The 57,671-nt window shown below is 42.8% G+C and carries 56 protein-coding genes, 1 tRNA gene and 1 riboswitch (2 of these 58 running past the window's edge); of the genes, 40 read left to right on the top strand and 17 right to left on the bottom strand.

All coding sequences use genetic code 11. The features are described 5' to 3' along the window. The 16 genes from hisD to LQ226_RS16290 all read left to right on the top strand — a co-directional run. Positions 1-1,270, top strand: the 3' portion of a protein-coding gene (hisD, locus tag LQ226_RS16365; protein WP_231419028.1) for a histidinol dehydrogenase. The gene continues 8 nt to the left of window position 1, outside the view; the window shows 1,270 of its 1,278 coding nt (coding positions 9-1,278); its start codon lies off the left edge, out of view; it ends in the stop codon at positions 1,268-1,270. Beyond that, positions 1,267-1,860, top strand: coding sequence for an imidazoleglycerol-phosphate dehydratase HisB (hisB, locus tag LQ226_RS16360; RefSeq protein ID WP_231419027.1), 594 nt, complete (start codon positions 1,267-1,269; stop codon positions 1,858-1,860). Before hisD ends, hisB begins: the two co-directional genes overlap by 4 nt. Next, positions 1,861-2,502 carry an imidazole glycerol phosphate synthase subunit HisH gene (hisH, locus tag LQ226_RS16355; protein WP_231419026.1) on the top strand — a complete coding sequence of 214 codons (642 nt, stop codon included), beginning with the start codon at positions 1,861-1,863 and terminating at the stop codon, positions 2,500-2,502. Beyond that, on the top strand, positions 2,499-3,233 hold the full coding sequence (hisA, locus tag LQ226_RS16350) for a 1-(5-phosphoribosyl)-5-[(5-phosphoribosylamino)methylideneamino]imidazole-4-carboxamide isomerase (protein WP_231419025.1): 735 nt from the start codon (positions 2,499-2,501) through the stop codon (positions 3,231-3,233). Before hisH ends, hisA begins: the two co-directional genes overlap by 4 nt. Further along, a complete protein-coding gene (hisF, locus tag LQ226_RS16345; protein WP_231419024.1) occupies positions 3,233-3,991 on the top strand; it encodes an imidazole glycerol phosphate synthase subunit HisF in 759 nt (252 codons plus the stop codon). Before hisA ends, hisF begins: the two co-directional genes overlap by 1 nt. Continuing rightward, positions 3,988-4,617, top strand: coding sequence for a bifunctional phosphoribosyl-AMP cyclohydrolase/phosphoribosyl-ATP diphosphatase HisIE (hisIE, locus tag LQ226_RS16340; RefSeq protein WP_231419023.1), 630 nt, complete (start codon positions 3,988-3,990; stop codon positions 4,615-4,617). Before hisF ends, hisIE begins: the two co-directional genes overlap by 4 nt. A gap of 96 nt (positions 4,618-4,713) precedes the next feature. Further along, entirely contained in the window at positions 4,714-5,730 is a 1,017-nt protein-coding gene (locus LQ226_RS16335; RefSeq protein ID WP_231419022.1) for a tetratricopeptide repeat protein, read from the top strand. Between the two features lie 94 nt (positions 5,731-5,824). Further along, positions 5,825-6,772 (top strand): thioredoxin-disulfide reductase, encoded by a 948-nt coding sequence (trxB, locus tag LQ226_RS16330; RefSeq protein ID WP_231419058.1) that lies wholly within the window; start codon positions 5,825-5,827, stop codon positions 6,770-6,772. Between the two features lie 514 nt (positions 6,773-7,286). Next, entirely contained in the window at positions 7,287-7,751 is a 465-nt protein-coding gene (locus LQ226_RS16325; protein ID WP_231419057.1) for an 8-oxo-dGTP diphosphatase, read from the top strand. An 18-nt stretch (positions 7,752-7,769) separates the two neighbouring features. Continuing rightward, positions 7,770-8,654, top strand: coding sequence for an RNase adapter RapZ (rapZ, locus tag LQ226_RS16320; protein WP_231419021.1), 885 nt, complete (start codon positions 7,770-7,772; stop codon positions 8,652-8,654). A gap of 2 nt (positions 8,655-8,656) precedes the next feature. Then, positions 8,657-9,619, top strand: coding sequence for a gluconeogenesis factor YvcK family protein (locus LQ226_RS16315; RefSeq protein WP_231419020.1), 963 nt, complete (start codon positions 8,657-8,659; stop codon positions 9,617-9,619). Between the two features lie 37 nt (positions 9,620-9,656). Further along, positions 9,657-10,601 (top strand): DNA-binding protein WhiA, encoded by a 945-nt coding sequence (gene whiA, locus LQ226_RS16310; RefSeq protein ID WP_231419019.1) that lies wholly within the window; start codon positions 9,657-9,659, stop codon positions 10,599-10,601. 155 nt (positions 10,602-10,756) lie between these two features. Beyond that, entirely contained in the window at positions 10,757-11,011 is a 255-nt protein-coding gene (locus LQ226_RS16305) for an HPr family phosphocarrier protein (RefSeq protein ID WP_231419018.1), read from the top strand. A gap of 257 nt (positions 11,012-11,268) precedes the next feature. Continuing rightward, positions 11,269-12,222, top strand: coding sequence for an ABC transporter ATP-binding protein (locus LQ226_RS16300; RefSeq protein ID WP_231419017.1), 954 nt, complete (start codon positions 11,269-11,271; stop codon positions 12,220-12,222). Continuing rightward, positions 12,219-12,995, top strand: coding sequence for an ABC transporter permease (locus tag LQ226_RS16295; RefSeq protein ID WP_231419016.1), 777 nt, complete (start codon positions 12,219-12,221; stop codon positions 12,993-12,995). Before LQ226_RS16300 ends, LQ226_RS16295 begins: the two co-directional genes overlap by 4 nt. Positions 12,996-13,488: 493 nt before the next feature. Then, complete coding sequence (locus LQ226_RS16290) at positions 13,489-13,875, top strand: UPF0715 family protein (RefSeq protein ID WP_231419015.1); 387 nt, start codon at positions 13,489-13,491, stop codon at positions 13,873-13,875. 49 nt (positions 13,876-13,924) lie between these two features. On the opposite strand, the gene clpP is transcribed toward LQ226_RS16290, so the two are convergent. Together clpP and LQ226_RS16280 are read right to left on the bottom strand one after the other, a co-directional pair. Continuing rightward, the gene (gene clpP / locus LQ226_RS16285; protein ID WP_231419014.1) at positions 13,925-14,512 is read right to left on the bottom strand and encodes an ATP-dependent Clp endopeptidase proteolytic subunit ClpP; all 588 of its coding nucleotides are present in this window, start codon (positions 14,510-14,512) and stop codon (positions 13,925-13,927) included. Positions 14,513-14,726: 214 nt separating this feature from the next. Beyond that, positions 14,727-15,137 carry a hypothetical protein gene (locus LQ226_RS16280; protein ID WP_231419013.1) on the bottom strand — a complete coding sequence of 137 codons (411 nt, stop codon included), beginning with the start codon at positions 15,135-15,137 and terminating at the stop codon, positions 14,727-14,729. Positions 15,138-15,257: 120 nt separating this feature from the next. On the opposite strand from LQ226_RS16280, the gene LQ226_RS16275 reads away from it, so the two are divergent. From LQ226_RS16275 to eno, 10 genes are all read left to right on the top strand, one after another. Continuing rightward, positions 15,258-15,333, top strand: a tRNA-Arg gene (locus tag LQ226_RS16275). Between the two features lie 127 nt (positions 15,334-15,460). Continuing rightward, the gene (locus LQ226_RS16270) at positions 15,461-15,607 is read left to right on the top strand and encodes a hypothetical protein (protein WP_231419012.1); all 147 of its coding nucleotides are present in this window, start codon (positions 15,461-15,463) and stop codon (positions 15,605-15,607) included. 280 nt (positions 15,608-15,887) lie between these two features. Beyond that, positions 15,888-17,162: an RNA polymerase factor sigma-54 gene (gene rpoN, locus LQ226_RS16265; RefSeq protein WP_231419011.1), complete on the top strand. Its 1,275-nt coding sequence runs from the start codon at positions 15,888-15,890 to the stop codon at positions 17,160-17,162. A 4-nt stretch (positions 17,163-17,166) separates the two neighbouring features. Then, the gene (locus tag LQ226_RS16260) at positions 17,167-17,415 is read left to right on the top strand and encodes a glutaredoxin family protein (protein WP_231419010.1); all 249 of its coding nucleotides are present in this window, start codon (positions 17,167-17,169) and stop codon (positions 17,413-17,415) included. A gap of 149 nt (positions 17,416-17,564) precedes the next feature. Beyond that, the gene (locus tag LQ226_RS16255; protein ID WP_231419009.1) at positions 17,565-18,593 is read left to right on the top strand and encodes a sugar-binding transcriptional regulator; all 1,029 of its coding nucleotides are present in this window, start codon (positions 17,565-17,567) and stop codon (positions 18,591-18,593) included. Between the two features lie 42 nt (positions 18,594-18,635). Beyond that, entirely contained in the window at positions 18,636-19,643 is a 1,008-nt protein-coding gene (gap, locus tag LQ226_RS16250; protein WP_231419008.1) for a type I glyceraldehyde-3-phosphate dehydrogenase, read from the top strand. A gap of 279 nt (positions 19,644-19,922) precedes the next feature. Beyond that, entirely contained in the window at positions 19,923-21,107 is a 1,185-nt protein-coding gene (locus LQ226_RS16245; protein WP_231419007.1) for a phosphoglycerate kinase, read from the top strand. 16 nt (positions 21,108-21,123) lie between these two features. Further along, positions 21,124-21,885, top strand: coding sequence for a triose-phosphate isomerase (tpiA, locus tag LQ226_RS16240; RefSeq protein WP_231419006.1), 762 nt, complete (start codon positions 21,124-21,126; stop codon positions 21,883-21,885). Next, positions 21,878-23,425 carry a 2,3-bisphosphoglycerate-independent phosphoglycerate mutase gene (gene gpmI, locus LQ226_RS16235; protein ID WP_231419005.1) on the top strand — a complete coding sequence of 516 codons (1,548 nt, stop codon included), beginning with the start codon at positions 21,878-21,880 and terminating at the stop codon, positions 23,423-23,425. The genes tpiA and gpmI overlap by 8 nt, the downstream gene beginning before the upstream one ends. Positions 23,426-23,442: 17 nt before the next feature. Continuing rightward, complete coding sequence (gene eno / locus LQ226_RS16230) at positions 23,443-24,729, top strand: phosphopyruvate hydratase (protein WP_231419004.1); 1,287 nt, start codon at positions 23,443-23,445, stop codon at positions 24,727-24,729. A gap of 224 nt (positions 24,730-24,953) precedes the next feature. On the opposite strand, the gene LQ226_RS16225 is transcribed toward eno, so the two are convergent. Both LQ226_RS16225 and LQ226_RS16220 read right to left on the bottom strand, forming a co-directional pair. After that, the gene (locus LQ226_RS16225; RefSeq protein WP_231419003.1) at positions 24,954-26,075 is read right to left on the bottom strand and encodes an NADH-dependent flavin oxidoreductase; all 1,122 of its coding nucleotides are present in this window, start codon (positions 26,073-26,075) and stop codon (positions 24,954-24,956) included. A 126-nt stretch (positions 26,076-26,201) separates the two neighbouring features. Beyond that, the gene (locus LQ226_RS16220; protein WP_231419056.1) at positions 26,202-27,218 is read right to left on the bottom strand and encodes an oxidoreductase; all 1,017 of its coding nucleotides are present in this window, start codon (positions 27,216-27,218) and stop codon (positions 26,202-26,204) included. Positions 27,219-27,333: 115 nt separating this feature from the next. Between LQ226_RS16220 and LQ226_RS16215 the strand changes: the two genes are divergently transcribed. Next, the gene (locus LQ226_RS16215) at positions 27,334-27,729 is read left to right on the top strand and encodes a hypothetical protein (RefSeq protein ID WP_231419002.1); all 396 of its coding nucleotides are present in this window, start codon (positions 27,334-27,336) and stop codon (positions 27,727-27,729) included. Here LQ226_RS16215 and LQ226_RS16210 read toward each other — a convergent pair. Beyond that, on the bottom strand, positions 27,726-28,382 hold the full coding sequence (locus LQ226_RS16210; protein ID WP_231419001.1) for a CPBP family intramembrane glutamic endopeptidase: 657 nt from the start codon (positions 28,380-28,382) through the stop codon (positions 27,726-27,728). The two genes, LQ226_RS16215 and LQ226_RS16210, sit on opposite strands and share 4 nt — an antisense overlap. 128 nt (positions 28,383-28,510) lie before the next feature. Between LQ226_RS16210 and LQ226_RS16205 the strand changes: the two genes are divergently transcribed. Then, positions 28,511-29,245, top strand: coding sequence for an alpha/beta hydrolase (locus LQ226_RS16205; RefSeq protein ID WP_231419000.1), 735 nt, complete (start codon positions 28,511-28,513; stop codon positions 29,243-29,245). A 45-nt stretch (positions 29,246-29,290) separates the two neighbouring features. On the opposite strand, the gene LQ226_RS16200 is transcribed toward LQ226_RS16205, so the two are convergent. The 3 genes from LQ226_RS16200 to LQ226_RS16190 all read right to left on the bottom strand — a co-directional run bounded on the left by LQ226_RS16200 (position 29,291) and on the right by LQ226_RS16190 (position 31,527). Beyond that, complete coding sequence (locus LQ226_RS16200; RefSeq protein ID WP_231418999.1) at positions 29,291-29,728, bottom strand: hypothetical protein; 438 nt, start codon at positions 29,726-29,728, stop codon at positions 29,291-29,293. A gap of 334 nt (positions 29,729-30,062) precedes the next feature. Continuing rightward, positions 30,063-30,956, bottom strand: coding sequence for a 3-hydroxyacyl-CoA dehydrogenase (locus LQ226_RS16195; protein ID WP_231418998.1), 894 nt, complete (start codon positions 30,954-30,956; stop codon positions 30,063-30,065). Positions 30,957-31,149: 193 nt separating this feature from the next. Then, a complete protein-coding gene (locus tag LQ226_RS16190; RefSeq protein ID WP_231418997.1) occupies positions 31,150-31,527 on the bottom strand; it encodes a thiol-disulfide oxidoreductase DCC family protein in 378 nt (125 codons plus the stop codon). A gap of 216 nt (positions 31,528-31,743) precedes the next feature. Between LQ226_RS16190 and treP the strand changes: the two genes are divergently transcribed. The 3 genes from treP (at position 31,744) to treR (ending at position 35,627) form a co-directional block, all read left to right on the top strand. Next, the gene (gene treP, locus LQ226_RS16185; protein ID WP_231418996.1) at positions 31,744-33,147 is read left to right on the top strand and encodes a PTS system trehalose-specific EIIBC component; all 1,404 of its coding nucleotides are present in this window, start codon (positions 31,744-31,746) and stop codon (positions 33,145-33,147) included. Positions 33,148-33,231: 84 nt separating this feature from the next. Beyond that, entirely contained in the window at positions 33,232-34,902 is a 1,671-nt protein-coding gene (treC, locus tag LQ226_RS16180; protein WP_231418995.1) for an alpha,alpha-phosphotrehalase, read from the top strand. Between the two features lie 32 nt (positions 34,903-34,934). After that, the gene (treR, locus tag LQ226_RS16175) at positions 34,935-35,627 is read left to right on the top strand and encodes a trehalose operon repressor (RefSeq protein ID WP_231419055.1); all 693 of its coding nucleotides are present in this window, start codon (positions 34,935-34,937) and stop codon (positions 35,625-35,627) included. Between the two features lie 204 nt (positions 35,628-35,831). Here the strand turns inward: treR and LQ226_RS16170 are convergent, their stop codons facing one another. Next, positions 35,832-37,142 (bottom strand): aspartate aminotransferase family protein, encoded by a 1,311-nt coding sequence (locus LQ226_RS16170; RefSeq protein ID WP_231418994.1) that lies wholly within the window; start codon positions 37,140-37,142, stop codon positions 35,832-35,834. A 264-nt stretch (positions 37,143-37,406) separates the two neighbouring features. Here LQ226_RS16170 and LQ226_RS16165 point away from each other — a divergent pair, with 264 nt between their 5' ends. Together LQ226_RS16165 and LQ226_RS16160 are read left to right on the top strand one after the other, a co-directional pair. Continuing rightward, on the top strand, positions 37,407-38,027 hold the full coding sequence (locus LQ226_RS16165) for a YdcF family protein (RefSeq protein ID WP_231418993.1): 621 nt from the start codon (positions 37,407-37,409) through the stop codon (positions 38,025-38,027). Between the two features lie 289 nt (positions 38,028-38,316). Beyond that, positions 38,317-38,496 (top strand): aspartyl-phosphate phosphatase Spo0E family protein, encoded by a 180-nt coding sequence (locus LQ226_RS16160; RefSeq protein WP_231418992.1) that lies wholly within the window; start codon positions 38,317-38,319, stop codon positions 38,494-38,496. A gap of 446 nt (positions 38,497-38,942) precedes the next feature. Here LQ226_RS16160 and LQ226_RS16155 read toward each other — a convergent pair whose 3' ends face one another. Next, entirely contained in the window at positions 38,943-40,136 is a 1,194-nt protein-coding gene (locus LQ226_RS16155) for a NupC/NupG family nucleoside CNT transporter (protein ID WP_231418991.1), read from the bottom strand. Between the two features lie 177 nt (positions 40,137-40,313). Beyond that, positions 40,314-40,415, bottom strand: a riboswitch (purine riboswitch). A gap of 511 nt (positions 40,416-40,926) precedes the next feature. Here LQ226_RS16155 and LQ226_RS16150 point away from each other — a divergent pair. The 4 genes from LQ226_RS16150 to LQ226_RS16135 all read left to right on the top strand — a co-directional run bounded on the left by LQ226_RS16150 (position 40,927) and on the right by LQ226_RS16135 (position 44,829). Further along, positions 40,927-42,855 carry an endonuclease MutS2 gene (locus LQ226_RS16150; RefSeq protein ID WP_231418990.1) on the top strand — a complete coding sequence of 643 codons (1,929 nt, stop codon included), beginning with the start codon at positions 40,927-40,929 and terminating at the stop codon, positions 42,853-42,855. A 91-nt stretch (positions 42,856-42,946) separates the two neighbouring features. Continuing rightward, entirely contained in the window at positions 42,947-43,696 is a 750-nt protein-coding gene (locus tag LQ226_RS16145; protein WP_231418989.1) for a (S)-benzoin forming benzil reductase, read from the top strand. A gap of 15 nt (positions 43,697-43,711) precedes the next feature. Further along, positions 43,712-44,281 (top strand): thioredoxin family protein, encoded by a 570-nt coding sequence (locus LQ226_RS16140; protein WP_231418988.1) that lies wholly within the window; start codon positions 43,712-43,714, stop codon positions 44,279-44,281. Positions 44,282-44,337: 56 nt separating this feature from the next. Then, positions 44,338-44,829, top strand: a complete 492-nt coding sequence (locus tag LQ226_RS16135) for a hypothetical protein (protein WP_231418987.1) — start codon at positions 44,338-44,340, stop codon at positions 44,827-44,829. 28 nt (positions 44,830-44,857) lie between these two features. On the opposite strand, the gene alr is transcribed toward LQ226_RS16135, so the two are convergent. The 3 genes from alr to LQ226_RS16120 all read right to left on the bottom strand — a co-directional run bounded on the left by alr (position 44,858) and on the right by LQ226_RS16120 (position 48,644). Continuing rightward, positions 44,858-46,021 carry an alanine racemase gene (gene alr, locus LQ226_RS16130; protein WP_231418986.1) on the bottom strand — a complete coding sequence of 388 codons (1,164 nt, stop codon included), beginning with the start codon at positions 46,019-46,021 and terminating at the stop codon, positions 44,858-44,860. Positions 46,022-46,155: 134 nt separating this feature from the next. Further along, a complete protein-coding gene (gene ald, locus LQ226_RS16125; protein ID WP_231418985.1) occupies positions 46,156-47,283 on the bottom strand; it encodes an alanine dehydrogenase in 1,128 nt (375 codons plus the stop codon). 122 nt (positions 47,284-47,405) lie between these two features. Beyond that, entirely contained in the window at positions 47,406-48,644 is a 1,239-nt protein-coding gene (locus tag LQ226_RS16120; protein WP_231418984.1) for a PucR family transcriptional regulator, read from the bottom strand. A 618-nt stretch (positions 48,645-49,262) separates the two neighbouring features. On the opposite strand from LQ226_RS16120, the gene LQ226_RS16115 reads away from it, so the two are divergent. Next, entirely contained in the window at positions 49,263-50,678 is a 1,416-nt protein-coding gene (locus tag LQ226_RS16115; protein WP_231418983.1) for an alanine/glycine:cation symporter family protein, read from the top strand. A gap of 71 nt (positions 50,679-50,749) precedes the next feature. Here the strand turns inward: LQ226_RS16115 and LQ226_RS16110 are convergent, their stop codons facing one another. After that, positions 50,750-51,643, bottom strand: coding sequence for a YndJ family protein (locus LQ226_RS16110; protein WP_231418982.1), 894 nt, complete (start codon positions 51,641-51,643; stop codon positions 50,750-50,752). Positions 51,644-51,749: 106 nt separating this feature from the next. Between LQ226_RS16110 and LQ226_RS16105 the strand changes: the two genes are divergently transcribed. Then, the gene (locus LQ226_RS16105; protein WP_231418981.1) at positions 51,750-52,655 is read left to right on the top strand and encodes a TIGR01777 family oxidoreductase; all 906 of its coding nucleotides are present in this window, start codon (positions 51,750-51,752) and stop codon (positions 52,653-52,655) included. Between the two features lie 162 nt (positions 52,656-52,817). Continuing rightward, complete coding sequence (gene coaA, locus LQ226_RS16100) at positions 52,818-53,753, top strand: type I pantothenate kinase (protein ID WP_231418980.1); 936 nt, start codon at positions 52,818-52,820, stop codon at positions 53,751-53,753. Positions 53,754-53,933: 180 nt separating this feature from the next. Here the strand turns inward: coaA and LQ226_RS16095 are convergent, their stop codons facing one another. The 3 genes from LQ226_RS16095 to ptsP all read right to left on the bottom strand — a co-directional run. Beyond that, a complete protein-coding gene (locus LQ226_RS16095; protein ID WP_231418979.1) occupies positions 53,934-54,695 on the bottom strand; it encodes a LysM peptidoglycan-binding and 3D domain-containing protein in 762 nt (253 codons plus the stop codon). Between the two features lie 353 nt (positions 54,696-55,048). After that, the gene (locus LQ226_RS16090; protein WP_231418978.1) at positions 55,049-55,813 is read right to left on the bottom strand and encodes a LysM peptidoglycan-binding and 3D domain-containing protein; all 765 of its coding nucleotides are present in this window, start codon (positions 55,811-55,813) and stop codon (positions 55,049-55,051) included. A gap of 227 nt (positions 55,814-56,040) precedes the next feature. After that, positions 56,041-57,671: the 3' portion of a phosphoenolpyruvate--protein phosphotransferase gene (ptsP, locus tag LQ226_RS16085; RefSeq protein ID WP_231418977.1), read on the bottom strand. Its footprint extends 91 nt past the window's final position; the window shows 1,631 of its 1,722 coding nt (coding positions 92-1,722); its start codon lies off the right edge, out of view; the stop codon is at positions 56,041-56,043.

Genomic DNA, 57,671 nt, shown 5'->3' with positions numbered 1-57,671 from the left:
CATTACGCCGGACAATTTGGATGCATTTAAGCGAACGGTGGACGGAGGAACAGAGGAACAACGGGCTACGGTTCGAACCATTCTATCCGACGTCAAAAAACAAAAAGACCAAGCTGTCTTGTCCTATACGAAACAGCTAGATGGAGCTGACTTGAGTAGTTTGGCTGTATCGGAGGAAGAGTTTCAGGAAGCGCGCAGTCAGTTAGATTCAGAAGATATAGCGATCCTTGAAGAAGCGTGCGCTAACATTCGTGCCTTTCACTTAAAACAAGTTCGGAATTCCTGGTTTGATACAGACGAGGACGGGACCATACTTGGGCAAAAGATTACGCCTCTTGATGCGGTGGGTGTCTATGTGCCAGGTGGAACAGCAGCTTACCCTTCATCTGTGTTCATGAACGTCATGCCTGCTATTGTAGCTGGTGTAGAACGAATCGTTATGGTCTCCCCTCCATCTGAAGAAGGCACATTGCCAGCAGGAGTGCTTGTCGCTGCTGAAATTGCAGGCGTTAAAGAAATTTACAAAGCAGGAGGAGCGCAAGCCGTTGCGGCTCTTGCTTATGGAACAGAATCCATTCAGCCTGTTGATAAAATTGTCGGGCCTGGCAACGTTTATGTCGCTCTTGCGAAGCGGGAAGTCTTTGGGGACGTTGATATTGATATGATTGCCGGTCCAAGTGAAATTGTTGTATTAGCCGATGATACAGCCAGGGCAGAAGACATCGCGGCTGATTTGTTATCACAAGCAGAGCACGATGCCCGTTCATCAAGCGTTCTCGTTACCTCTTCTAAAACGCTAGCTGATGAGGTTTCCTTGGAAGTTGAACGACAGTTAGCAACACTTCCTCGAAAAGCGATTGCCGAAGCGAGTGTTAAAGACTACGGAGGTATTGTTGTTTGCGATAACTTGGCACAAGCGATCGATGCAGTGAACCGTTTAGGTCCAGAGCACTTAGAAATTCAGACGGAAGATCCTTTTATGCTTTTAGGGAAAATTAAACATGCCGGGGCGATCTTTTTAGGTCGATTTAGTTCGGAACCGATCGGAGACTACTTTGCTGGACCGAACCACGTATTGCCGACAAGTGGTACCGCACGATTCTCAAGCCCTTTAAATGTGGATGACTTTGTGAAGAAATCTAGTGTGATTTACTACAGCAAAACTTCCTATGAGAAGAACGCTGATAAGATTGCTCGCTTTGCGAGACTAGAAGGACTAGAAGCACACGCCCGTGCAGTAGAGACGAGAAAGGGGTCAGATGAGTCATGACAGAAGAACGAGTTAGTCGAATTGAACGTGAAACAGGGGAAACCAACATCTCTCTTGATTTAGCAATTGACGGGACAGGAAAAGGCACGATCAACACGCAGGTTCCGTTTCTTACTCATATGCTTGAGTTATTTAAAAAACATGGATTCTTTGATCTAACAGTTGAAGGAAAAGGAGATGTGGAGGTGGATGACCATCACCTAACAGAGGATATTGGCATTTGCCTTGGGCGAGCTTTAAGAGAAGCACTGTTAGACAAAGCAGGAATCAAACGTTATGGATCGTTCTCTCTTCCGATGGATGAAACGCTTGTAACGGTAGCGGTGGATCTTAGTGATCGCCCACACCTTGAGTGGAAAGCGGAATTACCAGCTGCGAAAGTGGGCACGTTTGATACAGAAAATGTTCATGAGTTTTTCTGGAAGCTTGCTTTAGAAGCCAGAATGAATTTACATATCGTTGTTCATCATGGAACGAACACCCACCACATCATTGAAGCCATATTTAAAGCCACTGCTCGTGCGCTGGACGAAGCGACTCAGATTGATCCTCGTATCCAGGGCATTATGTCGACGAAAGGGAGTCTGTAAATGATCGGAATTATTGACTACGGGATGGGGAATTTATTTAGCGTTTCGAAGGCGTTAGAACGTTTAGACGTTCCGTATGTTCTAACAGACGACCCGGAGCAGTTAGCTCAATGTGAAGGGTTGATCCTTCCTGGTGTAGGCGCATTCCCTGATGCGATGAAGTCCCTTGAAGAAACAGGGATGAAAGAATTTATTCTATCTAAAGTAGGAAACGGGAAGCCGTTACTAGGCATCTGTTTAGGTATGCAGCTTCTGTTTGATGAAAGTGAAGAAGGCGGCTTTACAGAAGGTTTAGGGTTGCTGCCAGGCAGTATTGTTCGCTTCACCGGTAAAGATGCTGACGGGAATCGTTTCAAGGTTCCTCATATGGGTTGGAATCACCTGGACCAGCACCAACCGAAATCCCCCCTTCTCGACTCAATCGAAGATGGTTATGTATACTTTGTACATTCCTATTATGCTCAAGCTAAGCAACAGGAAGACATCATTGCAAGTGCCAGATACGAAACAGAGGTCCCTGCCGTTGTAGGACGAGCGAATGTGTTTGGGGCCCAGTTCCACCCGGAGAAGAGTGGCAAAACGGGAATGACGATCTTACGTAACTTCTGTAACCTTGTCCAAGAGAGAGGAGACGAATCATGAGTTCATTTACAATCTATCCAGCAATTGATATGAAAAACGGAAAATGTGTACGGTTAGAACAAGGAGATTTCGATAAAGAGACCATCTATGGTGACTCTCCATTTGAAGTAGCAAAAGGTTTTAAAGACCAGGGCGCTGAGTGGATCCATATGGTTGATTTAGATGGTGCCAAAGAAGGCAAGCGAATTAATGCTGACCATATTCTGAGCGTTGTAAACGAGCTATCTGTAAAGGTGCAGATGGGAGGAGGCATCCGGAATAAAGAGGATGCTGCCTATTACTTAGATCGAGGTGTGGATCGGGTTATTATCGGGAGTTTGGCGATTTCTAATCCTGAATTAACAAAAGAGCTAGTCGCTGAGTATGGAAGCAAAATTGCGATTGGCTTAGATGCTCGAGATGGGTATGTGGCAACTGATGGCTGGCTTACAAAATCGGATCGAACAGCCGTTGAAGTTGGCCAGTACTTTGCAGAAGCAGGAGTGGAAACGTTCATTTATACGGATATCTCTAAGGATGGTATGATGAGTGGTCCTAGTACAGATCAAATCGTTGATTTAGCGAAGCAAACGGGGAAAGAAGTCATCGCTTCAGGTGGTGTCAGGAACATTGCTGATCTTGTGGAACTAAAGAGATATGAGAATCAAAATGTTGGCGGTGCGATCGTAGGCAAAGCCATTTATACAAAAGAACTTCCCCTGCGACAAGCCTTAGATGAGGTGAATTCGTAGTGCTCACAAAAAGGATTATCCCATGTTTAGATGTAAAAGACGGGCGTGTGGTAAAAGGAATTCAATTTGTCCAGATCCGTGATGCAGGCGATCCGGTCGAACTGGCTACGGTCTATGATGAGCAGGGCGCTGATGAGCTTGTATTTCTAGATATTTCAGCTTCACATGAAGGACGTAAAACCATGATTGAAGTCGTTAGAGAAGTAGCAGGAACACTCGCGATCCCTTTCACTGTCGGCGGCGGAATTGGTTCGCTTGAGGATATGCGGGCTATCTTGAGAGCTGGGGCGGATAAAGTTTCCTTAAATTCTGCAGCGGTCCGTAAGCCTGAACTTATAACAGAAGGATCAAATTTCTTCGGAGCGCAATGTATTGTTGTGGCCATAGATGCTCGCTTCGATGAATCCATCGGCTCTTGGCGCGTCTATACGCACGGTGGTAGAAATGCCACGGAATGGGAAGTGTGCGATTGGGCTAAGCACGTCGTCGAACGTGGGGCCGGAGAAATACTATTAACAAGTATGGATCAAGACGGCGAGAAAACTGGATTTGACTTAGGGCTCCTTAAGGCCGTGCAGCAAGTGGTCGATGTCCCGGTTATCGCTTCAGGTGGTGCAGGCAACGCGGAGCATTTCGTTGATGTATTTAATGAAGTAGATGCGGATGCTGCTTTAGCTGCTTCGATCTTCCACTACAAAGAAACATCTGTTCAAAAGGTAAAAGAAGAACTTAGAGAAAATGGGGTGCATGTACGATGAATGTAGAGGCGATCCAATTTGATGAAAAAGGGCTAGTACCAGCGATTATACAAGATGCACGTAGTAAAGAAGTTCTGACTCTTGCTTATATGAATGAAGAGGCAGTTCGAAAATCGGTAGTGACTGGAGAAACACACTTATACAGCCGTTCTCGTCAGGAGTTATGGCATAAAGGAGCTACATCCGGGAATACTCAGTCTATCCAATCAATGAAATATGACTGTGATCAGGACGCCGTTTTGCTTCAGGTCATTCCGGAAGGGCCGGCTTGTCATAAAGGGGATTACTCCTGTTTCCACGAGACGGTATATGGAAACGAGTCGGTTGCGAAGAGCAATCGTTATCAAATTTTAGATGATCTACAGAGTACGTTGGCAGAGCGTTTAGCAACGTTGCCGGAGGGTTCTTATACTTCTCAGCTGTTTCAGGAGGGTGTAGACCGTATTCTGAAAAAAGTTGGCGAAGAAGCTGGAGAAGTGATCATCGCGGCCAAAAACAATGATCCTGAAGAGTTAACATGGGAAACGGCAGATCTGTTATTCCACACGCTGATGCTTCTGACTGAACGAGGTGTTCCATTCGATGATGTTCTTGGAGCCTTAGAAGGAAGAAATCGTAAAAAGTAAAGGGCATGGATAAAAACGGAATCCCTCCTATAATCCCCTTTACAAATATGGTATACTGCTAAAGGAATGTTACGGTTCGAAGATAGGAGGACCTACATGCATACTTCAAACAACAATACTGGAGAAGCTGTAGTTGATAATATAATCCCGTTTACACCTGAAGGGGAATTTTATTTCACTAAAGGTGTTCGTGCATTCAGAAAGCGAGAATTTGGAAAGGCTTCTAAGTGGTTGCGTCGAGCAGTCGAGCTTTCTCCGAAACAGCCTGTATATCAGTGTCAGCTTTCTGTTGTGCATACAGAGACAGGGGAATATCATACAGCTAATCAGATTTTAATGAACGTATTAGCAGATTTCGGACATGAATATGTCGATTGTTATTACCTTATTTCGAATAATTATGCTCATTTAGGATTGTTTCAGGATGCGAAGAAATATGCGAAAGAATATTTAAATAAAGCGCCTGAAGGCGATTTTAAAGAAGAAGCAGAGCAATTAATCTCTGTTTTGGATATAGAGGAAGAAGAGGACGAAGACGACGATTGGGCATTTGAAGAAGAAGATGAACTCATGATGCATCAAGAATCAGCTTTCTATTATATGGAGCGTCAGCAATGGAAAGAAGCTTTGCCGGTTTTAGAAGATATGATTCGCTTATTCCCTGATTTCGTTTCGGCTAAACATGATTATGCCGTATGTCTCTTTTTCGCGGGTGACGAGCAAGAAGCAATAGAGCTAGAGGAAGAGCGGCACGAGCGTGAACCGTTATCCCTTCACTCCATGTGTAACCTGGCTGTGTTCTATTACCAGCAGGGCAGAATAGAAGAAAGTCAGGCACACATACAAAAACTTCGAAATGTGTATCCTATTGGTGAACAACAAAAACTTCGTGTAGCGGCCACTTTAACCCAGGTAGGGGAATATGAAGCTGCTTATGATCGTTTTTGTCGGTTAGAAAAAGGAAAGCTGAAAGGCCACTTATCTTATTATAAATGGTTTAGTATTGCAGCCTACCACACCGGAGAACCTTCTAAGGCGTTAAGCCTATGGGAAGAAGGATGCACAAGGCACCCAAATCTAGCAGAACAAGGCGGACCGTGGCAAGAAGGGTAAAAAAATACCCTCATGAGCATATCGATAGACGAAGTTAAAGAGTTTTTATACCATGAGATTACAGCAAAAGAGAAATGAAAAGGGGTTGAGCGAAGTGAGCGAAGAAACGATCTACGATGTAATCATCGCAGGTGCTGGCCCGGCAGGTATGACAGCAGCTGTTTACACTTCTCGTGCAAACTTAAACACACTTATGATTGAACGCGGAATTCCAGGCGGACAAATGGCTAATACCGAAGAAGTAGAGAACTACCCAGGGTATGAGCACATTTTAGGTCCGGATCTTTCAAATAAAATGTTTGATCACGCTAAGAAATTTGGAGCGGAATATGCCTACGGTGATATTAAAGAAATCATCGATGGAAAAGAATATAAAACGGTGAGAGCCGGTAACAAAGAGTACAAAGCTCGTTCGATCATCATCGGAACAGGTGCTCAATACAAAGCTTTAGGTGTCCCTGGCGAATCAGAGCTTGGTGGACGTGGAGTTTCCTATTGTGCTGTATGTGATGGTGCGTTCTTTAAGAATAAAGAATTAGTCGTTGTGGGTGGCGGTGACTCTGCGGTTGAAGAAGGGGTTTATTTAACTCGCTTCGCAAGCAAAGTAACCATCGTTCACCGTCGTGATTCACTACGTGCTCAGCAAATCCTGCAGCAACGTGCCTTTGACAATGACAAGATTGACTTCATTTGGGACACAGAAGTGACTAAAATCAACGACCAAAATGGGAAAGTAGGAAGCGTTTCTCTTGTGAATAACAAGACAGGCGAAGAGTACGATAAACCAATTGATGGTGTATTCATTTATATCGGAATGATTCCTTTAAGCAAACCATTTGAATCGATCGGCATCACAAACGAAAATGGCTATATCGAAACAAATGAAAAAATGGAAACAAAAGTGCCAGGAATCTTCGCTGCCGGAGATATCCGTGAAAAGGAACTTCGCCAAATCGTAACCGCTACAGGGGACGGTAGTATTGCGGCTCAGTCAGCTCAGCACTATATCGAGAATCTGTTAGAGGAAATTGGCGAAGCATAAGCGTTTCATGTAAGGGTTTATGCAATTGTAAAGATGCTTGTTACTGTACGTAATGAAACGTAATAGCATTTTAATTCTGCTGTAACACGCATGAAACAATTATGGGGTACAATATAATTAACTAATTGACCCCCTTTTAATAAATATATTTGGCACAGGCATAATGCCTGTGCCCCTTTTTTTGTCTAATGAGATAAGCGGTCGGCGGTTTTGGTGTCTAGCTCTGGCGGGGAGGGCCTAGCGCGATAAGCAATCTACTTTCAGTTCGCTACGCGAACTTACAGTATCTTGCTTATCCGTACGGCCCTAACCTTCCCCGCCTGCGCTTTTCATGTCTAGCTCTGGCTCCTAGCCCCTAGCGTCATAAGCAATCTGCCTACAGTTCGCTACGCGAACTTCCGTCAGCTTACTTATGCGTACGGGGCTGAACAGTCGCCTGCGCTTTTCTAACCTAATAAATCATAGTATAATAAAAGAAGAATGCCTCTCGCATTTTTTAAATGAGGTGAATAATGTGCAGCGAGTTACGAATACAGTTTTACGGAAAAACGATGAAGTATTGATGCTCAAGAAACCGCGCAGGGGCTGGTATGTCGTACCTGGTGGGAAGATGGAGCAGGGAGAGCATATAAAAGAAACAGCAGCACGGGAATACAGAGAAGAAACAGGGTTAACACTTAAAGATCCACAGCTTCGTAGTGTATTTACCTTCATTATGAAAGACGGTGAAGAGGTAGCTCATGAATGGATGATGTTCACGTTTTACAGTGAAGATTATACAGGAACGTTGAAGGGAGAAAGTCCTGAAGGGGATCTTGAATGGGTACCTGTGCCAGAGGTTCTGAAAAAGCCTATGGCTGAAGGAGACAAGTACTATCTTCAACATATATTAAACAATGATTCAATACTATATGGCACCTTTATGTACACAACGGATTTTGAGTTATTAGATGTTACACTTGATCCAATGAATCCATAAAAAGGGAGCGATGGAAACATGGTAGATCAAACACAAGATACCCAACTCGTAATCATTACAGGAATGTCTGGTGCCGGAAAAACAGTCGCAGTTCAAAGCTTTGAAGATTTGGGCTTTTTCTGTGTGGATAATTTGCCGCCTGCGCTACTTCCAAAGTTCTTAGAATTAATGAAGGATCCTAAGAATAATATACAGAAAGTCGCCCTTGTTATGGATTTGCGGGGAAGAGAGTTCTTCGATACGCTGTTTGAAGCGCTGGACCGTTTGTCTAAAGAAGACGGATTGAACGAACACATTCTGTTCCTCGACGCAGAGAACCAATCGCTTGTATCCCGTTATAAGGAAACCCGTAGATCTCATCCATTGGCTCCGGAAGGGTTGCCAATGGAAGGCATACAGCAAGAACGCCTCATGTTGGATGAATTACGTGGGCGTGCCCAACAAATTATAGATACAACAAAACTGAAGCCGCGTGAGCTTCGGGAGCGCATTCTTGAATCTTATGCGGAGAAAACTCAACAAGTTTTCTCTGTGCAAGTCGTTTCCTTTGGATTTAAATACGGCTTGCCGATTGATGCTGATCTTGTATTTGATGTTCGTTTTCTGCCTAATCCGCACTATGTGGAACAAATGCGTCCGTTAACCGGTTTAGATGAAGAGGTATCCACATATGTCTTTAAATGGACGGAAACCAATCAGTTCTTGGAGAAGCTGCTCGACTTATTAGGGTATATGTTGCCGCAATACAAAAGGGAAGGGAAGAGTCAGCTTGTCATTGCCATTGGCTGCACAGGTGGACAGCACCGATCCGTAGCCATTGCTGAACATATTGCCAACCACTTTTCGAAAGACTATGTTGCGCACGTTACCCACCGAGACGTCGATAAAAGAAAGGGAAAATAACTATGCCAAAAACAGCTTTGCCTCGAGTGGTTGTACTTGGGGGAGGGACAGGGATGCCGGTCTTGCTAAGAGGTTTAAAGTCCTTCCCAATTGACCTGTCAGCCATTGTTACAGTTGCTGATGATGGGGGAAGCTCTGGACGTTTACGTGAAGAGTTATCGATGCCAGCTCCAGGTGATATTCGGAATGTCATAGCTGCATTATCTGATGCGGAACCGATGCTTTTGGACTTATTCCAGCATCGTTTTGCGAATGGTAATGGACTATCTGGCCATTCTATGGGAAATCTACTGCTGGCTGCTATGAATTCAATCACTGGTGATTTCTTTCACGGCATAAAGGAGATCTCTCGTGTTTTAAACGTAAAAGGAAATATTTATCCTATTGCAAACCAAAATATGTTCCTTCATGCTGAAATGATGGATGGGTCTGTCGTTTCAGGTGAGTCAAAGATTCCTGCATCAGGCAAGAAGATCAAACGAGTCTTTCTAAGCCCTGAGCCTGTTCAACCACTGCCTGAAGCGGTTAAAGCCGTGAAAGAAGCAGACTTGGTTGTTATTGCGCCTGGGAGTTTATATACAAGTACTTTACCCAATATGATTGTGTCTCAAATCGGAGATGCTTTACGCGAAACGCAAGGTGAAGTTGTCTACGTGTGTAATGTGATGACTCAGTACGGAGAAACAACGGATTACACAGCATCTGATCATGTGCAGGCGATTCAAGATCATATTGGAGAAGGATGCCTTCATTCCATTATTGTTCATAACCAGGTGATTGATGGTGAAGTGCGGGAGATGTACGCTGTTGAACATGCATCGCCTGTTATTAACGATCAAGATCAATTACGTAAAATGGGCATTAACGTCATTGAAGGCGATATTATTGATCCAAATCAAACGTCATTACGCCACGATACAACAAAAGTCGCCAAACTATTATTTTCTATGCTAAATCAGTCGTAGTTCATAATAGAATATTGGTGTAGAGGAGGTGAGAGGGTTGTCATTTGCTTCTGAAACCAAAAAAGAATTAACCGGCATCGAAGTGGAGCCGTGCTGCATGGAAGCTGAATTAGCAGCATTAATCCGAATGAATGGCTCCATCTCGTTTTCCAATCGGAACTACATTTTAGATGTCCAAACGGAAAATGCAGCCATTGCACGTCGGATTTATACACTCGTAAAGAAATTGTACGAGCTTCCTGTCGAGCTTTTAGTACGAAAGAAAATGCGTTTAAAGAAAAATAACGTCTATATTGTGCGTATGAAAGAGAATGTTCGAACTCTGTTAAAGGATTTAGAAATATTAGAAGAGCCCTTTACACTGATTCGTACAATCTCAAAGAAATATCAGCAGAAATCCTGCTGTATGCGCGCTTATTTACGTGGAGCGTTCCTCGCGGGCGGCTCTGTTAATAATCCGGAAACGTCTTCCTATCACATGGAGATCTTCACGTTTTATGAAGATCATAACGAATCTCTCTGTGAACTGATGAATCAGTTCGATCTTCATGCACGAGCGATCGAACGACGCAAGGGTTACATTTGCTATTTAAAAGAGGCTGAGAAGATAACAGAATTCCTCAATATCATTGGAGGTCACCAGGCGCTCCTTAAGTTTGAAGACGTCCGTATTATGCGTGATATGAGAAATTCCGTGAATCGTCTGGTGAACTGCGAAACCGCGAATCTAAATAAAACGATTGGTGCAGCATTCCGCCAAGTCGAAAATATAAAATTGATTCAAGGTACAGTAGGACTAGAAGCTTTACCAGATAAATTACAAGAACTTGCCGTCCTCCGCGTTCAACACCAGGATGTGACGCTTAAAGAATTGGGAGAACTGATGTCTCCTACTATAAGTAAGTCTGGTATTAATCATAGGCTTCGCAAAATAGATGAATTTGCTGACAAACTTCGAAAAGGAGAACTTGCCGCTAAATAACGGATTTTCATTCCTTTTTTACGGGGTTCGTGGTATAATAATCTTAAAATTTCGACGCTTCTTATCGGAAGCGTTTTTTCTTACAAAGATGTGATAGCGCTTTCGAAATAAGGACTATTTTTACCTAAATAGATGACAGAGAGAGGAGAATTGGAGTGATCGAGCGGTCTGTAACAGTAGAATTAAGTACCGGATTACAAGCTAGGCCAGCTGCATTATTCGTCCAGGAAGCCAATCGCTTTTCATCCGATATCTTTTTAGAAAAAGAGGGGAAACGAGTAAATGCGAAGAGTATTATGGGACTCATGAGTGTTGCCGTTGGACCAGGAGAAACGATTAAACTTCAAGCAGAAGGAACAGATCAGGATAACGCTATTGAGAAGCTCGTGGAGTTTGTGACCAGCCAATAGGTGTTCGTGATGAATTGAATGTGAAGAAATGAACAACAAAGCTCGAGGATCGATATGGAATCGATTCTCGAGCTTTTTATGTGCTTTTAGACGTAAGGATGATAGCGGATGCTTTTTATCGTTTCATATGCTTGGCAATTCACTAATTCCAAAGCAAGTTCCGACCAGAGGCGGAGCAAAATCTCCCCTTAGGTAGGAGGAGGGAATTGGAAATGGAAACTATAATAGGGGTATAGAAACGGTAAAGGGAGGATTATATGGAAACCATTATTGAAGTAAACGGTATTCGGAAAGGGTATAAGAAGCGGAAAACCAAAGAAGAATTTATAGCTGTAGATGGTGTGTCTTTCTCTGTGGGGAGAGGAGAAATCGTAGGTCTTTTAGGACCAAACGGTGCAGGGAAAACGACCACGATTAAAAGCATTTGTGGACTTCTTGTGCCTGATCAAGGTTCTATTCACATTAACGGGTATGATAGCGTGAAAGAGCGAAATAAGGCCTTACGCCATATAAGTGCGGTACTAGAAGGAAATCGAAATGTATATTGGCGGCTAACTGTAGAAGAGAATCTCGAGTACTTTTCAGGAAATCGTGGGATGAGGAAGAAAGAGGCCAAAACGCGAATCGATCACCTTCTCCACCTTTTTCGATTAGAAGAAAAACGACATGAAATTGTGAATAACCTTTCTCGAGGTATGCAGCAGAAGCTTGCCATTGCTGTAGCTTTAATGGCTGATACAGATGTGATTTTACTAGATGAACCAACCCTAGGGTTAGATGTGGAAACGAGTTATGAGGTCCGTTCTTTGCTAAAGCACATTGCAGAAGAAGAGGGAAAGACAATTATTATTAGTACACATGACATGGCTGTCGTTCAAGAGCTATGTAAGCGTACGGTTATTATAAATAGTGGAAAAGTAATTGCGGATGAATACGTGCAGCACCTTTTGCAGCTTTTCGAAACGAGCGCTTACGATATTCTATTAAAAGAACCCCTCACCGAAGAACAACTCACCAAGCTAGAGCAGCAATTCCCAATCTATAACCTCCAAGACCTAACCTTAGAAGTGAACCTAGAACACGAAGAAGCTATTTATGAGCTAATGAACATCCTGAGTATCAATCGAACAGGGATTGAGACGATTAATCGAACCCAAGTGAATTTTGAGCAAGTGTTTAGAAGGTTAGTGAAAGAGGAGGCGGTCTCATGAGTAGTTTCCTCCAGGTATTGCGTGTGAATACAAAGAAAGAATTTATAGAAATGAAGCGTTATTTACCGAATACATTAAGTTTATTGGCTACGTTTTATATTATATTCCTTGCTCTATTCTTTGGCATACAAGTAGTAGGAGACCCGGCTGAAGCTTCTGCAAATACGCAATATATCATTGTTAACTATGTCTTTTGGTATTTCGCGATGATGACACTCCAATCCACTGGCGGAGCTATCACAATGGAAGCTATGCGCGGAACCCTAGAGCAGTTGTACATGTCACCAATCGCTGCATGGCGAATTCTGTTAGCTCGTGTATTCGGAATGGTAGCAATCCACCTGGCCATAATGATTGTACTCATCTTCGCTTCTATGATGACGACAGGAGAATGGTTACATCTAAATATAGGAGCGATCATTCCAATTCTCCTTCTTACAATCATCAGTATGATCGGTGTGAGCTTTATTATAGCGGGGATCTCTGTCATCTTTAAGCAAGTAGACGCGTTCCTACAAATCTTGCAATTTATCTTAATGGCATTCGCTTTTGTGCCTCTTTCCGTCGCCCCTTACCTTGTTTTTGCTCCTTTTGTAAAAGGAGTCGATATGATGCGCCACATTATGATTCATGGGTATACTCTTGGTGACTTTTCATGGGTAGACTATTCGTGGTTAATCGGGAATGGGATCTTTTATGCCATTTTAGGAATCGTCCTCTACCGATTCTGCGAACGCCTAGCTATGAATAAAGGCTTGCTAGGTCATTATTGACCTGGCATAGTTTGGGCGCTGTTTCCGTTAACTTTAGATGAGTGGAAGGTGGGCCTGGAAACTACTCGCTTTCCTGTGGGGAGCTGGTGAGCCTCCTCAGCCGGCAAAGCCGGCTTCCGGGGTCTCACCTAGGCTCTTCTGCCCACGGGAGTCTCGCAGTTTCCAGGCCCACCTTTTCTGTAATGGGAATAACGGAAACATAGGAAATGCCTTCTTTTTTGCCGGCCTTAAGCTGAAGGCCGTTCGTAAAATTCTAGCCAGGGGTGTCTGGGGAACGGGGAGACTCCTACGGGAGAAAGAGGTCGACGAGACCCCGCAACGAAGTGAGGAGGCTCGACAGCTCGCCCGTGGAAAGCGAGTCGTTCCCCAGACACCCCAAACGCTCATTAAACATAACGGCCCTAACTACACTGTTGAACGGAGGCAAAAAAAGGAGCGTTTTTGATGGGGAGATAGAGGGAAAGTTCATGAGTGAAGTCGAAGAGGTGATCTCATGAATAAACGAAATCTAGTCATTATATTACTAGCAGCTGTGTCTATGACGTTCTTTTATTTAATTGTAGAATTAAGCTTCATGGCAGATGTTTCAAAAGGAATGATCTTTGCGATCTTCTTAGTCTTTGCCGTTTTCTTTCTACTCTATTTATTATTTGCTCTTCCTATTCTTATCTATTTACAACGTAAGATCGGCGATCGAAATTATAGCCTGAAGTATTTCCTTTCCTTTTTGGTGGGGTCTTTTCTTGTGCATTTGTTAATAAACCCATTATTAAATGAGTATCAATCGCCATTTGTTACTCCGGAGTGGTATGTTTACGTTGTAAGTACAGCGCTATTTATTTGGCTTTGGGATTCTGCGAAGGTGAAAGTTTACGCATAAGAAAGACCGCACTGATTATAATCAGTGCGGTCTTTTTCTAATGCATGAATTAGCCTTGGCTACGTTCGAATACGTTGTCAATTAGGCCGTAATCTTTTGCTTCTTGAGCGGTCATGAAGTTGTCACGGTCTGTGTCGCGTTCGATGACGGATAGGTCTTGACCTGTGCGCTCAGAAAGGATTTGGTTCAGTTTCTCACGCATTTTGATGATGCGTTTTGCGTGGATTTCAATGTCAGATGCCTGACCTTGAGTTCCGCCAAGTGGTTGGTGAATCATGACTTCACTGTTAGGAAGCGCAGAGCGTTTTCCTGGTTCACCAGCTGCTAGAAGGAAAGCACCCATAGAAGCTGCCATACCTGTGCAGATTGTTGCTACATTTGGCTTGATGAACTGCATTGTGTCATAAATCGCCATACCAGCCGTGATGGAGCCGCCTGGAGAGTTAATGTATAGAGAAATATCCTTCTCTGGATCTTCTGCTTGTAGGAAAAGCATTTGTGCTACAATTGAGTTAGCTACGTTGTCGTCAATCGCGCTACCAAGCATAATGATACGGTCTTTCAGTAGACGTGAATAAATATCGTATGCACGTTCACCGCGGTTTGTTTGTTCAATAACTGTAGGGATTAAATTCATGAAATTCTCCTCCTTTAAATCGTGTTCTAACACTAAGTAAGTACCGAATTAATTTTATCATACATGCAAGGTCAAAAAAGGTCAAACAAAAGGATTGATGTTTTGTTGCTTACTATGTAGATGACCTTTTGATCCCTTATATTAGTGTATGTAGCTCCGGCTACACATACAATCATTTTTTCCCCATTTCTATAAAGCTAAACGTTCATAAGCGTTATTTTCTAAGGGCTCGTATTTGCCAGATCGCCTGATGAATATTCTTCGACAAATCCTTCTCTCTTACCTCCCATACATTCCACCCATTTCGAATTAAGAATTTAGTCCTCTTCTTCAAACGGCGTTTCCTCACAGGATGCAATAGATCTTCAGGTTTATAAAATAAAATGGCAACTTTCACATCTAGCAAAGCAAGATCTACTTGAACTCTTCCTACTTTAACATGGGTATAAGGAAGAAATCCGTAACATCTAAGAGAATAGTAAGTTTTACGAAGACCTGGGGAATGATGAGGAGGCTCGTACGAATCATCTTGTAAACTAGGAATGGGATAACGAAATATACCAAGCCCTCCGATTATTATTAATGAAAAGATTAAGCATACCCATATACCAACCGCCAATGACATAGAACATCACCTCGAAGATAGCATCTCCAAAAGCGGTAGAGGTCATACAGGGTGAAATGGGTCTTGAATTTTCAAAATGGGAACCGTATAATGAAATATGTCCTGAAAAATTAATGACATGCGCTCGTAGCTCAGCAGGATAGAGCGGTAGGTTCCGGTCCTACGTCTGTCGGGGGTTCGAATCCTCTCGAGCGCGCTTATAAAAACGCCTTCTCTCACATTGAGAGAAGGCGTTTTGCGTATCGCGAGGTTTATCTAATGCCGTTTAAAGGAAATGGATAAATGTAAAATTAATCTAGTTATCATGAAAGGTGGAAAAGAATATGTTCAATCGCTTTGATCGAGGACGTCACTTAACACCTGAACAGAAAGAAGAAATGCTAGACCGCAGAAGAGAGAAGATTATGGCCGAAAACGAGGCTAAACATAACTTGGAAGAAGATTCGGATGAAAAAGAAGGTAAAGAGTAAAGAAATATAGCTCTATGGAAGAGATGAAGCCTGAAGTGGAATTTCCGCTTCGGGCTTTTTCGTTTAATAATCTTTGGATAAGCCTAGGATTGATTGCTTAAAAAGCCGGGCCGTTCAATTACATATCGCCAGCCGCCCCAAGCACTCTTTTCGCAACGGACCTTTTAATATAAAGCGGGGATTAGTAGTCCGATTATGGGAGGGAAGCGGCTTTCTTCTATATAAATAGATTTGCTATAATAGTAAATGAAATCGTTTTCTAGGAAGGGCGGAGGTCTGTGTGAAGCATCAATTGAATCAAGAGCAGCGGTTAACATGGAAGATGACGCAAAGGTTGAGTCAAGCTATTGAAATGCTAGCTTATAACGGACAAGACCTTGTACGCTTTCTTCAAGACCAAGCCGAAGTAAATCCTCTCATTGAAGTGTCTGTTACTTCTCCGATTCCAAAAGGGGGACAGAGTGGTTCCTTGGAGTTCGTTCAATCTGTGCAAGAAAAGTCCTTTCATGATCATTTGCAAGATCAGCTGGTAGAAAGTGCGATCCCTTCTACTCTTCTTCCTTTGGTCCAATACGGTATCGATTCTCTTAATGATCATGGCTATTTGGATATCACTGTGGAAGAGTGGAGCAAGGTATGTGGGGCTTCTTTAGCAGAAACGGAAGAGGCTTTGTCATTTATCCAATCTTTGCACCCTGCTGGAGTTGGAGCAAGGTCGCTTCAAGAGTGTATTGCGATTCAATTAAAACGGGACCAACATCCTATGTATATGATTCAGCTCGTCTATGACCATATTCAATGGGTGGCGGACCAGGACATGGAGTCTATCCAAGATGAGTACGGAATTTCGATGGAAGAGGCAAAGCGTGCAATAGAAGTCATTCAGACTTGCCACCCTAGGCCAGGGATTCAGTATTCCTCCGTGAAAGAGGATTATATTGTCCCGGATGGAGAAGTGTTGAAAGTAAAAGGCGAATGGGTAGTCAGACTATCTCCTTGGAATACACCTAAAGTGGTCGTCGATGAAGAAATGTACGCCTTATCAAACGAACATCAAGAAGCATCTGCTTATTTAGAAGAAAAGTATCAACATGCTAAGTGGCTGCAGATGGCTATTGAGCAGAGGAAACAGAATATGAAAGCTATTATGGAAGAGATCGTAAAGAGACAGGTCCCTTTCTTTGAATATGGGGCTAAAGAGATGCAATCCCTACGAATGAGAGAAGTGGCTGAGGTATCGGGGGTTCATGTATCTACTATAAGCAGGGCTGTTCGTCATAAATATGTTCAATCTCCACAAGGAATTGTGCCTTTAAGGGATTTCTTTCAACAAGGTTTGAGGATGAGGAATGGACAAGAAACGTCAACGGAAGCCATTAAACATTTATTAAAAGAAACGATTCGAACGGAGAATAAACAAAAGCCATATTCTGATCAAACGTTAAGCCAAATGCTTTATGATCAATTTGGTATTTACATTTCAAGAAGAACTGTGGCAAAATATCGGGAATCCCTATACATACCATCGTCTACTAAAAGAAAGAAGAGGGGGTGACGTCTTGACGACGACTATTGTTTTATATACGAAGAAAGATTGTCCGTTGTGTGATGAAGCTAAAGAATCAATTGAAACGCTATCCTATGATTATGATTTTGTGATCCGGGAAAGGGATATTTATGAAGAGGATGAGTTAATTGAACGATACGGTCTCATGATCCCTGTAGTAGAAATAGACGGGAAAGAAGTCGATTATGGGAAAATCGATCTTTTTTCTTTAAGTAACCGTTTACAAAGAAAAAAGGGCTAGCAAGTCTGTTGCAAGGGGGTATGGGGACTGATACAATAAATATGTAAGCTTGTCGTTGAGGTATTTTTTTGGCCCGAGCGGGACAGAATACGTCAAGGCGGGACGAAAAAGCTCCCGCTGCAGCTTACATACAGCAAAGGAGCTTTTCCATGAGGGCATTAATTGACTTACAGAGTAAACTATTCCCCGATTTACTATCAATTATGCAACGAAGATATGAAACCCTAACATTAATTCAGCTTATGGAACCAATTGGACGAAGAAGTCTTGCTGATCATTTAAACATTGCAGAACGAACCGTCAGAACGGAAATTGACCTTTTACATGAACAAGGTTTAATTGAAGTGACGACGAAAGGAATGCATGTGACGAATACTGGCAAGAATGTAATCGTTCAGCTGGAAACGTTCATGAACGAATTAAGAGGTTTCAAAGATTTGGAGCAAAAAGTCAAACAACGTTTACAACTCGATCACGTAGTCATCGTACCTGGGGATAGCGATGAACTCTCATGGGTGAAACAAGAAATGGGTAAGGCGTGTGTTCGGTATATGAAGGAAATTCTTCGTAGAGACGACACAGTAGCTGTAACCGGTGGGGGAACTATTGCAGCTGTGGCTGAAATGATGACTCCGCTTGAACAAGCAGGAAACTGTTTATTTGTCCCGGCCCGAGGTGGACTTGGGGAACACATGGAGAATCAAGCGAATACCATTTGCGCTGAAATGGCAAAGAAAGCGAATGGAACGTACCGTCTTCTTTATGTGCCTGATCCACTCAGTGAAGAATCCTATCAGACCATTATCGAAGAACCTTCTATTAAGGACGTGTTAGAACTGATTCGTGGTGCAGGTGTTGTTGTTCATGGTATTGGTGATGCCATTACGATGGCGGAACGACGAAAAACGCCACAAGAAGTTATAGACACGATCCAAGAGGGAAAGGCTGTAGGGGAGGCTTTCGGGTATTATTTTAATGAAGAAGGCCATATTGTGCACAAAGTGCGAACAGTAGGAATTCAATTAGAAGATTTACAACATACTAATTGTGTTATTGCTGTCGCAGGTGGTAAATCAAAAGCAAAGGCGATTTCTTCTTATTTTAACCTGGGGCAATCCAATGTACTCATTACCGATGAGAGTGCAGCAAAAGAGCTAATAAAGGGATCTTCCCTTTAGATAGAAATAGAAACACCTATATACCTTAAGGAGGAATTTTTCATGGCAATCAGAATTGGTATTAACGGTTTTGGACGTATCGGACGTAACGTATTCCGCGCGTCTCTTAAAAACGACGAGGTAGAAGTAGTAGCGATCAACGACTTAACAGACGCTAACATGCTTGCTCACCTTCTTCAGTATGACTCTGTACACGGTCAACTGGATGAGAAAGTAACAGTTAACGGATCTAACCTTGTAATCGGTGGCAAAGAGATCACAGTTCTTTCTGAACGTGACCCTGCTAACCTTGGATGGGGAGATCTTGGTGTAGATATCGTAATCGAATCTACTGGTCGCTTCACTCAGCGTGACGATGCTAAAAAACACATCGATGCTGGCGCGAAAAAAGTTATCATCTCTGCACCTGCTAAAGGCGAAGACCTTACAGTAGTTATGGGTGTTAACGAAGATTCTTACGACCCAGCTAGCCACCACGTAATCTCTAACGCTTCTTGTACGACAAACTGCTTAGCACCATATGCTAAAGTTCTTAATGACAAATTCGGTCTTAAGCGCGGTATGATGACAACAATCCACTCTTACACGAACGACCAACAAATCCTTGACCTTCCACATAAGGACTACCGTCGTGCTCGTGCTGCTGGACAAAACATCATCCCAACAACTACAGGTGCTGCTCAAGCCGTAGCGAAAGTAATGCCTGAAATGGAAGGTAAACTAACTGGTATGGCTATGCGTGTTCCAACGCCAAACGTATCTCTAGTTGACCTTGTAGCTGAATTAGATACTGATGCTACAGCTGAAGAAGTTAACCAAGCTCTTAAAGAAGCAGCAGAAGGCGACCTTAAAGGAATCCTTGGCTACAGCGAAGAAGAGCTAGTTTCTAGCGACTACAATGGTAACCCAGCTTCTTCTACAATTGATGCAGCTTCAACTCTAAGCATCGAGAAGAACATGGTTAAAGTTGTTTCTTGGTACGATAACGAGAGCGGCTACTCTAACCGTTGTGTAGACTTAGCTGTATACCTTGCGAAAAAAGGTCTTTAAGTTTTCGTAAATAAGCAGGAAAACAACTCCTGTTAACCGTATAAATTATGTGTGTCCATCGCAAAGTGCAGGAGGAGAGCAACCTCCTCCTTTGCGATGTTTGTTTGATAGAAGCATGAAAAGAATGGAAGCCCACCACATTTTTACCATTTGACTCTTTTTATGAATTCAAATCAAACCCTTGTTACACGTTTGTCTTCTTCAATAAAAGGAAACGTACATACAGGGGTGTTAGACACATTCCAAGGAAAATATTAAAGGAGGTCCTCATCCGTGAACGTGAATGAGAAAAAAACCATCCAGGATGTAGATGTAAAAGGCCAGAAAGTTTTCTGCCGCGTTGATTTCAACGTACCTATGCAAGATGGTGAAGTAACTGACGACACGCGCATCCGTGCAGCGTTACCAACAATCCAGCATTTAACTGAACAAGGTGCAAAAGTAATCTTAGCTAGTCACCTTGGTCGTCCGAAAGGTGAAGCCGTTGATGAACTTCGCCTTGATCCAGTAGCGAAACGCCTAAGTGACCTACTTGGCCAAACCGTTACAAAGACGGATGAAGCTTACGGAAGTGAAGTGGACAAAGCTATTTCTGAAATGGAAAATAGCGATGTACTTCTTCTTGAGAATGTTCGTTTCTATCCGGGTGAGGAAAAGAACGACGCAGAACTTGCGAAACAATTCGCTAATTTAGCAGACCTTTATGTAAATGATGCATTCGGTGCAGCTCACCGTGCGCACGCTTCTACAGAAGGGATTGCTCATCACCTTCCAGCAGTAGCTGGCTTCTTAATGGAAAAAGAATTACGCGTCCTTGGAAATGCGTTAAAAGACCCTGAGCGTCCTTTCACTGCCATCATCGGTGGTGCGAAAGTTAAGGACAAAATCGGCGTAATCGATCACCTAATTGAGAAAGTTGATAACTTGATTATCGGCGGCGGCCTTGCTTACACATTCGTGAAAGCTCAAGGCTACGAAATTGGTAAATCTCTTCTTGAAGAAGATAAGATCGATCTTGCGAAGCAATATATGGAAAAAGCCAAAGAAAAAGGGGTTAATTTCTACATGCCACAAGATGTAATCGTTGGCGATGATTTCTCTAACGATGCAAACACACAAGTGGTAAACATCGATAGTATCCCAGCTGATTGGGAAGCAATGGACATTGGTCCAAAAACAATCGAACTATACTCTGATATCGTGAAGAACTCTAAGCTAGTGATCTGGAACGGTCCAATGGGTGTCTTCGAGCTTGAAACATTCGCTAACGGAACAAAAGGCGTTGCAGAAGCTCTAGGTCAAACAGAAGGCTATTCTGTAATCGGTGGCGGTGACTCTGCAGCAGCTGTTGAGAAGTTTGGTTATGCTGATCAGATGGACCACATCTCTACAGGTGGCGGAGCATCTCTAGAGTTCATGGAAGGTAAAGATCTTCCAGGCGTAGTAGCATTAAACGATAAATAATAGGTGAGGTGACAGTATGCGTAAACAAGTCATTGCAGGTAACTGGAAAATGAACAAGCTAATGGGCGAAGCTACACAGTTCGTTGACGAAGTAAAAGGTCAAGTTCCTTCATTCGATCAAGTAGAATCTGTTGTTGTAGCACCTTTCCCATACCTTCCTAAACTTGTTCAACAAGCAGAAGGTACAGATCTTAAAATTGGTGCGCAGAACATGCACTTTGAAGAGAGTGGAGCATTCACAGGTGAAGTAAGTCCTGAAATGCTTAAAGATCTTGGAGTAACATACGTTGTTCTAGGTCACTCTGAGCGTCGTGAACTGTTTGCTGAAACAGACGAAACTGTTAACAAAAAGACACACGCTGCATTCAAACACAATCTTGTACCAATCGTTTGTGTAGGCGAAACAGATGAACAACGTGAAAACGGTGAAGCTGAATCTGTTGTAGAAACACAAGTGAAAGCTGCTCTTAAAGACCTAACAAATGAACAAGTTAAAGATGTCATCATTGCTTATGAGCCTATCTGGGCAATCGGTACTGGTAAGACAGCTACAGCTGAAGATGCGAACGCAATGTGTGCTTCTATCCGTAAAGTAGTAAGCGAGTTTGCAGGCAGCGAACCAGCAGAAGCGATCCGTATTCAGTACGGCGGTAGCGTAAAACCAGCTAATGTTGACGAACTTATGTCTCAATCTGATATTGATGGTGCCCTAGTAGGTGGCGCAAGCTTACAACCTGATTCTTTCTTATCTCTAGTGGAGGCAGGTAAACATGAGTAATCAAAACCTAGCAGCGCTAATCATCTTAGATGGTTACGGCATGCGTGAAGAGGAATACGGTAACGCTGTAAAGCAAGCGAACACACCAAACTTTGATCGTCTTTGGGAGCAATACCCACACACAACGCTTACGGCTAAAGGTGAAGCGGTTGGCCTTCCAGAAGGTCAAATGGGTAACTCTGAAGTGGGTCACTTAAATATTGGTGCTGGACGTGTTGTGTACCAAAGCTTAACACGTGTGAACATGTCCATTCGTGAAGGTGATTTCTTCGACAACGATCGTTTTATCGAAGCGATGGAACATGCGAAAGAAAACGACAAAGCTTTACACCTATTCGGTCTTCTATCTGATGGTGGTATTCACAGCCATATTGAGCATTTATATGCCCTTCTTGAAATGGCGAAGAACCGCGGTGTAGAGAAAGTCTATGTGCACGGATTCTTAGATGGCCGTGACGTAGGTCAGAAATCTGCTAAGAAATATATCGAAGCTCTTCAGGATAAAATGGACGAATTAGGCGTCGGTGAGATCGCGACTCTATCCGGCCGCTATTATTCCATGGACCGTGACAAACGCTGGGACCGCGTGGAGAAGGCCTACCGCGCTATGGTATACGGCGAAGGTCCAACGTACCAGGACCCAATCGAGCTTGTAGATGATTCTTATGCAAACGACATTTATGATGAATTCGTTCTTCCATCTGTTATGACAGACGAAGAGGGCAACCCTCGTGCAACTGTTCAAGATGAAGACGCAATTATCTTCTATAATTTCCGTCCAGACCGCGCTATCCAAATTTCACGTACCTTCGCAAATGAAGACTTCCGTGAATTTGACCGTGGTGACAAAGCACCGCAAAATACTCATTTTGTCATGTTAACGAAATTCAGCGAATCCGTTGATGGTTTCGTTGCATACAAACCCGTTAACCTGGATAACACAGTAGGGGAAGTATTAGCGCAGAACAATATGAAGCAGCTTCGTATTGCTGAGACGGAGAAATACCCACACGTTACGTTCTTCATGAGCGGAGGACGTGAGGAAGAATTCGACGGGGAAGAACGCATCCTAATCGATTCTCCTAAAGTGTCAACGTATGATGAACAACCTGAAATGAGTGCTTACGAAGTAACCGATGCTCTTCTAAAAGAGCTAGATGCAGACAAGCACAATGCGATTATCTTAAACTTCGCAAACCCTGACATGGTTGGTCACAGTGGTATGCTAGAGCCTACCATTAAAGCGATCGAAACAGTGGATGAATGTTTAGGTAAAATCATTGATAAGATCACTGACAAAGGTGGACATGCCATTATTACGGCTGACCACGGTAACGCTGACGAAGTAACGAATTCTGAAGGCAAAGCGATGACAGCTCACACAACAAATGATGTGCCTGTAATCGTAACGAAAGATGGTCTTGAGCTTCGTGAAGGCGGAATCTTAGGTGACTTATCCCCAACATTATTAGACTTACTACAAGTCGATCAGCCTAAAGAAATGACAGGCGAATCTTTAATTAAAAAATCTGATCAATAAAAAGGAGAGAAATAACTATGCCATATATTACGGACGTATACGCACGCGAAGTCTTAGACTCCCGTGGTAACCCAACAGTTGAAGTAGAAGTATATACGGAATCTGGTGCTTTCGGTTCTGCACTTGTTCCAAGTGGTGCTTCTACTGGTGAATACGAAGCAGTAGAACTACGTGACGGTGACAAAGATCGCTACCTTGGTAAAGGTGTATCTCAAGCTGTTCAAAACGTTAACGAAAAAATCGCTCCAGAAATCCTTGGTTTCGACGCAACTCGCCAAGTAATCATTGATGAACTAATGATCGAACTTGACGGTACTGATAACAAAGGTAACCTAGGTGCGAACGCAATCCTTGGTGTTTCTATGGCAGTAGCTCGCGCAGCAGCTGACTACCTTGGAATTCCTTTATACCAATACCTTGGTGGATTCAACGCGAAGAAACTTCCAACACCAATGATGAACATCCTTAACGGTGGTGAGCACGCTGATAACAACGTGGACATTCAAGAGTTCATGGTTATGCCAGTTGGCGCTCCAACATTCAAAGAAGCTCTTCGTATGGGCGCTGAAATCTTCCACTCTCTTAAGAAAGTTCTTAAGAACAAAGGCTACAACACTGGTGTAGGTGATGAAGGTGGATTTGCTCCTGACTTAGGTTCTAACGAAGAAGCACTTTCTACAATCATCGAAGCGATCGAAGCGGCTGGTTACAAGCCAGGCGAAGAAGTTCAACTTGCAATGGACGTTGCATCTTCTGAAATCTTCGAAGATGGTAAATACAACCTTAAAGGTGAAGGCGTTACACGTACTTCTGAAGAAATGGTTGACTGGTACGAAGAGCTTGTTAACAAGTACCCAATCATCTCAATTGAAGACGGCTTAGACGAGAACGACTGGGAAGGTACGAAACTTCTTACAGAGCGTATCGGCGACCGTGTTCAACTTGTTGGTGACGACCTATTCGTTACCAACACAAACAAATTAAGCCGCGGAATCTCTGAAGGCATTGCAAACTCAATCCTAATCAAAGTAAACCAAATCGGTACACTTACAGAGACATTCCAAGCTATCGAAATGGCGAAAGAAGCTGGTTACACTGCAGTCATCTCTCACCGTTCTGGTGAAACAGAAGACTCTACAATCGCTGATATCGCTGTTGCGACAAATGCTGGTCAAATCAAAACAGGTGCTCCATCTCGTACAGACCGCGTAGCGAAGTACAACCAACTTCTACGCATCGAAGACGTACTAGCTGGTACAGCAGTTTACGCTGGTAAAAACGCATTCTACAACCTAAACAAATAATAGGTTATAACCAAAAGCCCCTTCATTCGGCCGGATGAAGGGGCTTTTTTATGCAGTAAAGTACTGAAGCGTGTCAGACACGCGGTAGTGCTGTGAAGAGATAAAGCGTGTCTGACACGTGGTAGTGCTGTGAAGGGGTAAAGGGTGTCTGGCACCCTGTCATAAAGTGAAAAGAGCTGCCTCCTAGATGGAGGCAGCTCTTGGTTTATAGATAAGATATAAATTTATTCTTCTTCTTTAGGGAACCAGTTTGGAACGCTTAGGATGTTGGTCCACATTGGTTCTGGAATGGCTAGTTCTTCTTGTTGATTTAGCTTCATTGCTGTACGGATTTGGTCTTCTTCGCCTTTGGCTACTTTTTCGACCCAGTCTGGCTCCATTAGCATCTCACGGCCAAGGGAAACCATTGGCACTTTTTCAAGAGCACCTTCTACGTCGTCTGGTGTATGGAGACTACCAACGCCCATCACAGGGATGATGTTACCTACACGTTCTTGAATCAGATCAATACGTGGGCGTGTATCATTCTCATCTCTCATAGATCCTTGATTAAAGCTAGACAGTGAAATGTGAAGGTAATCCAGGTCTTGTTTAGCTAGGACATCTACAAGCTGTAGCGTATCGTCCATTGTAATTCCTGGTTCTTCACGTTCTTCAGGAGATAAACGGTAACCTACTACAAACTCATTCTTCGCATGCTGTGATACAGCAGCTTTTACCGATTCTACTACAGCTAGAGGGAAGTTCATACGGTCTTCTACAGAACCGCCCCACTGGTCTTCCCGGCGGTTAGAGTGTGGAGAGAAGAACTGTTGTAACAGATACGTATTCGCTCCGTGAATTTCAACACCGTCAAAGCCGGCTTCAATTGCGCGGCGTGTAGCCTCGCCGAAGTCAGCGATGGTTTGCTGAATTTCTTCTTCCGTCATTTCCCTTGGAGTAGGGGAATTAGGACGAAGGGCAGCCACGGCACTTGCGCTTACTACATCTTCATTTGGGATAAGATGTGGAGGGCACATGCGACCGCCATGGAAAATTTGAAGAATGGCTTTTGAACCTTTCTCATGAATCGCATCAGCTAATTTGCTTAGGCTTGGAATCAGGTCGTCACGGTGAACGCCGATCTCACCGTCAAAGCCTTTCCCGTACTCATTTACGTTTGCACAAGCCGTAATAACGGCGCCTACGCCACCGGAACGGCGTTTATAATATTCTAGTTCTTTATCTGATACACTTCCATCATCATTAGACAAGAAGTTTGTCATAGGTGCAAGTAGCACACGGTTTTTTAACGTTACGCCAGACGGTAACGAGTAGGAATCAAACATATATTTACGATCACTCATCTGTATGGCCTCCTTCATTGGTTCCTATTTATCTTGAGAATCTCAATTTAAGAACAAGTTTAGTTTATCACGAGGCCAAAAGCATTGTCTTTCAAAGTGCATTTTACTAGCGGTTACTTCAGCACATTAGGGCCGGGATGCTTGTAGAATAGACTCTATGATTTCAATAACCTCAAGTCCTTCCTGACCTGTAACAGGCAGGGACTCACCCTTGCGAATCCCTTCCGCTAATTGTTCGTAATACGATTCATAACGGCCGGTCTCTGTCGGAATCCGTATCCCTTCTGGATGCTTGTCATTTGTGAGTACACCATCATTTTCTTCATGGCTTACTCCCCATCCGTCATCTCCTGGTACCTTTCCTTCTTTTAACTGATTCTCCTGAGGATCTGTTCCGTATTTAATGAAGCTTCCTTCTGTTCCATGGACCTCGAATTTAGGGCCCGCTGCGCGTACAAATGAACTCGAGTGAAGGATGACTTGTAAAGGACTGTACTCAAGCATAATGTGAAAGTAATCATCCACTTCAGCCCCAGCACGCTGAGCTTTCGTTATTCCATGAACTTGATCCGGTTTGCCGAACAGATGAAGAGCTTGATCAATAAGATGTGCCCCCAGGTCATATAATATCCCAGCTCCAGGAACATCTTTCTCTCTCCAGCGATCCCGTACTTGTGGGCGGTATCGGTCATAGTGGGCTTCGTAACTTGTGATCTGCCCGAGTGCACCGCTTGAGATTAACTTTTTGACGGTTAAGAAGTCATCATCCCAACGTCTGTTATGGAAAGGGCTAATGATTCGCTCTTGATCTTTAGCGATTTCTACTAATTCTTTTCCTTCTTGGCTATGGACGACAAAGGGCTTTTCCATGACAACATGTTTCCCGGCTTTTAGGGCAGCCTTTGCCAACGGATAGTGATATTCATTTGGGGCTGTAATGATAACAAGCTCAATCTCTTTGTCTTGTACAATATCTTCAGGCGTGGCTACAACCGTCACATCCCCTAACTCTTGCTTGGCTTTTTCTGCTTTAGATGTAGATACGGCTACGAGTTCATATTGAGGCATCGTCTTTAAGAAGGGAGCATGAAAGACTTGGCCAGATAATCCGTATCCAATCAGTGCAGTTTGTATGGGTTTCATCATAATCGACTCCTAGTATGTAGATTCTTTTTTACTTTAGCATATAAAAATTCTAAAAGGAAAAGGAGTAGATTTATGTGAGATGGGTATGGGAGTGGGGAGGAGGGATTTCGTATTGAAAAGACATCTGTTGACCTATATAACTCTCATGCTTTCTCTTGTTATAGCAGCCGGATGTTCCTCTAGTTCAACGAGTAACGGAGTAGAAGAACATTCCAATGAAGCGCTGGAAGAGGCGTTATTAAGACATCCTGATTTCCCGGCGCTCCAAGGAAGTGATGAAGAAGCCAAAATCGTCCAAACCCAAAGTGCTGGCAAGCTAGATACAACTTTTTCTTCAGACGTAAAGGTAGAGAACAAAGACAATTCCTATATTATCTATTTACAGAAAACGTGGGAGCAAGATGGACAGGAATATAAGAACTACTGGAAGTATGAGTATGACCCTGATCGAGAGGATCTGAAGCTGATGGAACATCAAGTGGAAGACCGTCAGATGAGTACAATCTAGTACCAACCGAAGGCATGTAACCCAATAAGTATAATAGCAAGATCGGCGATCATGTGGACTATCCAAGATCCTTTATACGTTCCTGCCTTCTCCGTTAAGAAAGAGAAAAACATGCCAATGCCAAACAATCCTGCAAGTGCCACCAGTGTAAGGGGAAGAGAGAACCACCCTTGAATACTTGCTAAATGGTACAACGCAAATAAACCTGACGAATATACATATCCAATCCGTCTTTTACCAAGGGATAGAAGGTTTTGAAAGATAAAACCCCGGAAGAACCATTCTTCGATCCAAGAGTTACCGAGAATGATATAAAACCCGACAGCATAAAAGGTTGTAGGTGTTATGCCAAGGTCCCTTTTAAGATAAGATCGTATTTCTGTAAAATCAATCAGATCTTTCGTTAGCCAATAACTACATAGGAGAACAACAAACGCTACAATGCCGAAGAGCAGTGGAGATTTCCATTGTTCTTTTTTCTTTTTCAGATGTGGTTTAGGGAAGTACGCATAGAATAGAAAAGGGACTCCGATGAACAAGAGGAGTTTAACAGCTGTTTTTACCGGATAAGGCATGCCGATACCTTGTTCGAAGATATATAGAAACAGACTAACAAGAAAAGAGGTCCCAACGACGATTTTGGCCCGATTCATAGTACCAACTCCTTTTTAGTTACATTTTACACTAAAAGTGTTATTTTGAACATAAGGGAGTGTGGGACAGTAAAAAGGTTTGTTTCTGTGATAAGCTGGTAACAAAACAACACAGAGTAGGTGGCGTGATGAAGAAGTGGAAGTGGTGGCAAAAGCTCTTAGCCTTGTTAGGCGTTCTTGTTATAGCCGTTGGGATTGCAGGGTATGTTTATTTACAGCCTTATGAACCCACACAAGTAGCGATTGAAGCTATGAAAGGAACAAATGAAATAGATGTAGAGCAAAAGGGCGACTGGATTTCCTTTCTTCCAACAGAAGCGGAAGACACGAGCATTCTTTTCTATCCGGGTGGTTTAGTGGAGCCAGAGAGTTATGCTCCGTTGGCTCATAAGCTTGCTGAAAACGGGTATCCGACTTACATTTTGAAGATGCCTCTTAATTTGGCCGTGCTGGCTCAAGATAAGGCAGATGAGTTAATAGAAGAAAAGGGGAATCGCTCTTACGTCATTGGGGGACATTCATTAGGTGGAGCCATGGCGGCGAGATACGCTGCGGAACATGAAGATCTCCTTGAAGGCATCTTTTTACTTGGTGCTTACCCGGATGAAGGCGGTGACCTTAGTGGCACGGACTTGTCTTTCTTGTCGATCACAGGAGAGAACGATGGGGTAATGAACCGCGAGAAATATAAAGAAGGAAAAAATTACGTACCGGAAGATCATACCTATATTGACTTAGGCGGAGCGAACCACGGTCAATTTGGTAGCTATGGGTTTCAAGAAGGGGACCAAAAAGCAACCATTTCAGGCGAAAAGCAGCGAGATCAGACGGTTGAACTGATCAGTAATTGGCTCGCAAACTAAAAACAGTGCCTATTCCAACAAGGAATAGGCACTGTTTATTTGAGGTTATTGACGCTTGAAGCCTTCTTGTTCCAGGTAATCTGTAGCAGCAGAGTAGGTCGGGAAGGTTCCGTCGAGCATGTCTCCTGCATAGATATTCCAAAGGTCAAAGTCGAATACAAGTGCTAGTGTATGTCCTTCGTCGTTGACCCATGTTTCCTGGTCTGGCTGAGATAATGAATCAATGGCATCGCGAACGATGGCCTTGATGTCTTCTTCTGAGAAGTCGCGGATGTTGACCATGCCGCGGTCATCAGTTTCTACGCCATCAATATAATAGCCGAAAACAAAGCCGTTTCCATTGGGGTGCAGGTGATAGACGACGTTTTTCTTATCCATCACGCTTTCTTCGTAGTGGAAATTGACGCGTCCAAGGGAGACGTCGTTACGTTTTAATTCCGGGAAAGATTCTATAATCGCTAGTTTTTGTTCAAATGTTAGCATAAAGCCTCCAGGTGTTCTTTTATTATTGTACGTCTCATTATAACATCCTATAAAAGTATTGTACCACCGGGGTTTAAAGTCATTCCTTCATGTTTCCGTTTGCCGGAATTTGAGCGTAGGTGGTTCGGGAAATCACTCGCTTTCCGTGGCGAGCTGGGAAGCCTCCTCGTTCGCTACGCTCTCTGTGGGGTCTCCCCTAGGCTCCTATTGCCACAGGAGTCTCGCAATTTCCCGAACCACCTATCCATATTAGGGGGAAACGGAAATACGAAACGACCCAAAGATCTGCTTCGCTTTACAAAAGAAAAATAAAATTATCTAAAGGTTGTGCTCCTTACTTCAAAAAGTCTTTCTCCCGGTAACGTGGGTTTGGGTAGTCATAGAATCCTTTTCCGGCTAGTTTGCCTGTGTGACCTTTGTCGATGTATTCGGTTTTTAGGTATTCGGCGATTTTGGCTGCTTCTTCGTCTCCTGCGTCTCCTTTGGCTTTTTGGAGGTTGTACGGAGTGTGTAGGCCGATGATGTCTAGGAAGGCGAATGGTCCGACGGGTGCGCCTGTTGAGATCATCCATGTTCTGTCGATGGTTTCAGGGTCTGATACGCCTTTGATGAGTAAGCTTTGTGCGGCTGATAGTAAGGGGACTAATAGGGAATTTAAGATGTATCCTGGTTGTTCTTTATAGATCGGGATCGGTACCATTCCGATTGCTCCTGCAAATTCTAATAGATCTTCAAAGTGTTTCTCGTCTGTTCCTTCGTGTTTCATGACTTCTCCGATGTTGTTATTCCAAATTTCATTAGCAAAGTGCAGGGCTAAGAATTTTTCAGGGCGGCCTGTGAATTCAGCGAATTGACTCGGTAAAAATGTTGAAGAGTTGGAAGCGAAGACTGTATGGTCAGGTGCTAACTTCCCAAGTTTCGTGTAGAACTCTTCTTTAATGGCCACCACTTCCGGTATCGCTTCTACAACCAAATCTGCTTGTTTTACCGCTTCTTTGAGGTCTGTAGACATACTTATACGTTTATATGTAGCGTCCACTTGTTCTTCTGTTGCCTCGAGAGCGTTCTGGTAAATTCCCATATACTTTTTGAATCGGTTATCCGTTTCTTCTAAAGCCTCTTCGGTAATGTCGTAAACGGTAACTTCAAATCCATAAAAGGCGGATTGAAAGGCGATTTGACTTCCTAAAACCCCACCGCCCGCAATCGTAATCTGTTTATAGTCCATTATTTATCCTCCTTCAAATTCCAAGAGCTCATTTACTGGATCTATTTAACATATTCGACAAAAAACGAGCTATTCCTCTTTGTTTTATTCAAAAATATGGAACTGTTAGGTGTGAAATGGAGCATATAAAACGATATAAAAAGGCCAAGGAACTCTGGTTCCTTGGCCTTTCCGTTATCTCTTTACTGAACCCTTATGCATAGCGAGGCTCATTGTACTGACCAAACCATTGATAGCGGTGGCGGGAGAACCATTTGTAAAGGGGCGACCCGACACGATCTGCAAAGGGAATGTAGAGCAGAAGACTAATAGGCACGGTTAGCGGAAGGGAGCTTAGGAGTTTACGAATTGCGTAGTACCCTTCTTTTAAACTGCCTGAAGAAGTCAGCATATGAATTTCATCATAAATGTCGCGGTATTGTAAGTATGGGTACTCGACAGGCGCTTCATCTACTTCTTGGACGGATACCCAATCTACTTTGTTAAACCAATCCAATTTCCTAAGGACAAGTTTTACGTGATAACAGAATGGACACTGAGCGTCATAGAACACCAAATGCTTCTTTTTCATACGATCATCTCCTTTTGTATACTTTACACCCCTGCTCTTGGAATTAAACCTAGTTAGACTGGGTTTTCAGAGGAGTTATGCGCTCAAAAAAAATAAAATATTCTGAAATTAAATAGATGTATATACAAATTAAATTGGATGCGCTATCATGTATATACAAGTTATTAAGAAAGCGTTTTTATATAGAATCAGATTATAGTGGGAGAGGGGATCACTATGAACTTAAAAAAACAAGCTCAACAAATTATCGAGCAAGTTGGTGGCAAAGAAAATATACAAGCTGCTACACACTGTGTGACTCGTTTACGGTTATCTTTGCATGATGAAAGTAAAGTGAATCAAGAAGAATTAGAAAAATTGGAAGCGGTTAAGGGATCGTTCTCAACAAATGGACAGTTCCAAGTCGTAATTGGTCAAGGGACTGTAGATAAGGTTTACAAAGAGATGGTGGAGTTAGGCGTTGGAGAAGCAAGTAAAGATGATGTGAAACAAGCATCTTCTGAAAAAATGAATCCGCTTCAAAAAGCCATTAAGACACTTGCGGATATTTTCATCCCAATTCTACCGGCCATTGTTACCGCCGGACTTCTAATGGGGATTCACAACATCCTCGCTCAAGAGGATATCTTTTATGATGGGCAATCTCTTATTGCCGTGCACCCGCAGTGGGCAGACCTAGCTGGCATTATTAATTTAATTGCGAACACGGCCTTTGCCTTCTTGCCCGGACTGATCGGTTGGTCAGCGGTTAAGAAATTTGGCGGGAATCCGCTACTTGGTATCGTACTTGGTTTAATCCTTGTCCATCCAGAGCTTTTGAACGCATGGGACTACGGAAATGCTGTGAAAGAAGGCCGAGTGCCAACGTGGAATTTATTCGGACTTGAAGTCGAGAAGATCGGGTATCAAGGTCAGGTTCTTCCGGTGTTATTAGCTTCTTACGTATTAGCGAAGATTGAAGTGTTCCTACGTAACCGGATACCGGATTCCGTACAGTTACTTGTTGTAGGTCCTGTCGCTTTACTTGTAACAGGATTCTTAACCTTTATTGCAATCGGACCGTTAATGTTTGGTCTTGGTAACACGATTACAGATGGTTTGGTCTGGGTATTTGATCAATTCTCTGCAATTGGTGGCTTACTATATGGTGCACTTTATCCATTGCTCGTTGTAACAGGAATGCACCACACGTTCCTTGCTGTCGACGTTCAATTAATTGGTAGCACAGGGTCGACATTCTTATGGCCGATACTTGCATTATCAAACATTTCACAAGGTTCAGCAGCATTTGGTGTATGGTTAGCTACAAAGAACGAGAATTTAAAAGGATTATCCGTATCATCTGGTGTTTCGGCTTGGTTAGGTATTACAGAACCTGCACTGTTTGGGGTTAACCTTCGCTATAAATTCCCATTCATCGCAGCGCTTGTATCTTCCGCTATTGCCGGAATGTATATCACCATTCAAAGTGTACGAGCCAATTCCATTGGGGTAGGCGGTGTACCGGGGATTGTTTCCATCCAGAACAGTGGCTGGATATCGTTTATCATTGGAATGGTTATTGTGATCGTTATCCCATTTGTAGTAACCTATGTAATGGCCAAACGCAAAAAAATATAAAACAGACCAGTTAGCAGCCGACCACACCCGGTTGCTATTGGTTTTTCTAATACGTTTATACAACAAGATAAGGAAGGTGCTCATATGACACAGCCATGGTGGAAGCAATCAGTCGTTTATCAAATCTATCCGAAGAGCTTTAACGACACGACAGGAAACGGAACGGGAGATATTCAAGGGATTATTGAGAAACTGGACTACCTCAATCATCTCGGGGTTGATGTCATTTGGTTAACTCCGATTTACACATCGCCTCAGAAAGATAATGGATATGATATCAGTGATTATTTTAATATCTATGAAGAATACGGCACGATGGAAGACTTTGAGCGTCTCTTACAGGAAGCTCATGATCGTGGTATTAAGATCATAATGGACATTGTGGTCAATCACACTTCAACGGAACATGAGTGGTTTCAGCAGTCGAAGCAATCGATAGACAATCCATATCGTGACTATTACTTCTGGAAAGACCCCGTTGACGGCGGTGCTCCGACGAACTGGGAGTCGAAATTCGGGGGCAATGCATGGGCCTTTGATGCAGAGACGGGGCAGCACTACCTGCACCTTTTCGATGTAACGCAGGCTGACCTTAACTGGGAGAACGAAGCTGTTCGTAAAAGTGTGTATGATATGATGCACTTTTGGCTTCAAAAAGGGGTCGACGGTTTCCGTTTAGATGTAATTAACCTGATCTCGAAAAATCAAGCCTTCCCAAATGATTATGAGGGAGACGGACGCCGGTTTTACACAGATGGACCACGTGTTCATGAGTATATGCATGAAATGAACCAAGAGGTCTTTTCTAAATATGAAATGATGACAGTAGGCGAGATGTCTTCTACTACGATCGATGACTGTGTGAAATACACGCATCCTGATCGGCAGGAGCTTGATATGACCTTTAGCTTCCATCATCTCAAAGTAGACTACCCAAATGGAGAGAAGTGGACGGTTGCGAACTTCGACTTTAAAGAGTTAAAGAAGGTCTTGTCTGATTGGCAAGTGGGGATGCAACAAGGTGGAGGCTGGAACGCGCTCTTCTGGTGTAACCATGACCAGCCTCGTGTCGTCTCTCGTTTCGGGAATGATACTGTCTATCACCGGGAGTCTGCGAAAATGCTAGCGACGACTATTCATCTGATGCGCGGTACGCCTTACATTTATCAAGGTGAGGAATTTGGAATGACTAATCCTAAGTTCGATACCATTGAGGACTATCGAGACGTTGAATCTTTAAATATGTATGAAATCTTAAAAGAGCAAGGGAAGACGGACAATGAAATCCTTGCTATTCTTGCGCAAAAGTCCCGTGATAATTCTCGTACACCTATGCAATGGAACGCTTCGGAGCAAGCAGGATTCACCGAGAACACACCGTGGATTCCTGTTGCGAAGAATTATCAGGAAGTAAATGCTGAAGCGGCTGTAAACGATGAGCATTCTGCATTCTATCATTATAAGAAGTTGATTGAGCTTCGGAAACAGTATGATATCATTACATCAGGAGACTACGAACTCTTAAGCTATGAGGATGATCGTGTGTTTGCTTACGCTCGTCATGGAGAATCTGAGAAATTGCTTGTCGTGAACAATTTTTATGGGGATCATACGACGTTCGAGGTGCCAGAATCGATTGATCTTGAAGCATACGAGGGCGAACGCATTCTATCTAATTACGAAGCGTCACCAAATGTAAATCGCGCGATTGAATTACGTCCTTATGAGTCCGTAGTGTATCATTTAACGAAATAAATGAGTGGTGCTATGTGAAACAGAATAAGTTTATGGGCATTTATGAAGAGCTTGTGGAATCGATTAAGACGAGTGTGTATAAGGAAGGAGAGACCCTTCCGTCAGAAAATGAGTTAGCTGAAACATTTCAAACCTCAAGAGAAACGATTCGTAAAGCATTAAATCTGTTATCGCAAAATGGGTTTATTCAAAAGGTCAGGGGCAAGGGGTCAGTCGTACTTGACGTGGGGAAGTTTAATTTTCCGGTTTCTGGACTTGTGAGTTTCAAAGAAGTATCAAAGCATATGGGGGAGAAGACGCGCACGCACGTAAATGAGCTTTCCTTAATTCATGCAGATCCGTCTATTCAAGAAGCGATGCAGCTAGACGAAGAGGCGCTCGTATGGTATGTGAGTCGGTCTCGTGAATTTAGCGGGGAGCGAATTATTTTGGATAAAGATTACCTTTATTATGGGAGTGTGCCTCGTTTGACCCGGGAGATTTGTGAGGATTCTATTTACTCATATCTAGAAGGGGAAGTAGGGCTAACGATTAGTTTCGCGAAGAAAGAAATCACAGTAGAAGAACCCACAGCTGAAGATCGCAGACTCCTGGATTTTGAAGGCTTTGCCAACATCGTGGTAATCAAAAACTATGTTTATCTCGATGATGCGACTCTTTTTCAATATACAGAATCTAGACACAGACCAGACAAGTTTCGCTTTGTAGACTTTGCCCGGCGTTAATCTCGCCTAATTAATATAAACCGAGCATGAAATCAGTGGATTTCATGCTCGGTTTTTTTGCTATAGAGGCTGATAGGATGAACTTCTTTATTATAAGCAACGGCTGTTATTCGTCATGGTCTGTTTTGATTTTTATCGATGCTTCCGGTCTACAGGGGTGTGGTCATGTAGGAGCGGTCGGTCGATAAAGGGAGGTTTTATTACTTAGGAGACACGGATGGATGCCTCGTATTCACACAAAGCGCTGTCTAAGATTTCTAACCCTTGATCGATCTGTTCTTTAGAGATCGTAAGAGGCGGGATCACGCGGATGACTTCTGTTTTGTTTCCGCAGAAGTAGAAGAGCGCTCCTTTCTCTAAGGCAGATTCTAAAATGGTCATCAGCCCTTTACTATCTCCTTCGCCTGTAACAGGATCGACGATGTCAATTGCAAGCATCAGACCCACTCCACGGACATCTCCTATCACATCGTGTTTGGCCGCTAAGTCCGTGAGTTTCTTATGAGCATAGGCGCCTACATCTTTTGTATTTTCGAGCAAGTTTTCTTCCTGGATGACATCAAGAACTGCTAGTGCGGCATTGCAGGCAATTGGGTTTCCTCCATAAGTTGTCGCATGAGAGCCAACAGGCCACTTTTGCATTAATTCTTTAGAAGCGACTGTCGCACTTAATGGGAGCCCGGATGCCATCGCTTTCGCTACGGCCATAATGTCTGGGGTCACACCGAAGTGACTGGCTGCGAACATTTCTCCTGTTCTACCGAATCCAGTTTGAACTTCATCGAAGATAAGAAGTATGCCATGTTGATCGCAAATTTCCCGTACCTTTTGAAGCCAAGCTTGTGGGGGAACGATATACCCTCCCTCACCTAAAATGGGCTCTAGAATCATGCAGGCTACTTCATCTGGAGTAACCTGATGTTCAAATAAGGATTGAATATCCTTTTCTAGTTGTTTGACGCAGAAATCACCCGGGTCTTCTCCTTCAGGACAAGCTTTTGGATTGGCATAAGGGATTTGATAGGTTAATCCATTTGGCTGCATGAATTTACGATATTTGCTCTTAGAGGTGCTTACCCCTAATGAACCCATTGTTCTTCCGTGAAAGCCGCCCGTGAAGGAGATTACATAAGGACGTTCTGTTGTGTATTTGGCTAGTTTAAGTGCACCTTCTACTGCTTCTGTTCCACTATTTGAGAAGAAAAAGCACTCCAGGTTTCCAGGCATAATAGCGGCTAACCGGTCGGCTAATGTAAGAAGCGGTTCATACATAATCACGCCGGATGGACCGTGTGTGAGCTGATCAGCTCCGTCTTTTATCGCTTGCGCAACTTTTGGGTGTCTGTGTCCGACATTTGTTACAGCTATACCAGAGGAGAAATCAAGGTATTCTTTGCCATCTGTTCCGTAATAGTAACAGCCCTCTTCTTTCTCGACAGGCAAGTTAGGAAAGTCTTTTGCCATTGTTGGGGCTAATCTGTCATGTATTGATTCGAGTAAGTGCGTCCATGTCATCGTTGTTCCCTCCGTTAGTACGTTCAATAGTTTATATTAATAAATATACATTAAAGTTAATTTATATACAATATGCATAAAGGGTTTTTTTCATGTTTTTTATAAGAAATGGAGTTTCCAAGACGCTTGCTAAGTGTTTAAGATACTGAGATCGTGTCAGGTTCGACAGCGCGCCTGATTTGTGACCATTAAATGGTTGCGGAGAAGAAGAAACCTGTTATACCCTTAAAAAGTGCTAGAATGCTAGTGAGAAGGGGAACAACATTGAAGAGATTACTTACATTGCTGTTTTGGGTTGGAATTCTATATGTGGGATACATAGGGTATTCGATTTGGACATTTGAAGGAGATCGGCCACTTGAATCTACTGATGCAGCTGTAGTATTAGGAGCTGCAGCTTATTATGATAAGCCTTCTCCTGTCTTAAAAGAGCGTGTGAATCACGCGGTGAAACTATACAAAGACGGCAAGGTTGATCATGTCATCCTCACTGGTGGGAAGGGAGAGGGGGCTCCTTTTGCAGAGTCGGAAGTAGCTCGTGACTATGCAGTAGAAAAAGGGGTTCCGAAAGAGGATACTTTCGTTGATCTGACTTCTAAGATTACAGAAGGGAACATCATCAATGCGAAGCTTATTGGAGAAGAGCAAGGGTTTAAGGACTACACCCTTGTCAGTGACCCTCTTCATATGAAGCGTTCAATGGCGATTGCTAACCAAATTAACCTCGACGCAGTAGCCTCACCGACGGAAACCTCAGCCTATCAATCATTAGAAACGAGAGTTCCGTTCTTCTTAAGAGAATGGGCTTTCTACTTCCTATATAAAGGAAGCCTTATTGTGCCAGACAGTCTGAAACCTGATGACTGGGTCCCGGTAAACCGTTGAAGGGTGCCAGACACCCTTCAGCGCTCTAAAGCGAAGTATGGTGTCAGACACACTTTATTACTCTAAAGCATAATGAGGCATCCTTCTGTTGGGGTATGGGTCTATAGAAGTGAATACATGTTCACTTGTCATATTTAGACATCAGACTATTTACTTTTTTAAGGTGTGGCATTAAAATATAGGTTAAACAAGTACAAAATATGAATCTTTTGTGAGAGTATTCACAACAAGGGATTTTATACATCATAGACGAGACATGCTACTCAATCCTTCATTAGGAGTGGACAACTTGAATGCAACTTTATCGACCCCTAAATTAGTTGGTATTGAAATTGAGAAGAAGCGTAAAGAAATGGTGGATAGCGCTATGCAACGTGGGTTTAATCATGAACGGACGTTGCGACTAAGTCAGGAATTGGATCAATTAATTAATCAGTGGAATGCCATACACGAACTAAGCTCTAATTAAGAAAGCACATGCAGATGCATGTGCTTTCTTTACATTATGAATGTTTCCGTTAGCGTTAAACTGTGCGTAAGGTGGTTCGGGAAATTACTCGCTTTCCGCGGCCCCACACGAGGTGGGGTCGTTCGACGTTGGCGATTGACTTGACGGTCTTAGTCGAACTTCATTATTCCCTTAAAAGCCTCCTCCACGCTGGAACTAGACTGGCTCCTTCTGCCGCAGGTGTCTCGCAATTTCCAGAACCACCTTTGCTATATTAGGAAGTAGAGCTGAATCTAAGCGACGGTCCAGCTGGAGGACCGGCTCATCAAACTTAGATAAGAGAACCGGTCCCTGGACACTCCAAGCACTAGCCGATAAAAGACGGCCCCATCTACAATTAAAGGATACAACTTCTGATTTTGAACAAGTCTATAAATAACAACACTAGATTATAACAGAGTCCTTCGTTATATGAACATTCCCACAAATACTGCTGTGATAAAGCTTGCGAGCGTTCCGCCGATAATGGCCTTAACGCCCAATTGAGCAACCTGGCTTTTCTTAGAAGGGGCAATGGATCCGAGTCCTACAATCAATTGGCCGATCGAAGAAAGATTCGCAAAGTTACATAAAGCTACAGTGAGGATCGCCATTGTTTCTGGTTTCAACGTTTCTTGTCCATCAAGTACCATGTTAAAGGCAATTAATTCGTTGGCAGCAATTTTCGTCCCGATAATGGATGCTGCTTGGAAAGCATCGCTTACTGGGATTCCGATTAGCAGGGCAAAAGGATAGAGAACGTAACCAAAGATTGTGGCTAGATCAAGGTCAACGATGCCTAAGATCCCATTAACTAAGGCCAGTATACTAATAAATGCAATGAGGAGTCCTCCGATATTCAAAGCAAGCTTTACCCCGTTCACTGCGCCGTCTGAAATGGCTTCAAGCACATTCACTTGTTCAGGCTTTTCCATAATGATGTCTTCATTCAATTGAGAAGTCTCACTCTCAGGTTCTAAGATCTTAGCAATTGTAAGAGATACGAAAGGAACGCTGAAAATGGAAATGAGCAGGTATTTCACGTCGATCCCCATACCGGCATAGGCTACGAAGATTGCTCCACTGGCTGAAGCAGTACCCCCTACCATAATGGCAAAAGTCTCCGAGCGCGTCATTTTACTTAAATAGGGTTTAACAAGTAATGGGGCTTCTACAACGCCTAGCACTGTGTTCCCGACAGCACTGAATGATTCTACTTTGCTCGTTCCGAGTATTTTACCTACTATAAATCCGATTCCGCGCACAATAAAAGGGATGATACGTAAATAATAAAGAGCAGCGATAAGAGAAGATATAAAGATGATTACGGCTAATACATTGATGGCGAAAACGAACTGAATATTCGTACCTTCTCCAAATAATCCTCCAAACACAAAGTTGATGCCCTCGCTGCTGAAGTCAATGACATGCTGGACCCCTTTAGCTGCTACATTGAGCATGCTTTGGCCAAAAGGAACTTTAAGCATGAAATAAACGAATAATCCCTCTAGCACTAATCCAATTGCAACGGTGCGCCACTTCACCATGCTTTTATGACTGCTTAATAACCAAGATAAAAAGATAATTCCTGCTAACGAACCGATTCCGAATAAAATGTCCATTCTTTTTCCTCCTGTAAACTTGAGTGGTGTCCAAACATTCAAAACCTTATACGTTTTTAGGTGTAGGACGTCAGACCTCTCGAAAGATACAAAAAATGCACCCACGGTCTTTGTCCTACAAAGAAAGTGGATGCATGTCATGTACGTAGACGAAACCAAATGAAGATCATTCGGCTTTTATATGCAGACTTTCCTTATAGTCCGGCAATTTATGGTTGCCAGGTAGAGACTTATGGACCCTATTTCCATAGATATATAAGGTGTTTGTATGAAGTTGAATACGTGTAATATAGCAAACACTTGTAAAGGAAACAATAGATTTTTAAGATATCTAAATATAGAGAATAGAATGACGAATCCGTGCCGTGTTTGACAAAGCTAGGTGAATCGTTTACATTAAATTTAGTATCGAAGAAATCATTCAATCGAAATCACTCTTGAAGGAGTATGTTTTATGAAGGTCGTTGTTCTTAACTAACCGTTAACTTCATACGGACCCAAAAGGGTTAAAAAAGCTTGCATACAGGCAAGTTTATTTAACTATACAATTTTGGGCAGTTAAGAACAATGAATCATAGCATAACAAGCAAGGTGTAGGAAAGGGCTATGACACATGTGTCATAGCCCTGTTCTATTTTCTTTAGACACCTTTCTAATCGATTGAATGATGGAATCGAATGTTAGCTGCAATGATGCAATCATTGCAGCTTTTTTTAATAGAAATCACTTTACTGGAGTAAAGTGTGTCAGACGCGCTTTACTCTGATAAAGTGTGAGGAGGATATCGGAATTGAATCAGAAGACATTTGAAGTGTTGGATTTTTATACAATTTTAGAACATGTAGCGCGATTTGCGTTTACGGAGCGAGGGAAAGAAACGGTGCTTTCTTTAGAGCCCTCCTTTAATAAGAAACAAATTGAAAGATGGTTAGAAGAGATTGATGAGGCGAAGGAAGTACTGAAGATCAGCAGCAGTGTACCGGTTCATAGCTTGGATGATGTGAGTCAGATGATGGAGCAGGCTAGGAAAGGGATGTTTCTAAGGCCTGATCAGTTCTCCCAACTTCAATCGTTTCTCGATCATTGTGGGAAGTTGAAGCGATTTATGAAAGACAAACAGTATGTGGCTCCCACTGTTGCATTATACGCTGAGTCCATTGAGGATCTAAGTGACCTCGAAACAGAGATTCAGTCCTCTTTACGTCACGGTCAGGTAGATGATTATGCTTCTAAGGAACTGCTGAAGATTAGAAGGCAAAAGCATAATCAGCTTGCAGAGATTAAGGATCGAATCGGACGTTTGGCTAAATCTAAAAAGTTAGCAACGTATATGCAGGAGCACGTCGTTGCAGAGAAAAATGGCCGGTTTGTGCTGCCCATAAAGGCAACGTATCGCAATAAAGTAAAAGGAACGGTGCTTGATTCTTCATCTTCTGGAGCGACCGTTTTTATTGAGCCTGAAGAAGTCACCAGGTTGCAAGAAGAGTTAGAAATGACGCGTCTTGCTGAAGAGCGGGAAGTCGAGCAGATCTTGTATTATTTAACTGCCCTCGTATTGGAACAAGAGCGTCCTCTTCAGATAGCGATGGAAACCATGCATCAATATGATGTGATCTTTGCAAAAGCGAAGTACAGCATGAGCATAGAGGGAAGAGCCGCCACCTTAAACACAGATTATAAAATCGATCTTATAGAGGCTAAACATCCTTTAATTCATAACCCTGTACCTCTTACGATCTCGCTTGGAGAGGACTATCATGCTCTCGTTATTACAGGTCCGAACACAGGTGGTAAGACCGTCACGTTAAAAACCGTTGGACTGCTCACGTTAATGGCACAATCAGGCTTGCACATCCCTGCTCATCAAGGAACGAATCTTCATATCTTCCAGCAGCTGTTCGTCGACATAGGCGATGGGCAAAGCATTACAGAAAACTTAAGCACGTTTAGCTCTCGTCTTGTGAATATAATAGAAATTCTAGAACAGTCCAATGACCATACCCTTGTATTACTCGATGAACTTGGTTCTGGTACGGATCCGGCAGAAGGGATGGGTCTTGCTACAGCTATACTCGACCAACTCTATGACAAAGGAGCTATGCTTCTGGCAACAACTCATTACAACGAAATGAAAGACTTTGCCGAATCCCGGAACGGTTTCCTGAATGGATCAATGGAGTTCGATCTTGAAACCCTTCGTCCAACCTACCGCTTGCGTCTCGGTACGACCGGTAAAAGTCAGGCTTTTGAGATTGCCCTGAAATTAGGGATGCATCCAGCGATTATTGAGAAAGCTCACGAGATTTCTTATAAGGAAGAGAAAACGTATGAAATGCGAGAGGATGCTGATCCTAAATTGATGGAAAAGCAGATTAAGACGAACGCATATGCGAGGAAGTCTTCTAAAAAGAAGAATCATAAGGAAGAAAAGGTTCCTCGTTATAACAAGGGTGATAACGTAACCGTTCTCGCTACTGAAGAAACGGGGATTGTTTACACAGGGCCGGATGCAAAAGGGAATTACGTCATCCAGGTCAAAGGTGAGAAACAAACCATTAACCATAAGAGAATTGCTCTACACATTCCGGCGGAAGAATTGTATCCTGCTGATTATGACTTTGATATTATTTTTAAATCAAAAGATTACCGGAAGATAAGGAAGCAGTTAGACCGGAAACACGTCGATGGTCTAACACTTGAAGAAGAGGATGAATCCTGATTTCAGGTTTATGGACCGTTTCTTTTGTGAATGGTTTAAGGGGTCCGCTATACTAAAAGTAGAAATGGAAAAGCTAGTTGGAGGGATCTTGATGAAAATTGCTGTAATTACAGGTGTTTCAAAAGGGCTCGGCGAATCTGTTGCCGAGAGTATGATGGGAAGAGGGGTACATATTATCGGTGTATCCCGTTCTGATAATGAAAAGTTAAATCAGAAAGCAGAAGAAAATGGTGTCTCTTACACTCATTATCCTTGCGATCTTTCATCACAGGAGGAGCTTGAGTCTGTCTTCTCCCGAATTAACCAACACGTAAAAGAACAGTCGCCACAGAAAGTATATGTGGTGAACAACGCTGGTGTAGTAGAACCAATTGATCGCGTGGGCGCTCTAGACGCAAATCAGGTTGTTAAACATGTTCATATTAATTTGATTGCACCGATGTTAGTGACGAATATGGTAGTCGAGCAATTAGCGGACATTGATGTGGATATCATCAATGTAACCTCAGGGGCTGCAAACCGTCCGGTCTATGGATGGAGCACATATGGTGGTACAAAAGCAGGGTTAAATTACTTCACTGAAACAACTGCGTTTGAACAGAAGCAACGAGGTGGAAAACATAGAACAGTGGCTTTTAGCCCTGGAGTAATGGATACAGATATGCAAGCGGATATTCGCTCCTCTTCAGAAGAAGCTTTTGCCGATGTCGAAAAGTTTAAAGCGCTGAAAGAAGAAGGAAAGCTTCGCTCCCCTTCTGTTGTGGCGGATGGACTTATGAAGCTTCTTGATGAAGGGTTCGAAAGTGGAGCGGTTTATCGCGTAGACCAGTTAATAGACTAAATGAGGTGAAGGATTGTGCAGTTAGAAGAATGGTTTGAGAAGGGGATCCGTCCTCAAGAATACGTAACAGGCATGGAAAAACATCAAGATAATCTAATGAATGTATATCAATCGTTTCAATTACCAGAGGATCAACAATTCTTCGATGATCTTAAAGTGAAACAGCTACGCGTCATCGTCCTCACCGAGGATTGGTGCGGGGACGCAATGATGAATATACCGGTATTGTTAAAGTTGTCAGAGGCAGCTCGTATGGATGTTCGCTTCTTAAAAAGGGATGAACATACAGAACTCATGGATCAATACCTCACAAACGGTACCTCCCGTTCAATACCAATTTTCATTTTTATCAATGAAGATGGAGAGGAAGAAGCGGTCTGGGGGCCAAGGGCACCGAAAATTCAACAGGTCGTTGATGATGCTCGTGCGAACCTGCCCGATAAAGACCACCCAAGCTTTGAAGAAAAGCAGAAAGAAATGATTCTTTTCTTAACAAAGGCATACAGTGAAAACGAAGAATTTTGGCAAGAGGTCTATGCCAGTCTGAAAGAAACCCTTTCAGCATTAGAGATCAAAACGAAATAGTGTATTTGAGAAGTCCGGGGGAAATAACCCCGGGCTTTTTTTGTTAGGGGGGAGCGTTGGATGAAGTCGAGAATCTCTGGACTGATGACGAGAAAGTTGCTCGTGAAGTCGAGAATCTCTGGTTTGATGACGAAAAAGTTGCTCGTGAAGTCGAGAATCTCAGGTCTGATGACGAGAAAGTCGCTCGTGAAGTCGAGAATCTCTGGACTGATGACGAGAAAGTTGCTCGTGAAGTCGAGAATCTCTGGTTTGATGACGAAAAAGTTGCTCGTGAAGTCGAGAATCTCAGGTCTGATGACGAGAAAGTCGCTCGTGAAGTCGAGAATCTCTGGACTGATGACGAGAAAGTTGCTCGTGAAGTCGAGAATCTCTGGTTTGATGACGAAAAAGTTGCTCGTGAAGTCGAGAATCTGGCTCCTGACGACGAGAAATACCGCTCTGACGTCAAGAAAGATGCTGGCGACATCGAGAATCCCAGCCCTGACGTCGAGAACTCCCCTTTACACGCCTGGCTCTACCGCCAAAAACTGAAATCTCTCTCCATATAAAAAGACGAGCCAGTACTGGCTCGTCTTTTTATAACATGCTATAGCGGACTTTGGTTTGGGCGGCTTGGTAAATACGAGGCACTCTTTTTCCGATGGAACAGGTAACTTCATAATGAATGGTTCCTGTTAGAGAAGCGATCTCGTCGGCAGTGGGGACTCCTTTATCACCGTCACCAAATACCGTTACCTCATCATCTGGTGAGATTTTTCCGATGCCCGATACGTCTATCATGCATTGATCCATACATATACTTCCGACAATCGGTACGATGTGGCGGTGAATGGCCATCGTGCCTTGATTAGACAGAAGTCTTGGAAGACCGTCTGCATACCCGATGGGCAGCGTCGCGATGGAAGACGGTTGTTCGGTCTCGAAGGTGCGTCCATAACTGATTGGGGTACCGGCTTCTAGTTTGTTCACGGCAGCTACTTTTGTTTTCAGGGTCATGACAGGTGTCAGATCAATCATTTTTCTAAGATGAGGGGATGGATAAAACCCATAAAGGCTCACCCCTACACGTACCATGTTTAAATGCATGTTTCGATAGCCTATGGTTGCAGCGCTATTTGCGCAGTGCTTAATGGGAATGTATATCCCTTCAGCTTCAATGGATTCAGTTATGGTTTGAAAGGTCTCAAACTGCTTATATGTATAAGTGGAATCTTCATTGTCGGCCTCTGCAAAGTGGGTAAAAATCCCTTCGAGTTCAATAAAAGAAGACTCTTGAATGGCACGTGCGAGATGGATGGCTTCTGTTGATGTTGAAACCCCTATCCGGTTCATACCTGTATTCACTTTCATGTGAACCTTAGGTGTTTTGTTCATTCGTTTAGCGGCCGCTTCGATTTGGTCCAATAGATCACGGGTAAAGACGGTAATCGTTAAATCATGAATCACTGCTGCTTCAATCGACCTTGGAGGTGTATACCCTAGGAGCAATATTGGCTTTTGAACTCCGGCTTTACGAAGCTCGATTCCTTCATCGACGAAAGCGACGCCTAGCCAATCTGCACCTGCATCAATTGCGGTTTGAGCGATTTCTACTGCTCCGTGTCCATAACCATCTGCTTTAACAACGGCCATTAATCGGCAAGCTGGATTGGTGTAATGTTTAAAAGCGTTCACATTGTGTGAAAGGGCGTCTAGTGAGATATCTGCCCAAGTGTCTCGGTAGCTATGTGGATGGATCATGAGAACACCAACCTTTCTTTAATAAAGATAAATGGACTAAAGGCCATAAAAAGAGGATGCCTTAGAGTGGCATCCACTGCTTTTTATCATGGAAAAGGTGCCCTTCACCGAAAGGCACCTGATAGGTAAGTTGATTAGTTTGAGTATACAGCGTTTAATGCATCATGAGAAGGAGTAAACGCATAGCCAAGGTCTCTGGCTACAGCTTCATATGTGACATGACCATTTGCTGTGTTTAATCCTTTTTCTAGCGCCGGATTGTCTTCAATTGCTTTTGAAACGCCTTTATTTGCGATTTGTAATGCATAAGGAATCGTAACATTCGTTAAAGCAATTGTCGATGTACGAGGGACAGCACCTGGCATATTCGCAACTGCATAATGAACGACGCCGTGTTTCACATACGTAGGATCATCGTGTGTTGTAATATGATCAACTGTTTCAATAATACCGCCCTGGTCAATCGCAACATCTACTAGAACAGAACCTTGTTTCATTTCTTTGACCATGTCTTCTGTGACAAGTTTTGGTGCTTTCGCTCCAGGAATAAGAACAGCGCCAATGACAAGGTCAGATTCTTTTACCGCTTCTGCGATATTTAAAGGATTGGACATTAATGTGTTGATTTCGTTTCCGAAGATATCATCCAGCTGGCGAAGTCGCTCTGGGCTAAGGTCGATCATGGTTACATCTGCGCCAAGTCCAATGGCAATTTTAGCTGCGTTTGTACCGACTACACCACCACCGATGATCGTAACTTTACCGCGTTTCACTCCAGGTACTCCACCTAGAAGAATGCCAAGTCCGCCTTTTGGTTTTTCAAGGAACTGAGCACCGATTTGCGCTGACATGCGACCCGCTACTTCACTCATTGGTGTTAGAAGTGGAAGCGTACGGTTGGTTTCAACTGTTTCATACGCAAGAGAAATAACGCCTTTTTCTGTTAGGGCTTTCGCTAGTTCTGGCTCAGCTGCAAGGTGCAGGTATGTGAATAGAATTAAGCCTTCACGGAAATAGCCGTATTCAGATGGTAGTGGTTCTTTTACTTTCATCACCATTTCTTTTTCCCATGCTTCTGCTGCTGAATTGACAATGGTGGCTCCTGCGTCTCTGTAATCCTGATCTTCGAAACCGCTTCCAATACCGGCAGTTGTTTCAACGAATACGCTATGGCCTGCTTTCACCAAGTTTAGTACCCCTGCTGGTGTGATCGCTACACGATTTTCATTGTTTTTTATCTCTTTTGGAATTCCGATGAACAATTCCCTCATCCCCTTTGTTTGTAATCGATTTTGTAATTCCGATTATAGATGGGGAATGAACGGATTGCATTGTGTAAAAGAGAGAAAGTCAGAATCATCTTTTGTAGAAATCAACAAGGCCCTTATTGTTTCAGGCGTTCAATCATCAAATCCAGGTACAATGTTATTTTTTGGTTTGGATCTTTAAAATTAAATCCTGTTAAGTTAGCAATTCGTTTTAAACGATAATTCAACGTGTTGGAATGAATATGCAAAGCCTTTGCTGCTTCGTTTACGTTACTATCACATCGCAAAAATTCACTTACGGTCTCCAGTAATTCTGTCCGGTGTTTCTCGTCATAGGCGCGAAGGGTTTCGATGTATTGATTTGTGTAATGATCACGAATGCGCTTCTCATATAAAGAATCAATAAACTGATAGATCCCTAGATCCTGGTAACTATAGATTCCTTCAACTTCATGAGAGAAACGATCTTTAATGGATAAGACGTGTAAGGCTTCTTTATAACTATCTTGTATACGGACGGGGTTCTTGTACAACGTGCCCGCTGCTCCTTTTAAGAACTCAACGTTAACCCTGTCTTGTATTTTCTCTACAAAGGCGCTAACAAAATCATTGATTTCTTTCCCAGGTGCCTCACTAGAGTGTGGGCGAACAAGTAAGATGAGTTGGTTCGAATCGATCGCGCTGCATACGATTCCTACTTGTCTTGAAGCTTCGATATAGTAATGGATATGTCGTTCCAATGATTGATGGATATCCTCCTCAAATTCAAAGACGACAATAGCCAAAGGTCCTTCTAACTGAATATGATATTTCCTTGCCTGGCTCTGAATCGTTTCAAGATCCGTCAGGTGGTCGGTCAGTAATTGCCAGAAGAACTCTTTATGATCTTCTTCTGATTTACGTTTTTTGATTTGAAGTTGTAACATTTGATTTTTAACGACTTTGGCTGCCCTCTTAAAAAGGTCGAGTTCTTCATCCGTTACGTCCCAGTGAACTTGAGCCCAAATAAAGCCGAGAATTTCGTTGTTTTTACGTACGGATATGGCTACACGCTTCCCTAAACCGACTTCTTCAATAGCTGGAATAATAACCGGTTCTTCGCTTTCAAATAGCTGAGGGATGACCCCGTTCTTCCATAATGTCTTGATGACGTTCTCCGGAACTTTTCTCCTCATAATGGTTGCGATTCTGGCAGGATCGACGTTCTCATCGTGAGTGCTGTATGCCAAAATGCGATGATTCGAATCTTCTATCGTAACTGGGCAGTGCAATAGATCGCTAATACGATCGGCCAGTTCTTCTAACGAGCGGAATGGTCCTTTAAATGGATCTTGGCTCCCGGTATATGTTCCCATGGCAACCTCACCTTCTTTCTGTTTAAGCTCTGTATCTGGTCTTGCGATGCTTTTTGAGGAGGGGGCTGTAATGTTTGTTAGGCGCTTGGGGTGTCTGGGGAACGACTCGCTTTCCGCGGGGCCCCACACGACGTGGGGTCGTTCGACGTTGTCACAGGATGTGACGATTTTAGTCGAACCTCCTCTTGTCGAGCCTCCTCGCTCACTTTGTTCGCTCCGGGGTCTCGTCTACCTCTTTCTCCCGCAGGAGTCTCCCCGTTCCCCAGACACCCCTGGCTAAATTAGTATAACGGCCCCATTACTTGAGCATAGCAGAGAATCCACAACTCAGAAGAGTGTTGATTTAGCATGTTTTCTTTCTTCTGATTTTCGGTGGTGTTTTAATAAATACGAAAGTCTCCCTGGTACATTTTAAGGCACACCAGTGAGGAAAATCTATAAGAATTTGTGGTATTTCCTAAAGCTTACTCAATCCGTTTGTTGTTTTCAACAATTGAAAGCGCTTAAAATTTTACGATTTCACAAATATCTCTTCAAAAATGAGTGATAAAGTATATAATGGGAGAATGTTAAAACCCAAAACTCACAACAAGATACATCGAGAGCAGGGGGTAAATCATGTTAGACGTATTAAATCGAATCAACGATGTACTATGGGGAACACCTAGCTTAATTCTCTTATTTGGGACAGGGTTATTCTTAACCATTATGTTAAGAGGATTACAGTTTAGGAAGCTAATGTATGCATTTAAACTGGCTTTTACGAAAGAAGAAAAGTCGGAATCTTCATCCGATGCTGAAGGAGATATCAGCAACTTTAAAACACTGATGACGGCGTTGTCGGCTACAATTGGGAACGGGAATATCGCCGGTGTAGCCACTGCGTTAACACTTGGGGGACCAGGTGCTATCTTTTGGATGTGGATTGTAGGATTACTAGGAATGGCAACAAAATATGCGGAAGCCTTGCTTGCTATGAAATACCGGGTTAAAAATGAGAACGGAGAATACTCCGGCGGGCCTATGTATTATGTAGAACGAGGGCTAGGTAAGAAATGGAAAGGGCTTGCTATTGCCTTTGCTTTCTTTGGTGCCTTTGCTGCACTAGGGATTGGGAACAGTGTTCAATCGAATACCATTTCTGATGTGATGGATGAAAGCTTTCATATTAACGGTTGGGTGACAGGAGCGGTGCTTGCTGTACTAACTGGTCTTATTATTTTCGGAGGCATTCAGAGAATTAGTACAGTGGCCGGATTCTTCGTGCCTGTTATGGCCTTTCTTTATATTGGCGGTTCTTTACTTATTATTATTATGAATTATGATGCGGTCTTACCTGCGTTTGAAATGATCTTCAATTATGCATTTAGTCCTGTATCAGCAGCAGGTGGTTTTGCCGGGGTAGTCGTAATGGAAGCGGTCCGTAGTGGTGTATCACGAGGTATCTTCTCTAATGAAGCAGGTCTTGGTACAGCCGCTTTAATCGCAGGAAATGCGAAAACGGATCACCCTGTTAAACAAGCGCTTGTAGCCATGACAGGAACGTTTATTGTAACCATTATCGTATGTACGATGACAGGACTTGTTCTTATTATGACAGGGTTCTGGGACCCGTCAGGTGGTGCGATATCAGGAGTGCAGCACGCTGCTGATCTTGATGGAGGAGCTTTAACAAGTGCAGCCTTTGGACATGCTCTTGGGACAGTAGGGGAATATATTGTAGCCTTCTCCGTTATCTTCTTCGGCTTCTCTACCATTGTGGGCTGGTACATGTACGGAGAGAAATGTTTCGAATACCTATTAGGTCTTCGCTACATCATTCCATACCGTTTCATTTATATTGGCGCTACCTTTATGGGGGCTGTCATGCAACTTGATCTTGTATGGGCATTTGCAAATATGGCGAATGCGCTTATGATGATACCGAACTTAATCGCATTATTGCTTCTATATAAAGTTATTGTGCGAGAAACCAATTCGTACTTTAATGATTACTTGCATAAGAATCGGAATGCTTACCGAAAAGCCAGCTGACGAAACATGGATCAGAAATCTAGGAAACTCGTAAGCATACAAAAATAACCTGCCACAAGGCAGGTTATTTTTTATACCTGATTTTCATGCCACAAGGCAAGAATCATACATAATGAAAATCCAAAACTATTCACGAATCCGTGCACGAATACCATTAAAGGGATATCTAATACCGATATTTCGCTGATATGACCGTATCCATACAAGAAAGCAAAACTCATGGATACAAAAAGGGAGAAGAAAGCGACGGTCATGAACGTCCTGGCTTTCGAACTCTTTACGTTTGGTACGATAAAAACTAAGCTAAGAATAGCAAATAAAGCAATCGGTACCACGAATTCTACAACAGACAAAAATTCAATTAGAGGCGACACAGGCGAAAAAGTTATCCCGATCGCTACAAAGATCGGCCCTACTAATAAAAACGCGCCAAGACCGTTGTAAATCCTTCTCACAATGGATTGCGAGGGGCGGATAAAGTTTCCCATTAACCCAAACGCTATAATCGTAACAAAAGCAGCATAATGAAAATGAATCGACGTTAACAAAATTAAGATGTCCTGAAAATGTAACACGTCTACATTTAATCGATGTAAGGAAAGCCAACCTCCACCTATAACAATATATAATAGACCTGCATGGACTAACATTTTAGGCATCGTCTCCCAAGCTCTGGTTTTTACAAGGGATGAGAGTCCGTAAAGAGCAATCAATGCTGTGAATCCAAACCACGGAAGTGATAGGATAAAAGAGACAATGCCCCGATCGATCCAGAAACTAATGCACGCCAGAATGAAACTGATTGGATGGACTGTCAGTAACGTCTGATAAAGTTTTGTATACTCCGTTTTGGCTAGAGAGAGCGTTAAGGGGATCAGTGTGCCATAAGCGAATACAAGAAGCATTTGTACATATTGTTCGGTGTGAATTTCTTTAAATAGAAGCTGTAAGATGACGAAGATCACGAAAGTCGTGGCGCCAAAGATAGAGCGTTTTTTCTCAAGAATAGGAATCACCTCATATCGATTCTATAGTAAAAGTGATGATTGCGAAAGAAGAGGGGGATAGGGGTTGAACATATTAATGAGCGGGGGAACAGGGTTTATAGGACGGGCATTGGTCGACCATTTCGAAAAGCAAGGCCACACCCTCTACATCCTTACAAGAGGGCAATCGCGAGTAGAGGGACTTAGAGAGTATATCCATTGGTTGTCGGAGGATGGAGATGAAATCGATTACCTCTCTCATAGAAAGATAGATGTAGTCATTAACCTGGCAGGGGAGCCGATTGGAAGGGGAAGGTGGACCCCTGAGAAAAAGGAGCGCATTTTACATAGCCGGATTGAATCGACTAAACGCATTATTGAAATTGTAAAGCATTTAAAGGAGAAGCCAGTGGTCTTCATTCAAGGCTCGGCAATTGGCTATTATGGGTATTCCGAGAACGATAGGTTTACAGATCGAAGTCTTTCGCTGCTTAATAGTTTCCCAAGCGAAGTTTGTGATATCTGGGAGAACACACTCCATTACTTAAACCACCCTGATATTCGGAAGGTTATTGCTCGTATTGGCACAGTACTTCATTCTAAAGAAGGCTTTCTAGCTAAGGCTCTCCTACCATATCGATTTTGGGCCGGTGGGAAAATTGCTACCGGAAATCAATTTGTCTCTTGGATCCATTTAGAAGATGTGGTGCGAATTATAGATTACCTTATTTATGAGAAATCCATGCATGGGCCAGTTAATCTAACAGCCCCTCACCCTGTTACAATGGATGAATTAGGCCATACGCTAGCTTCTATTATGAGACGACCATACTGGTTTCCGTTCTCAGAATGGATGATTCGCCGCACTTTTGGAGAAAAGAGTGTGCTCGTAACGAAAGGGAGCTGTGTGCTTCCATCAAAGCTATTACATTCTTCTTTTTCTTTTCAATACCCTACTATAAGGAAAGCGCTATCAAATCTTATGCAATAAATTTTATAGAGAGTAGAAAGCTGTTATATCAAGGGTTGATAGGTTATAGGGGGAGGGGAATAGTCATCAGACGTCATTCGATGTGGTGGTACAAATAGTGACGCTGTGGTAAATTATGAATATTGCAGTTCTTAATATGTAGACAAAGGTATGTGAAATAGTATGAGTAGTTATTCACCGTATTGGATGTTCCAGAAAAACGAATGGGCGAAGCTTCGTGCTAATGTACCGATGACCCTGTCTCCCATACAGATCGAAAACGTTAAAGGAATTAACGAGAAACTCGACATTGAGGAAGTTTCAAATGTTTATCTTCCTTTGAGTCGGTTACTCAATTTATATACGAAAGCTTCCCATGAACTTCATTCCGTTACAGATCGCTTCATGGGGCAACAAACTAAGCAGGTTCCATTTATTATTGGGGTCGCAGGCAGTGTGGCTGTTGGTAAGAGTACGATTTCAAGAATAATGCGTGAACTGCTTTCAGAATGGGATGAACATCCGAGCGTTGATATCTTAACGACAGATGGATTTTTATACCCAAACGAGGTTTTAGAAGAGAAGGGGATTATGAACAGAAAAGGATTCCCTGAAAGTTATGATATTAAGAAATTAATAGATGTTCTAGCAGACTTAAAATCAGGGCGACCTGATGTAGAAGCGCCTGTCTATTCCCACTTAACGTATAACATTTTGCCTGATGAGGTTCAGGTTTTAGATCAGCCTGATATCGTCATTGTTGAAGGTGTGAACGTATTACAAACGCCTAAAACAAGAGGAGCAGACCCTGGGACGTACGTTTCTGATTTCTTTGATTTCAGTATTTATGTGGATGCAAACGAGGACGATCTTTTGAAGTGGTATACAGAGCGTTTTATGAAACTTCGGGATACGGCCTTTCAGGATGAGCGTTCTTACTTTCACAAGTACTCAGGGCTATCTAATGAGGAAGCGATCGGAATGGCTGAGGATATTTGGCGCCGAATTAACTTAAAGAATCTTCATGAAAATATTCAACCGACCCGTAACCGTGCAGATCTTATTTTACATAAAGATCGTGATCATTTAATTGACTCCATCATGTTACGGAAAGCCTAACGAATAGAAGGTGTAAAATCGTTTTAATGATTTTACACCTTTTTCAAATGTAAATTCATAGGTAGGAGGGGCCCTAACCCTCGAAGGTAATAGATCCATGTAGAGTCGAAAGACCCCACATAAAAAAGCCCAAAGCTGCTTTCAGCTTTGGGCTTTCACTATTATTTAGGAGAAAAGGAATTAATCTAAGATGGTTACGTCTACTGTTTTGCGGCCCCAGTTTAGAGCGCCAGATTGAGATGGGATGAATACATCAATTCTGTTTCCTTGAATGTCGCCACCGATGTCACCAGCTACTGCTTTTCCATATCCTTCTACATAGACTTCAGTACCTAGTGGAATGATGTTTGGGTCGACGGCTATAACTTTCTGATCTGGGTTTGCCAGAAGGTTAATTCCTGTGCTCGTAATTCCAGAGCAGCCTGCGCAATTCGCTGTATAAGCCGTTGATTCCATCGTAATGGTCTTTTGTTCCTCTTGAACTTGTTTTTCTTGTGTTGTTGGTTCTGAAGGCTGTGTGCTAGCGACAGTTGATTTTTCTTTCGTTGCTACGTTTGCTCCGTCTACTTTAAGGGTATCTCCAGAATGAATGGTAATTGAGCTTACGTTATTCCATTGTTTTAATTCATTCACACTTACGTTAAATTTCTCTGCGATTCCCCAAAGAGAGTCACCTGATTTAACCGTATATTCATCACTCGTTTGAGTGGATGTTTGTTGTGCTTCATTGTTGCGATTTATAAGCAAGCTTTGGCTTGGATAAATGGTAGTTGATGATAAATCATTTAAATCTTTAAGCTGATCAACGGAGACATCGTAATCCTGAGAGATTCCCCATAATGTGTCGCCGTCATTAACCACTACTTCTTCAGCATTTGCTGTAATTGTTGTTGTGGTTGAGATCGTTGCTACGGCAGCTAGTGATAAAAATAATTTTTTCATTTGGTTAACCTCCTAGGAATAACAATAGCCTTAAGCTGTTGAAATTCGCGCTTTATTGAGTAACGAATTAACTCTACGCCCCACGATAACAAGCGAACGGGGAGAGTCCAATAACAGAATGACAACAATGTGATTTCAGTGATAACAAAAATGTTACATTTTTGTTATAATGGAAATTTTTATAATTAAAGACTCTTTTAATCGACACTTATATTGGTTTAGACAAGGCTTGATCTGTTCTGTATAGAGTATATAGAGGGCTTGGCCTAAAAGTTAAATAAAACTGTTAGACTACATAAAAAAGCCCAAAGCTACATTTAGCTTTGGGCTTGTATCATTTATTTATAGGGTGTTTAGTCTAAGATTGTTACTTCTACTGTTCTGCGGCCCCAGTTTAGAGCATCAGAACGATTTGGAATGAATACGTCAATTTTGTTTCCTTGGATTGCGCTACCGATGTCACCAGCTACTGCTTTTCCGTACCCTTCAACGTATACTTCTGTACCGAGTGGGATTACGTCAGGATCAACCGCAATGACTTTGCGATCTGGGTTTGCAAGAAGGTTAATTCCTGTGCTTGTAATTCCTGAGCATCCTGCGCAGTTTGCTGTATAGGCTGTAGATTCTACTGTGATAGTTTTAGCTTCTTTTTGTTCTGTTTGTGTTTTAGGTTCAGATGGTTGGGTGCTCGCGACAGTTGCTTCTTCTTTTGTTGCTACGTTTACTCCGTCTACTTTAAGGGTATTACCTGAATAAATCGTATTCGAGCTTAAGTTATTCCATTGTTTTAACTCATTGACGCTCACGTTGAATTTCTGACCAATTCTCCAAAGAGAGTCACCTGGTTTGATCGTGTATACATCACTAGATTGAGTTGATGTCTGTTGTGCTTCTTGTGTTTCATTGTTGCGGTTTATGAGTAAGCTTTGTGCTGGATAAATTGTATTTGTTGTTAAGTTGTTTAGTTCTTTAAGCTGTTCAACGGAGACATCGTAATCCTGAGAGATTCCCCATAACGTGTCACCACTGTTGACAACTACTTCTTCCGCACTTGCTGTGATGGTTGTTGTTGCAGAAATCGTTGCTACGGCAGCTAGGGAAAGTACTAGTTTTTTCATGTTGTTATCCTCCTAGGAATTACAATAGCCTTATGCTGTTGAAATTCGCGATATTTTTGAGTAACGAATTAACTCTATGGACTACTATAACAACCTTTGAGGAAAAGCCCAACAACAGAATGACAACAATATGATTGCAATTCTAACAAGGAGATTACATAGGTTTTACAATGGAAGAAAATAAAGAAAAGGACCCTTTTCAAAGGGTCCTTTTTAGTGTATAGAAATTAGTTTTGGCCTGTTTTCTCTTTAACGAATTCTACAACATCTTCAGCTGTGTCCATAGCAAGAATGTCTTCTTTGTAAGAAGCCATTTCTTCTTTAGATAGGGTTAAGATCTGTGTGCGGGCTGGAAGGATGGATGTTGCACTCATAGAGAACTCATCTAATCCTAAGCCAAGAAGGATTGGGATTGCAATCTCGTCTCCTGCCATTTCGCCACACATACCGGCCCATTTGCCTTCAGCGTGAGCTGCTTCAATTACGTTGTTAATTAGGTTAAGGATTGCAGGGTTGTATGGTTGGTAAAGGTATGAAACGCGTTCGTTCATACGGTCCGCTGCCATTGTGTATTGGATCAAGTCGTTTGTTCCAATACTGAAGAAGTCAACTTCTTTTGCGAATTGCTTAGCAATTACAGCAGTGGCAGGGATCTCAACCATCATACCTACTTCAATGTTCTCGGAAACTTCTGTGCCTTCATTTTGAAGTTTTTCTTTCTCTTCAAGAAGAATCGCTTTCGCCTGACGGAACTCACCTAGAGTAGCGATCATAGGGAACATGATCTTAAGGTTGCCGTATACGCTAGCGCGAAGAAGGGCGCGTAACTGTGTACGGAAGATATCGTCACGCTCTAAGCATAAACGAATGGCACGGAAGCCAAGGAATGGGTTCATTTCATCAGGAAGATCTAAATAGTCTAACTCTTTATCTCCACCGATATCTAATGTACGAACCACCACAGGCTTGTCAGAACCTACACCTTCAAGAACGGCTTTGTAAGCATCAAACTGTTCTTCTTCTGTCGGAAGTTGGTTTTTGCCCATGTATAAGAACTCCGTACGATAAAGGCCAACGCCTTCTCCGCCGTTATTCACAACGCCATTTACATCATCAGGCGTACCGATGTTTGCAACAAGTTCAACGTGCTGATTATCAGCCGTTACAGTCGGTTCGTCTTTAAGTTTTGCCCATTCCGCTTTCTTTTCTTCGAATTGAGCTTGTTTTTGCTTGTAAGCTTCAATTTGCTCATCTGTTGGATGAACAATTACTTCGCCTGCGATACCATCAACGATGACCATGTCATCTTTGTTGATTGTTGCGGTTACTTCTTTTGTTCCTACAACAGCAGGGATCTCAAGAGAACGTGCCATGATGGCTGAGTGAGATGTACGTCCACCAATATCTGTTGTAAAACCTTTAACGAATTGCTTGTTTAATTGAGCTGTATCAGAAGGTGTTAAATCTTCAGCGATAATAACAACTTCTTCGTCAATTAGTGCAGGATCAGGGAACGTTACGTTTAATAAGTGCGCCATAACACGCTTCGTTACGTCCTGGATGTCTGCTGCGCGTTCGCGCATGTATTCGTTGTCCATATTTTTAAACAGGTCAATGAACATGTTAGCTGTCTCGTTTAGAGCCGCCTCAGCATTCACGTTTTCTGTTTTAATTTTATCTTCGATTGGTTGAATGAGCTCAGGATCGCTAAGGACAAGAAGGTGAGCGGAGAAGATCTCTGCTTTTTCTTCACCTAATGTTTTGAAGGCGTGATCCTTGATTTTCTCTAATTCGTTTTTGGATGTAGCAAGAGCGGACTGGAAACGTTCCACTTCTTGTTCAGGGCTTTCAATGTCTT

Source organism: Pontibacillus sp. HN14 (assembly GCF_021129245.1).
Lineage (GTDB): Bacteria > Bacillota > Bacilli > Bacillales > BH030062 > Pontibacillus.
This window is presented reverse-complemented; position numbering and strand designations above follow the sequence as displayed.

Coding starts and splice junctions, on each gene's coding strand:
- hisB (WP_231419027.1), top strand. CDS start 1,267: ATGACAGAAGAACGAGTTAGTCGAATTGAACGTGAAACAGGGGAAACC.
- hisH (WP_231419026.1), top strand. CDS start 1,861: ATGATCGGAATTATTGACTACGGGATGGGGAATTTATTTAGCGTTTCG.
- hisA (WP_231419025.1), top strand. CDS start 2,499: ATGAGTTCATTTACAATCTATCCAGCAATTGATATGAAAAACGGAAAA.
- hisIE (WP_231419023.1), top strand. CDS start 3,988: ATGAATGTAGAGGCGATCCAATTTGATGAAAAAGGGCTAGTACCAGCG.
- LQ226_RS16335 (WP_231419022.1), top strand. CDS start 4,714: ATGCATACTTCAAACAACAATACTGGAGAAGCTGTAGTTGATAATATA.
- rapZ (WP_231419021.1), top strand. CDS start 7,770: ATGGTAGATCAAACACAAGATACCCAACTCGTAATCATTACAGGAATG.
- LQ226_RS16315 (WP_231419020.1), top strand. CDS start 8,657: ATGCCAAAAACAGCTTTGCCTCGAGTGGTTGTACTTGGGGGAGGGACA.
- LQ226_RS16300 (WP_231419017.1), top strand. CDS start 11,269: ATGGAAACCATTATTGAAGTAAACGGTATTCGGAAAGGGTATAAGAAG.
- LQ226_RS16295 (WP_231419016.1), top strand. CDS start 12,219: ATGAGTAGTTTCCTCCAGGTATTGCGTGTGAATACAAAGAAAGAATTT.
- LQ226_RS16290 (WP_231419015.1), top strand. CDS start 13,489: ATGAATAAACGAAATCTAGTCATTATATTACTAGCAGCTGTGTCTATG.
- clpP (WP_231419014.1), bottom strand. CDS start 14,512: ATGAATTTAATCCCTACAGTTATTGAACAAACAAACCGCGGTGAACGT.
- LQ226_RS16280 (WP_231419013.1), bottom strand. CDS start 15,137: ATGTCATTGGCGGTTGGTATATGGGTATGCTTAATCTTTTCATTAATA.
- LQ226_RS16270 (WP_231419012.1), top strand. CDS start 15,461: ATGTTCAATCGCTTTGATCGAGGACGTCACTTAACACCTGAACAGAAA.
- LQ226_RS16255 (WP_231419009.1), top strand. CDS start 17,565: ATGAGGGCATTAATTGACTTACAGAGTAAACTATTCCCCGATTTACTA.
- gap (WP_231419008.1), top strand. CDS start 18,636: ATGGCAATCAGAATTGGTATTAACGGTTTTGGACGTATCGGACGTAAC.
- tpiA (WP_231419006.1), top strand. CDS start 21,124: ATGCGTAAACAAGTCATTGCAGGTAACTGGAAAATGAACAAGCTAATG.
- gpmI (WP_231419005.1), top strand. CDS start 21,878: ATGAGTAATCAAAACCTAGCAGCGCTAATCATCTTAGATGGTTACGGC.
- eno (WP_231419004.1), top strand. CDS start 23,443: ATGCCATATATTACGGACGTATACGCACGCGAAGTCTTAGACTCCCGT.
- LQ226_RS16225 (WP_231419003.1), bottom strand. CDS start 26,075: ATGAGTGATCGTAAATATATGTTTGATTCCTACTCGTTACCGTCTGGC.
- LQ226_RS16220 (WP_231419056.1), bottom strand. CDS start 27,218: ATGAAACCCATACAAACTGCACTGATTGGATACGGATTATCTGGCCAA.
- LQ226_RS16210 (WP_231419001.1), bottom strand. CDS start 28,382: ATGAATCGGGCCAAAATCGTCGTTGGGACCTCTTTTCTTGTTAGTCTG.
- LQ226_RS16205 (WP_231419000.1), top strand. CDS start 28,511: ATGAAGAAGTGGAAGTGGTGGCAAAAGCTCTTAGCCTTGTTAGGCGTT.
- LQ226_RS16200 (WP_231418999.1), bottom strand. CDS start 29,728: ATGCTAACATTTGAACAAAAACTAGCGATTATAGAATCTTTCCCGGAA.
- LQ226_RS16195 (WP_231418998.1), bottom strand. CDS start 30,956: ATGGACTATAAACAGATTACGATTGCGGGCGGTGGGGTTTTAGGAAGT.
- LQ226_RS16190 (WP_231418997.1), bottom strand. CDS start 31,527: ATGAAAAAGAAGCATTTGGTGTTCTATGACGCTCAGTGTCCATTCTGT.
- treP (WP_231418996.1), top strand. CDS start 31,744: ATGAACTTAAAAAAACAAGCTCAACAAATTATCGAGCAAGTTGGTGGC.
- treC (WP_231418995.1), top strand. CDS start 33,232: ATGACACAGCCATGGTGGAAGCAATCAGTCGTTTATCAAATCTATCCG.
- treR (WP_231419055.1), top strand. CDS start 34,935: ATGGGCATTTATGAAGAGCTTGTGGAATCGATTAAGACGAGTGTGTAT.
- LQ226_RS16170 (WP_231418994.1), bottom strand. CDS start 37,142: ATGACATGGACGCACTTACTCGAATCAATACATGACAGATTAGCCCCA.
- LQ226_RS16155 (WP_231418991.1), bottom strand. CDS start 40,136: ATGGACATTTTATTCGGAATCGGTTCGTTAGCAGGAATTATCTTTTTA.
- LQ226_RS16145 (WP_231418989.1), top strand. CDS start 42,947: ATGAAAATTGCTGTAATTACAGGTGTTTCAAAAGGGCTCGGCGAATCT.
- alr (WP_231418986.1), bottom strand. CDS start 46,021: ATGATCCATCCACATAGCTACCGAGACACTTGGGCAGATATCTCACTA.
- LQ226_RS16120 (WP_231418984.1), bottom strand. CDS start 48,644: ATGGGAACATATACCGGGAGCCAAGATCCATTTAAAGGACCATTCCGC.
- LQ226_RS16115 (WP_231418983.1), top strand. CDS start 49,263: ATGTTAGACGTATTAAATCGAATCAACGATGTACTATGGGGAACACCT.
- coaA (WP_231418980.1), top strand. CDS start 52,818: ATGAGTAGTTATTCACCGTATTGGATGTTCCAGAAAAACGAATGGGCG.
- LQ226_RS16095 (WP_231418979.1), bottom strand. CDS start 54,695: ATGAAAAAATTATTTTTATCACTAGCTGCCGTAGCAACGATCTCAACC.
- LQ226_RS16090 (WP_231418978.1), bottom strand. CDS start 55,813: ATGAAAAAACTAGTACTTTCCCTAGCTGCCGTAGCAACGATTTCTGCA.